This is a genomic window from Arthrobacter sp. E3 (genome assembly GCF_017353415.1).
GTDB lineage: Bacteria > Actinomycetota > Actinomycetes > Actinomycetales > Micrococcaceae > Specibacter.
Genome location: NZ_JAFMPX010000004.1, coordinates 1 through 57,671, shown reverse-complemented (window position 1 = coordinate 57,671; position 57,671 = coordinate 1). Strand labels below are relative to the sequence as shown.

44 protein-coding genes, 1 pseudogene and 1 other annotated feature (1 of these 46 running past the window's edge) are annotated in these 57,671 nt (G+C 60.4%); of the genes and pseudogenes, 29 read left to right on the top strand and 16 right to left on the bottom strand.

What is annotated here, in order from left to right:
* The 4 genes in view from JMA46_RS03090 to JMA46_RS03075 are tightly spaced (at most 12 nt apart) and all read right to left on the bottom strand, a layout consistent with a single transcriptional unit that may run on beyond the window.
* On the bottom strand, positions 1–895 hold the 5' portion of the coding sequence (locus JMA46_RS03090; RefSeq protein ID WP_207343833.1) for a MoxR family ATPase. The gene continues 113 nt to the left of window position 1, outside the view; 895 of the gene's 1,008 nt are visible here — the first part of the coding sequence; its start codon is at positions 893–895; the stop codon falls past the left edge of the window.
* Complete coding sequence (locus JMA46_RS03085; RefSeq protein ID WP_207343832.1) at positions 892–2,142, bottom strand: DUF4350 domain-containing protein; 1,251 nt, start codon at positions 2,140–2,142, stop codon at positions 892–894. The genes JMA46_RS03090 and JMA46_RS03085 overlap by 4 nt, the downstream gene beginning before the upstream one ends.
* Positions 2,139–2,813, bottom strand: coding sequence for a DUF4129 domain-containing protein (locus tag JMA46_RS03080; protein WP_207343831.1), 675 nt, complete (start codon positions 2,811–2,813; stop codon positions 2,139–2,141). Before JMA46_RS03080 ends, JMA46_RS03085 begins: the two co-directional genes overlap by 4 nt.
* 12 nt (positions 2,814–2,825) lie before the next feature.
* On the bottom strand, positions 2,826–4,205 hold the full coding sequence (locus JMA46_RS03075) for a hypothetical protein (protein ID WP_207343830.1): 1,380 nt from the start codon (positions 4,203–4,205) through the stop codon (positions 2,826–2,828).
* A gap of 407 nt (positions 4,206–4,612) precedes the next feature.
* On the opposite strand from JMA46_RS03075, the gene mtrA reads away from it, so the two are divergent.
* The 5 genes from mtrA (at position 4,613) to raiA (ending at position 10,839) form a co-directional block, all read left to right on the top strand.
* Positions 4,613–5,287, top strand: a complete 675-nt coding sequence (mtrA, locus tag JMA46_RS03070; protein WP_207343829.1) for an MtrAB system response regulator MtrA — start codon at positions 4,613–4,615, stop codon at positions 5,285–5,287.
* 58 nt (positions 5,288–5,345) lie between these two features.
* The gene (gene mtrB / locus JMA46_RS03065; RefSeq protein WP_207343828.1) at positions 5,346–7,187 is read left to right on the top strand and encodes an MtrAB system histidine kinase MtrB; all 1,842 of its coding nucleotides are present in this window, start codon (positions 5,346–5,348) and stop codon (positions 7,185–7,187) included.
* Between the two features lie 8 nt (positions 7,188–7,195).
* The gene (locus tag JMA46_RS03060; RefSeq protein ID WP_207343827.1) at positions 7,196–8,941 is read left to right on the top strand and encodes an LpqB family beta-propeller domain-containing protein; all 1,746 of its coding nucleotides are present in this window, start codon (positions 7,196–7,198) and stop codon (positions 8,939–8,941) included.
* 293 nt (positions 8,942–9,234) lie between these two features.
* Entirely contained in the window at positions 9,235–9,975 is a 741-nt protein-coding gene (locus JMA46_RS03055) for a phosphoribosyltransferase family protein (RefSeq protein ID WP_207343826.1), read from the top strand.
* A gap of 168 nt (positions 9,976–10,143) precedes the next feature.
* Complete coding sequence (gene raiA, locus JMA46_RS03050) at positions 10,144–10,839, top strand: ribosome-associated translation inhibitor RaiA (RefSeq protein ID WP_207343825.1); 696 nt, start codon at positions 10,144–10,146, stop codon at positions 10,837–10,839.
* 79 nt (positions 10,840–10,918) lie between these two features.
* Here the strand turns inward: raiA and JMA46_RS03045 are convergent, their stop codons facing one another.
* Complete coding sequence (locus tag JMA46_RS03045) at positions 10,919–12,148, bottom strand: MFS transporter (protein WP_348770036.1); 1,230 nt, start codon at positions 12,146–12,148, stop codon at positions 10,919–10,921.
* A gap of 76 nt (positions 12,149–12,224) precedes the next feature.
* On the bottom strand, positions 12,225–12,659 hold the full coding sequence (locus tag JMA46_RS03040; RefSeq protein WP_207343823.1) for a MarR family transcriptional regulator: 435 nt from the start codon (positions 12,657–12,659) through the stop codon (positions 12,225–12,227).
* A 282-nt stretch (positions 12,660–12,941) separates the two neighbouring features.
* On the opposite strand from JMA46_RS03040, the gene secA reads away from it, so the two are divergent.
* The gene (gene secA, locus JMA46_RS03035; RefSeq protein WP_207343822.1) at positions 12,942–15,731 is read left to right on the top strand and encodes a preprotein translocase subunit SecA; all 2,790 of its coding nucleotides are present in this window, start codon (positions 12,942–12,944) and stop codon (positions 15,729–15,731) included.
* 159 nt (positions 15,732–15,890) lie between these two features.
* Here secA and JMA46_RS17075 read toward each other — a convergent pair whose 3' ends face one another.
* Entirely contained in the window at positions 15,891–16,469 is a 579-nt protein-coding gene (locus JMA46_RS17075; RefSeq protein ID WP_207343821.1) for an Rv3235 family protein, read from the bottom strand.
* Positions 16,470–16,549: 80 nt separating this feature from the next.
* Positions 16,550–17,365 carry a LysM peptidoglycan-binding domain-containing protein gene (locus JMA46_RS03025; RefSeq protein WP_207343820.1) on the bottom strand — a complete coding sequence of 272 codons (816 nt, stop codon included), beginning with the start codon at positions 17,363–17,365 and terminating at the stop codon, positions 16,550–16,552.
* 198 nt (positions 17,366–17,563) lie between these two features.
* On the opposite strand from JMA46_RS03025, the gene JMA46_RS03020 reads away from it, so the two are divergent.
* On the top strand, positions 17,564–18,124 hold the full coding sequence (locus JMA46_RS03020; RefSeq protein WP_207343819.1) for a hypothetical protein: 561 nt from the start codon (positions 17,564–17,566) through the stop codon (positions 18,122–18,124).
* Between the two features lie 75 nt (positions 18,125–18,199).
* Here JMA46_RS03020 and JMA46_RS03015 read toward each other — a convergent pair whose 3' ends face one another.
* The gene (locus tag JMA46_RS03015; RefSeq protein WP_207343818.1) at positions 18,200–18,418 is read right to left on the bottom strand and encodes a helix-turn-helix domain-containing protein; all 219 of its coding nucleotides are present in this window, start codon (positions 18,416–18,418) and stop codon (positions 18,200–18,202) included.
* Between the two features lie 260 nt (positions 18,419–18,678).
* Here JMA46_RS03015 and JMA46_RS03010 point away from each other — a divergent pair, with 260 nt between their 5' ends.
* The 4 genes from JMA46_RS03010 to JMA46_RS02995 all read left to right on the top strand — a co-directional run bounded on the left by JMA46_RS03010 (position 18,679) and on the right by JMA46_RS02995 (position 27,546).
* Complete coding sequence (locus tag JMA46_RS03010) at positions 18,679–19,320, top strand: hypothetical protein (RefSeq protein ID WP_207343817.1); 642 nt, start codon at positions 18,679–18,681, stop codon at positions 19,318–19,320.
* Between the two features lie 5 nt (positions 19,321–19,325).
* A complete protein-coding gene (locus tag JMA46_RS03005) occupies positions 19,326–21,032 on the top strand; it encodes a P-loop NTPase (RefSeq protein ID WP_348770035.1) in 1,707 nt (568 codons plus the stop codon).
* Between the two features lie 58 nt (positions 21,033–21,090).
* Entirely contained in the window at positions 21,091–25,965 is a 4,875-nt protein-coding gene (locus JMA46_RS03000; protein ID WP_207343816.1) for an NAD-glutamate dehydrogenase, read from the top strand.
* A 102-nt stretch (positions 25,966–26,067) separates the two neighbouring features.
* Entirely contained in the window at positions 26,068–27,546 is a 1,479-nt protein-coding gene (locus JMA46_RS02995) for a PAS domain-containing sensor histidine kinase (protein WP_207343815.1), read from the top strand.
* A gap of 136 nt (positions 27,547–27,682) precedes the next feature.
* Here JMA46_RS02995 and JMA46_RS02990 read toward each other — a convergent pair whose 3' ends face one another.
* Positions 27,683–27,931, bottom strand: a complete 249-nt coding sequence (locus tag JMA46_RS02990; protein ID WP_207343814.1) for a WhiB family transcriptional regulator — start codon at positions 27,929–27,931, stop codon at positions 27,683–27,685.
* A 232-nt stretch (positions 27,932–28,163) separates the two neighbouring features.
* Between JMA46_RS02990 and JMA46_RS02985 the strand changes: the two genes are divergently transcribed.
* Positions 28,164–28,643, top strand: coding sequence for a hypothetical protein (locus tag JMA46_RS02985; protein ID WP_207343813.1), 480 nt, complete (start codon positions 28,164–28,166; stop codon positions 28,641–28,643).
* An 18-nt stretch (positions 28,644–28,661) separates the two neighbouring features.
* On the opposite strand, the gene JMA46_RS02980 is transcribed toward JMA46_RS02985, so the two are convergent.
* Positions 28,662–32,558, bottom strand: coding sequence for an FtsK/SpoIIIE domain-containing protein (locus tag JMA46_RS02980; protein ID WP_207343812.1), 3,897 nt, complete (start codon positions 32,556–32,558; stop codon positions 28,662–28,664).
* A gap of 862 nt (positions 32,559–33,420) precedes the next feature.
* Here JMA46_RS02980 and glf point away from each other — a divergent pair.
* The 10 genes from glf to JMA46_RS02930 all read left to right on the top strand — a co-directional run bounded on the left by glf (position 33,421) and on the right by JMA46_RS02930 (position 45,691).
* Positions 33,421–34,605, top strand: coding sequence for a UDP-galactopyranose mutase (gene glf, locus JMA46_RS02975; protein ID WP_207343811.1), 1,185 nt, complete (start codon positions 33,421–33,423; stop codon positions 34,603–34,605).
* Positions 34,602–36,644: a glycosyltransferase gene (locus JMA46_RS02970; protein WP_207343810.1), complete on the top strand. Its 2,043-nt coding sequence runs from the start codon at positions 34,602–34,604 to the stop codon at positions 36,642–36,644. The genes glf and JMA46_RS02970 overlap by 4 nt, the downstream gene beginning before the upstream one ends.
* Before the next feature lie 8 nt (positions 36,645–36,652).
* Positions 36,653–37,546 (top strand): ABC transporter permease, encoded by an 894-nt coding sequence (locus tag JMA46_RS02965; RefSeq protein ID WP_207343909.1) that lies wholly within the window; start codon positions 36,653–36,655, stop codon positions 37,544–37,546.
* Positions 37,546–38,274 (top strand): ABC transporter ATP-binding protein, encoded by a 729-nt coding sequence (locus tag JMA46_RS02960; RefSeq protein WP_207343809.1) that lies wholly within the window; start codon positions 37,546–37,548, stop codon positions 38,272–38,274. The genes JMA46_RS02965 and JMA46_RS02960 overlap by 1 nt, the downstream gene beginning before the upstream one ends.
* A 108-nt stretch (positions 38,275–38,382) precedes the next feature.
* Entirely contained in the window at positions 38,383–40,344 is a 1,962-nt protein-coding gene (locus tag JMA46_RS02955; protein WP_207343808.1) for a DUF6541 family protein, read from the top strand.
* 161 nt (positions 40,345–40,505) lie between these two features.
* Entirely contained in the window at positions 40,506–41,795 is a 1,290-nt protein-coding gene (locus JMA46_RS02950; protein WP_207343807.1) for a nucleotide sugar dehydrogenase, read from the top strand.
* A gap of 45 nt (positions 41,796–41,840) precedes the next feature.
* Entirely contained in the window at positions 41,841–42,437 is a 597-nt protein-coding gene (locus JMA46_RS02945) for an acyltransferase (RefSeq protein ID WP_207343806.1), read from the top strand.
* Positions 42,434–43,525 carry a DegT/DnrJ/EryC1/StrS aminotransferase family protein gene (locus JMA46_RS02940; RefSeq protein WP_207343805.1) on the top strand — a complete coding sequence of 364 codons (1,092 nt, stop codon included), beginning with the start codon at positions 42,434–42,436 and terminating at the stop codon, positions 43,523–43,525. Before JMA46_RS02945 ends, JMA46_RS02940 begins: the two co-directional genes overlap by 4 nt.
* A gap of 1 nt (position 43,526) precedes the next feature.
* On the top strand, positions 43,527–44,519 hold the full coding sequence (locus JMA46_RS02935) for a Gfo/Idh/MocA family oxidoreductase (RefSeq protein WP_207343804.1): 993 nt from the start codon (positions 43,527–43,529) through the stop codon (positions 44,517–44,519).
* The gene (locus tag JMA46_RS02930) at positions 44,519–45,691 is read left to right on the top strand and encodes a glycosyltransferase (RefSeq protein ID WP_207343803.1); all 1,173 of its coding nucleotides are present in this window, start codon (positions 44,519–44,521) and stop codon (positions 45,689–45,691) included. The genes JMA46_RS02935 and JMA46_RS02930 overlap by 1 nt, the downstream gene beginning before the upstream one ends.
* A 426-nt stretch (positions 45,692–46,117) precedes the next feature.
* On the opposite strand, the gene JMA46_RS02925 is transcribed toward JMA46_RS02930, so the two are convergent.
* Positions 46,118–46,405: a hypothetical protein gene (locus JMA46_RS02925; protein ID WP_207343802.1), complete on the bottom strand. Its 288-nt coding sequence runs from the start codon at positions 46,403–46,405 to the stop codon at positions 46,118–46,120.
* A gap of 128 nt (positions 46,406–46,533) precedes the next feature.
* The gene (locus JMA46_RS02920; RefSeq protein ID WP_207343801.1) at positions 46,534–47,562 is read right to left on the bottom strand and encodes a saccharopine dehydrogenase NADP-binding domain-containing protein; all 1,029 of its coding nucleotides are present in this window, start codon (positions 47,560–47,562) and stop codon (positions 46,534–46,536) included.
* Between JMA46_RS02920 and JMA46_RS02915 the strand changes: the two genes are divergently transcribed.
* The 4 genes from JMA46_RS02915 to JMA46_RS17420 all read left to right on the top strand — a co-directional run bounded on the left by JMA46_RS02915 (position 47,531) and on the right by JMA46_RS17420 (position 50,360).
* On the top strand, positions 47,531–48,157 hold the full coding sequence (locus tag JMA46_RS02915; RefSeq protein ID WP_207343800.1) for a TetR/AcrR family transcriptional regulator: 627 nt from the start codon (positions 47,531–47,533) through the stop codon (positions 48,155–48,157). The two genes, JMA46_RS02920 and JMA46_RS02915, sit on opposite strands and share 32 nt — an antisense overlap.
* Positions 48,141–48,953: an AfsA-related hotdog domain-containing protein gene (locus JMA46_RS02910; protein WP_207343799.1), complete on the top strand. Its 813-nt coding sequence runs from the start codon at positions 48,141–48,143 to the stop codon at positions 48,951–48,953. Before JMA46_RS02915 ends, JMA46_RS02910 begins: the two co-directional genes overlap by 17 nt.
* A gap of 34 nt (positions 48,954–48,987) precedes the next feature.
* A protein-coding gene (locus JMA46_RS02905) for an IS3 family transposase (protein WP_247646995.1) occupies positions 48,988–50,207 on the top strand; the annotation gives its coding sequence in 2 pieces (ribosomal slippage) (positions 48,988–49,267 and positions 49,267–50,207; 1,221 coding nt in all).
* Positions 49,266–49,379 (top strand) — a sequence feature (AL1L pseudoknot). (Overlaps the previous gene by 114 nt.)
* 24 nt (positions 50,208–50,231) lie before the next feature.
* Positions 50,232–50,360: a hypothetical protein gene (locus tag JMA46_RS17420; protein WP_282099513.1), complete on the top strand. Its 129-nt coding sequence runs from the start codon at positions 50,232–50,234 to the stop codon at positions 50,358–50,360.
* A gap of 209 nt (positions 50,361–50,569) precedes the next feature.
* On the opposite strand, the gene JMA46_RS02900 is transcribed toward JMA46_RS17420, so the two are convergent.
* The gene (locus tag JMA46_RS02900; protein WP_207343798.1) at positions 50,570–51,559 is read right to left on the bottom strand and encodes an IS66 family transposase; all 990 of its coding nucleotides are present in this window, start codon (positions 51,557–51,559) and stop codon (positions 50,570–50,572) included.
* A gap of 30 nt (positions 51,560–51,589) precedes the next feature.
* Here JMA46_RS02900 and JMA46_RS02890 point away from each other — a divergent pair, with 30 nt between their 5' ends.
* Positions 51,590–52,015 (top strand): hypothetical protein, encoded by a 426-nt coding sequence (locus tag JMA46_RS02890; RefSeq protein WP_247646994.1) that lies wholly within the window; start codon positions 51,590–51,592, stop codon positions 52,013–52,015.
* 212 nt (positions 52,016–52,227) lie between these two features.
* Here the strand turns inward: JMA46_RS02890 and JMA46_RS02885 are convergent, their stop codons facing one another.
* Positions 52,228–53,382 carry a cell wall-binding repeat-containing protein gene (locus JMA46_RS02885; protein ID WP_207343795.1) on the bottom strand — a complete coding sequence of 385 codons (1,155 nt, stop codon included), beginning with the start codon at positions 53,380–53,382 and terminating at the stop codon, positions 52,228–52,230.
* Positions 53,383–53,772: 390 nt separating this feature from the next.
* Positions 53,773–54,471 carry a group II intron maturase-specific domain-containing protein gene (locus JMA46_RS02880; protein WP_207343794.1) on the bottom strand — a complete coding sequence of 233 codons (699 nt, stop codon included), beginning with the start codon at positions 54,469–54,471 and terminating at the stop codon, positions 53,773–53,775.
* A 1,145-nt stretch (positions 54,472–55,616) separates the two neighbouring features.
* On the opposite strand from JMA46_RS02880, the pseudogene JMA46_RS02870 reads away from it, so the two are divergent.
* Both JMA46_RS02870 and JMA46_RS02865 read left to right on the top strand, forming a co-directional pair.
* Positions 55,617–56,857, top strand: a pseudogene (locus JMA46_RS02870) (IS110 family transposase).
* A gap of 252 nt (positions 56,858–57,109) precedes the next feature.
* Complete coding sequence (locus tag JMA46_RS02865) at positions 57,110–57,247, top strand: hypothetical protein (protein ID WP_207343792.1); 138 nt, start codon at positions 57,110–57,112, stop codon at positions 57,245–57,247.
* Positions 57,248–57,671: the final 424 nt, after the last annotated feature.

Genomic DNA, 57,671 nt, shown 5'->3' with positions numbered 1-57,671 from the left:
CCAAGGCCTTGATGTCATCCGGGGTGATGAATCCACGCCCCGAAAGCCATGCATAGGCGCGGGCGGACTTCAAGATGGCCGTGGCCCCGCGTGGGGACACACCCAACGCAAACGACGGTGCCGTGCGGGTGGCCCGAACAAGGTCCACCACGTAGGCGAGGATTTCGGCGGCGACACCCACCTCCGACACTTCCCTGCGTGCCTGCTCCAGCTCGGCGGCACCGGCCACCGCGCGCACCCCGGCACCATGGAGGTCTTGCGGGTCGAAGCCCAGGCTGTGCCGGCGAATCACCTCAATTTCCTCATCACGCCCTGGCAGATCCATGGTGAGTTTAAGCAGAAAGCGGTCCAATTGTGCTTCCGGCAGGGGGTAGGTGCCCTCATACTCCACCGGGTTTTGCGTAGCCGCAACCATGAACGGCGAGGGCAGCCGGCGTGAAACACCGTCAACGGAAACCTGATGTTCCTCCATGGCCTCCAACAGCGACGCCTGCGTCTTAGGCGGCGTCCTGTTGATTTCATCGGCCAGCAGGATGTTGGTGAAGACCGGACCCTCACGGAAAGTAAAGGAGGAGGTGCCGGCGTCGTAAATCAATGAACCGGTCACATCTCCTGGCATGAGATCAGGGGTGAACTGCACTCGCTTCGTATCAAGGCTCAAGGCTGTGGACAGGGCCCTGACAAGTAGGGTTTTGGCCACACCGGGTACGCCTTCAAGCAGCACGTGGCCGCCGGCCAGCAGGGCAATGAGCAATCCTGTGACAGTGGAATCCTGTCCGACGACGGCCTTCGCGACTTCGCTGCGCACAGCCAGCAGCGCTTGACCTGCGGGACTCGGGGTGAAACTCCACTGCTGTTCGGCAACAGGTTGGGGCTGGTGGTGGGGCAGGCTCATCGCTGTGCCACTTCTTCCTCTAGTGCCGTGAGTTCCACGGCCATGGACAACATGTCTTTTTCAGTGGTGGGGGCAGGGCCGAGCAGCAGATCATGCACGTGCGCCCGGGTGTGTCCGGTCAGGGTCGTCACCGCGTCAACCACGGCGTGCGGAGCGGCAGTCTGACCCAATCGGAGCGCGTGGGACAGGCGGGTCATGGTGGCGTGGCGCAGCGTAGCCGAGGCAGTGTCCAGTGCCCGCGCATTTTGGTACAGGCGGGCCCTGCCGGCCAGCGTTTCCGAGGCCTTCACCACCACCGGCAGCGGTTCAGTCACCAGCGGTCCGTGCCTCCGACCCCGCCACACCATGGCCAGTATTCCCACCAGCAACAGCCACAGCGAGGCCGGGAAAATCCATTCCGGGGTGAAGTCAGACAATGCTGGCGGCTGCTCCGACACCGGGATGTCCTTCAGGCTGGCCGTGTACCACAGCAGCTTGGGTGTGCTGCCCAGCAGCCGGAACGTGAGCGCGGCATTGCCCCTGCTCGCCAAATTTTGGTTGATGATGATGCCGGGATTGCCCAGTGCGGCAACGTCACCGGTGCTGTTATAGGCCAGGTAGCCGCCGGTGGCGGGATTCTTCGACGCCTCGGCGAAGCAGTTTTCGGTGCCCTTGAACAGCTTCAGGGGCATGGTGACGGAGGTGGCGGAGACATCCAGGTCGGGGGCTCCGCCGTCGATGGTTCCAGCCGCCACTGCATCAGGATTGGTGCATTGCGCGTCGGCTGCCGGGGTTCCGGCAGTGGTGCCAACGCTGGAGAGCTCGGCGCTGAGCGCTTTCACGGTCAGTGGGCTGGGGGAGAGGGCCACCAATTTGCCGCCCGAATCAGCGACAGCTGCTGCCAAATCGGCGGCCTGTGTGCGTGAGAGCAGGTTTCGGGGATCATAAAACAACACTGTGCTGTTGCCATGGCCGTTGCTGCGCAGGGCCGCGGCCGTCTCTGCCAGCGATGCCGTGGCCGTCACTTCAACACCTTGGTTGCGCAGTACGGAAGCGGCGCCCTGTGCACCTGCAGGTGCAGGGTTGGTGATGGACAATGTTCCAGTGGTGCTTTTGCCGCCACTGCCCATGATGATGCCCAACAGGGACAGCACCACGAAAGCCACGGCACAGAGCAGCCAGAACCTGTACTTCTTCCACCAGCGGGCAGTGCGCACGGTGGTGCTGGAGTCCTCTGCCCGGAACACGAGCGCCGTTGGAGCGCTCATGGCTGCACCGCCGCGAACACGTCGCCATACTGCGGTGAGGTTTCGGACACTGCCTGGTCCGTGTCAACCAGTTCCGCGAACATGGCCGAGGTGGGCGGTACCTGCCCGTAGCGCACAGCACTGAACAATTCCGCGCCATGCCGCAGTGCCAGCTTGTGGGCGGGGAAGGCCTGCTCCAGGTCAGCGGTTATCTCCACTGCTGTACGGCCGAGAGCTGGAACAATCACATCGCGTTCCTCGGCTGCACGGACGACGGCGCGGAACTGTTCACTGAGTGCCGTGCTGAAGTCGCCCGCATGGGCTGCCGCCTGCGCCAGCTTGCGGTGCTGCGCCGCTGTCATGACCAGGTCGTTTTCAAACACGGCAGCAGTGGCGGACTTTCGGCGGTTCAGTTGTGGTCTGACAAAGAAGATGATGACGGCAACGGCCAGCAACACCACACCAATCGCAATGACGAGCCCTGCAGTTCCATCCACCGCGCCCACCGAATTGATGAGCTCGTCCCAGACCTTCTGGAGCAGGGCAAGGATTTGTTCGGCAAAGCCCGGCTTGGCGTCTTGATATACCTGCTGGGCAAGCTCGTCCTTTGCCCATTGCCGGGCTTCGTCCGCACCGGGAACAAGCGGGACCTCGGCAAGGTGCGTTGGAGGCCAAAATGGTGTCAATGCCATCAGCGAGGATGCCTATTGTCCATAGTTTCCGGGCTGCTGCGTGTATGACTCCGGACCCGTTGGGTAGGCTCCCGGCACCAAGGTGCCGGATGCGGGGGAGCCGGGGATCCCGCCGTCGTCCTTCCCAGTCTCGGATTCCTTCAGCAAGGCAATGTCGAAGCCGTCGCGGCGCATGCGCAGGTCCACATAGATGAGGGCCATGACACCGGCTTGGAACGCCAAAGTCACGGCTCCGACGATAGCCCCAACAACGCCGGAGATGGCTTGAACGATCAAAAACTGGGTGATGGCCTGTTCGGGTGTGGGGTTGGCACCGAGCAACATGGGCATGATGAGGCCAGCTAGGAAACTCACGGGGGTGGTGATAATCCCGGCGATGACGCCTGCGATGATGGCGGCCAGGAGCGAGGTGCCGAACGTCCTCCAAAAGTTGTTCTTGGTCAGCTGCCATGAACGCTTGATGCCGGCGATGGCGCCAATGTTCTCCACGACGATCGCGGCAGGGGCGAGCAGCACCTTCGTGCCGATCCAGACACCGAGCGCAAGAAACGGCAGGCTCAGCCCGAGGGCCAGGGCGACGGCACCGAGAACTCCGCCAGCGGTGTTGTCCAGCAGGCCCATGGCTAGGAAAAGGGCCACGAGTATGCCGGTGAACACGAGTATGGCCAGCAGGGTTGCCACGGCGTAGAGGATCGCGAGCAGGAGCAGGCTGCCGACCCGCGGCCGGGTGAGGTGCCACATCTGTCCGAAGCTGGTTTTTCGGTTGAGCACGGCGCGCAGCACCGGCACGACAAGTGCGCCCTGCAGGACCATCTGGATGATGACGGCGAGAAATGATGCCAGTAAAATAGACGCCGCGAAGGAGATAAGTCCGCTGCTCAGTGCTTCCATGGCGGCCGGATCGGACTCGTTGAACGTGTTCGGATCCATGCCGAACACGTCGGTGAGAAATGTGCCAAGCGTCAAAAACATGACGAGCAGTGTCAACGCGGTGGTGGCCAGCTGGAAGATCAGGGCCGAACCGAACATTGCCTTGCCGTTGCGCCGCGCGGCCTGGAAAGCGCCGTCAAGGATCTCGCCCAGGCCGAGTGGGCGCAACGGGATCACTCCGGGCTTGGGTGGAGCCACATAGTTCGTGAAACCGGGCTGCATGCCGGGTTGGCCGTATTGCCCCCACTGCGGCTGCTGCGGTTGAGGTTGCTGCGGTTGGCCGTAGGGCGGTTGTTGCTGCTGGCCGAATTGGCCCCACTGGGGTGGCTGTGACTGGCCGTATGCGGGCTGCTGCAGGGGTTCCTGAGGCGGCAGCTGCTGACCATCGGGCACCTGCTGGCCAGCGTGGTTGTTCCGGCCCTCCGGCTCTGTTGGTGGTTGCTGCGGTTCCTGCGTCATCATGCTCCCCTGAAAGATTCCCCGAAAACGTACGCGGCACGCAAAGCTGCTGGCGGGAGGCGGCTGTTCGAGCGCAACGTCAAGTTGCCGCCGTCGGCCTCGGACCAGGCATCCTGCTGCGCCCATCATCAAACCCTATCGGGAAGATCCACATTTTCCCTGTGAACGCCCGGGCATTGCGGAAAGTAATGGCGGCAGGAGTCCGCGCGGGCCGCCATTCCTGCATCGAGTTTGCAGCAGCTGCCAATGTTGAGCGCTGGCCTTGCCATCTGTTGCCGTTTCGAATTTGATCGGCAGGTTCCGCGACCGGACACCGAAAACCCCTCTGTTGCTGCAAGATATCTGCACTGAGCCGCCCTTGGTGGAGCGTCGATGCGGACAATGGCGCGCTAATAGGCAAATATAGAAGTATGAAGGCACGTATTTTAGTAGTTGACGATGACGAGGCACTGGCCGAGATGATTGGCATTGTGCTGCGCAATGATGGGTTTGACCCCGTTTTTTGTGCTGACGGAGCCAAGGCGCTTGAGACTTTTCAGGCCCACAAGCCGGATCTGGTCCTGCTTGACTTGATGCTGCCGGGTATGGACGGGATCGAAATTTGCCGGCTCATTCGTGTTGAGTCGGATGTGCCCATTGTGATGCTGACAGCCAAGTCGGACACCTCGGATGTGGTCCGTGGCTTGGAAGCCGGCGCCGACGACTACGTGGCCAAGCCCTTTAAGCCTGCCGAACTGGTGGCGCGCGTTCGTGCACGGCTGCGTCCGGGCGACGTGAAGGCCCCGGAAACGCTGGTCATTGGTGAGATCAGCATCGATGTGGCCGGGCATGCGGTCCGCCGAGCTGGTGAGCGAATTTCCCTGACGCCCCTTGAATTCGATCTCCTGGTTGCGCTTGCTCGCAAGCCTTGGCAGGTCTTCTCCCGCGAGCTCCTCCTCGAGCAGGTGTGGGGATACCGCCATGCTGCGGACACCCGCCTTGTCAATGTGCACGTGCAGCGCTTGCGCTCGAAGATTGAACGCGACCCGGAGGCACCCGAAGTGGTGCTGACCGTGCGCGGTGTTGGCTACAAGGCCGGGCAATAGGCACCGGCTTTCCCGTGGATGGGGTTGCAGTTGATTCGGTTCCAGCGGTGACGGGGCGATGAACAAGGTCAAGTCCGCGGACGACTCACTCACCCGCCCTTCCACCGCAGCCTCGGCTGTCGTCGTGGGCCAGAAGGTATTTCTCACCGCTGGCCGGGCTGTTCGCCGCACCGCCCGCCGGTTCCGTGACGGTTGGTCCATGCGCTGGCGCACCTCCTTGCAGTTTCGCACGGTGGCGACGACGTTGCTGATTGCCTCGGTGGCCGTGGTGGGTGTTGGTGGGTACCTTGCGGGGCAGATTTCCAGTGGGTTGTTCAAGGAGCGGCTGGTCCAAGCGCAACATGAATCGGCGCGCGGTACCACCCAGGTGCAGGAGAACTTTGCCAACGCGAGCCTCAGCGACCAGCCACGCGTGTCTACTTATGTTGTTGACACGCTGAAGCTGCTCGAAGTGGGAGGTGCTGACGACAACCGCAAGTACCTGATGGTCAAGATCCCCGGCCAGAACAGCAAGCTGGCCGTGAGTTCCTCTGACTCCGGGGGCGTTACCGCAGCAATCATTCCCGATGAATTGCGCAAAGCGGTCCAGAACAGCACCGACGGCCAGTTCTGGCAGTCCATTGCGCTACCCACGGGCAGCGCAGGCGTTCACCCTGCCGTGGTGGTGGGCAGCCAAGTTGACCTGTTGAACACCCGCTACGAGTTGTACATGATCTATGACCTCAATAGCGCCCAAGTGACACTGAACTACATACAGTCCGTCCTGTGGCTTGCCGGTGGCATCCTGCTTGTACTTATCGGGGTCATTGTTTGGTATGTGACCCGCACTGTTGTCAGCCCCGTCAGTCAAGCCGCGGCAGTGTCTGAGAAGCTGGCCGCTGGCGAATTGGAAGAACGCATGGTGGTCACCGGGGAGGATGAGATGGCCAGACTTGCCACGTCCTTCAATAAAATGGCCACATCGCTCCAGGACCAGATCATGGCCCTGGCCACACTTTCGGACATGCAACAGCGTTTCGTCTCTGACGTGTCCCATGAATTACGCACACCGTTGACCACTGTGCGCATGGCGGCGGAGGTCCTCTACGACGCCCGCGAAGACTTTGGCCCCATCAACAAGCGCTCCTCTGAACTGCTATTCCACCAGGTGGAACGTTTTGAACTGCTCCTTGCGGATCTGCTGGAAATCTCCAGATTCGACGCGGGTGTGGCCGACCTTGACGTGGAGTCACTGGACATTTTCTCGGTGATCCATTCCGCAATCGACGGCGCAGCCCCGGTTGCTGAGGCCAACTCAACAGTTGTTTCGGTGGTGACCAGGCTGCGCAACAAAAAGTGCGTGGTGGAGATGGACTCACGCCGGATCGACAGAATCCTGCGCAACCTCGTGTTCAACGCCGTCGAGCACAGTGAAGGCAAGCCTGTGAAAATCTTTGTTTCCGCCGATGAAAACGCTGTTGCCGTGGCCGTGCGTGACTACGGAATAGGCATGTCAGCCGACTCAGTCGAGCATGTCTTTGACAGGTTCTGGCGTGCAGACTCCGCCCGGGCCCGCACCACGGGCGGCAGCGGTTTGGGACTGTCGATCGCCATGGAGGATGCCAAGCTGCACAACGGCTGGCTGGACGCTTGGGGCGTGCCCGGTGAAGGCTCCTGTTTCCGGCTGACACTGCCGCGGCACCGAGGCACCGTACTGGAGCACTCACCCGTGCCGCTGCCTCCCGACGGCGGGAAGGCTGGCGAAGCAAGCTCACCCGCTACCGGGTCCTTGCTGATGAACACCGGAGCGATGGGCGTGGTAGGGGCATTGGGTGCACTGAAACCCACTCTTGCCCACGATCCAGGGAGCACCAGCGGAAACAACCCGGAAAGCGGCAGTACCGACAGGGTGGAACAGTGATGGTTTTCGTGGACAAACCCCGACCTCGGCGTCCTCAAGCCAAAACACGGCGGCACGGGACGTTTGCCGCGTGGGTGATGGCCGTCGTCGTACTTCTGGTGGTGGCCGGATGCGCCGCGATTCCCACCTCCGGACCAGTGGGGAAAAGTGACCCCATGGGGCCGCGCGACAACTCGGTCAACATCAACTTTCAGCAGTTCTCCCCGGTGGACGGAGCCTCGGCTGAGAGCATCGTCAGCGGTTTCGTCGACTCCGGCACCGGCATCAACGACGACTTTCAGGTAGCGCGGCAGTACCTGACACCGGGGCTGGCACAGTCATGGGCGCCGGATCAGCGCACGCTGGTTTACAAGGACGCTTTTGCGGTGACGCCCGCCAAGGGCAAGGACACCTTCGAGGTGAAATTTGACGTGGTCTCGACGGTGGATGCCTCCGGGGTGCTGACCCCGGCCAAGAGTGGTGCGAGTGAAACGTTCACCATGAAAGTGGTGCAGGTGGATGGCCAGTGGCGGATTTCTGAGGCGCCCGACGGTGTGATGCTCAGCGAAGCGACGTTCCAGACACTGTTCAGCTCGTTTTCGCTGTACTTTTACGACCCCACGTTTACTTATGGCGTCCCTGACGTGAGGTGGCTGACCGGACGCTCCTCACGCACATCCACGGCCATTGTCAAGGCCATGCTGGGTGGGCCAGCTCCCTATTTGAAGGGTGCCGTGGTCAGTGCGTTCCCCAACGGGATTACCCTTGAACGCGACTCCGTGCCGGTGAACAACGGCTTGGCCAAGGTGGGGCTGACAGCGCAGCCGCTGCTGGAAACGAGCGTGAAGCAGCGTCAGCAAATGCATGCGCAATTGCTCGTGACATTGCAAAAGGCCCTCAACACTGTCACAGGTGTGCAGTTCTTGGCTGACGACCGTGAAGTGGACATGGGTGGCGCAGCGGATTCCGTCAAACCCATGATCATTGACAACGTTGTTCCACCCACCCAGGTTGGCTTGGCCAAGAATGAGCTTGTCACCTTCGACGGGACGAAGATTGCGGCGATTCCCAAGATGGCTTCCGTGGCGAATCTGCAACCTGCCGTGCCAGCCATTTCATACTCGGGGAAGAACTTTGCCTTCCGCGCCGGCGAGGGGAATCAGATCTATTCGGTGGTCCCTGGTGGGAGACCTGAACTTGCCATCTCCGGTGTGGCGCTGACTCCGCCGTCCTTCGCCCCGGACGGCTGGCTGTGGTCGGCCGCCGGGGATGGCTCAGGGATGGTGATCGCCATTAACCCGAACGACGGCGGGAAGCTGGGTGCCCCTGTTGTCTTGACGATTCCCTGGCTGGTGGGGCGGGAGGTGACCACACTGCGAATTTCACGTGACGGCACCAGGGCACTCGTGCTGTCGCATACCAACGGGTCCAACCTGGTCAGCCTGACGGGGGTTTTTAAGTCCGCAGGAATTCCCAAGGAACTAACGCCTCCATTGAGCCTGACGCATACAGGAACTCCCACGTTGGGCGTTTGGGAAGGGGAGACAGGCGTTGCAGTGATGGCACCCGCGGACACGGCGCCGGTCAGCATACAGATCCTGAACCTGGCGCAGGCACCAGTAAAAATGGACGAACTTCCCGGCTTGCAATGGTTGAGCGCCGGCTCCGGAGCACGAAACATCAACGCCCAAACCTCGTCGGACTTCTACACGAACGCGGGCAATAACTGGGAATTGGTCGCCAAGGAGCTCAAACAGGCTTCCTTCGCGGGATAGGGAACGAAGCCGGCGATTCCCAGACAAGCAGACACCACCCCACACATGTTCGTTCCGGCACAGTAAGTGCTGGGCTCGTGGGCTTCCACAATTCACTGGTGCACCGCTGCCGGAGTGAGCACAGCGTCCATGCTGGAGAGATGAACATCGGTGATGCCGCTTCAGGAGCCAGCGGGCCAGAGCTGCCGGTACGCCCATTGCAGCGGGTCCGGCACAGGGGGCGACCACGCTCGCCGTGGTTGCAGCTGTGGAACTGGTGCGAAACTGCATGGCTGGACTTTCTGAATCTTGTCATGCCGGCTGAATGCGTGGGATGTGGGGCTGAGGACCAGACTTTGTGCCAAGAGTGTGCCGCGGTGCTGCGCCGGCTGACATGCTCACCGTTCCGGGCCGAGGTCGCCGCGGAGGCGTTGGTGGACGTCTCTGGGGAGTCCCATTTACCTGTCGTGGCGGCAGGGGAATACCGGGATGCGCTGGCTTCTGGCATCCTGGCCTTCAAAAACCACGGGCGGACAGAGCTTTGCCTCCCGCTTGGAAGGGTGCTGGCCCGCGCGCTGACTGCGGCCCTTGCCGAACTGCCCGGCAGATCTCCACTGACAGGATCCTCATTGTGGCTTGTGCCAATTCCCAGCACGGGCAGCGGCTGGCGCCGGCGCGGCTACGACCCGGTCGCCATGATCCTGCGGGCGCTTGTCCGGGAAGGCAGGCTGCCTGAAGGAGTGGAAATTGTGCCGGTTTTGGCTGTTCGCGCAAGACTGCCTTGGAACCGAAAACATCAAAAGTCGCTGGGGCGGGCTGGACGGAGACGCAACGTGCACAACACCATGAGAAATAGGTGGCGCAGCTGGGTGAGCATTCGTCTCAAAGCGAATTCTCGTGGAGTCGAGGTGCTGCTGGTGGATGACGTCCTCACCACGGGCGCCACGTTGCGTGAAGGGGCCAAAACACTGACAGAATCAGGGTTTCGAGTGCGTGGGGCAGTGGTCCTAGCTACTGCCCGGGCGCCAGAGAAGTGCCATGAAAATGATGACTAAAAAGGACGCGCGGAAAATTCTTTTCGTCCAAAAGATGAATAAATTGGTTCGGTGAACTAACGTGAGTAAACGGGTACCTCTTCCAAGAGGAAACCGCCCGTCGGCGGTCGAAAAAGCAGCAGCTGTGCCAGTTGGCCGCCGTGTCACCGAAGTTATTTGGAGGGCACCATGGAGTTCATGATCACCGGCCGCAACCTGAGTGTTTCGGACCGATTCCGCGAGTATGCAGGCGAGAAGCTCACAAAGATCGAGCAGTTGGCCAACAAGGTCCAGCGCGTCGACGTGAAGGTTTCCAAGGACAGCAAGGCCCGCACCGCAGACGCTCCACTTACTGTTGAGTTGACGGTTCTCGGACGGGGTCCTGTGATCCGCGCTGAAGCAGCAGCATCGGACAAATTTGCCGCCTTTGATCTGGCCTACGGGAAGCTGCTCGAGCGGCTCCGCCGGGCCAAGGACAAGAAGAAGGTCCACCACGGCAGGCACGCTCCGGTGGCTGTCAACGAGGCCACCGGGTCACTGACCCCGGTCAGCAGTACCGAGCCGATCTACGCCCAGAAGGAAGAAGCGGCGGCACCGGAAACCACACCTTACGAGATCGAGAATGACATTCCCGCTGGCGATTCCCCTGTGCTGATCCGGCGCAAGGTCTTCGCGGCCACGCCGTTGACCCTGGATGACGCCGTGGACAACATGGAAATGGTGGGACACGACTTCTACCTTTTCATCGACTCCGCAACCGGCATCCCGTCCGTGGTGTACCGCCGCAAGGGCTGGACCTACGGTGTCATTTCCTTGGATGAAAACGCAGCTGAGGGCGAAGAGATCTCCGCATACCGTTCAGTGGATGAGCCTGCTCGCGTTTAGTTGTAACCACTAACGACGCCGGCACTTGGGTGAGGGGGAGATCCCCACCCGAGTGCCGGCGTCGTTCTCGTTAAGACCCCTACACGCCTGCGGGTTCATGGGAGACAAGGAACTTGCGTCCGCCAACAATCACTCCGGCGCTGACCACCACCATGGCTGCGGCCACGTAGAACGTGATTGAGGCGTTGCTGTGCTCGGCAATTTGCGCAGCCAGGAAGGGCGCCAGGGCCCCGCCCATCCAGCGCACAAAGTTGTATCCGGCGCTGGCAACGGGACGGGGGGAGTCAGAGACGGCCATGGCCATTTCCGTGAAGAGCGTGTTGTTGATGCCCAGCAATGCTCCAGAAACAACAGTCAGCACCACTACGGTGGTGACCGAGTGTCCGGCGGCCATGGCCATGCCTACCAAGAGCACGGCCAAACCCAGCAAGGATGCAGTCAGGGCGCCAACGGCACCAAAGCGACGCTGGACGATCGGGGCCACAAAGACGGAGAACACGGCGACCGCCACGCCCCAGCCAAAGAACACCGCCCCAATGCCGTAGGCATCAAATCCGAGGATGAACGGCACAAAAGCCAAGATGGTGAAGAAGCCGTAATTGTAGAACAGGGCACTACCGGCAGTGGTGCGAAGTCCCTTGTGGCCCAGCGCCACCAAGGGGTCGCGCAGCCTGGTCCGCACGGCGGGCGGCTGGGTTTTGGGCAAGAGAATCATAATGAGGATGAAGGCAATGGCCATGGCGGCTGCGGTGCCAAAGAATGGTGCCTGCCACTTCCAGCCACCCAACATGGCGCCCATCAGCGGGCCGAGGGACAATCCCAGTCCCAGCGCAGCTTCATACAAGATGATCGCTGTGGCCGCGCCGCCGGAGGCAACACCCACCATGACGGCCAACGCTGTAGCTACGAACAGGGCGTTACCCAGCCCCCAACCTGCCCTGAATCCGACCAATGCGTCAACTGTTCCGGAAAGCCCGGAGAGAGTTGCGAACACCACGATGATGGCTAGTCCAAGCAGCAGAGTGCGCTTGCCGCCGATGCGTGATGACACGTAACCGGTCACGAGCATGGCAATCGCGGTGATCAGGAAGTAGCTGGTAAACAGTAGTGAGACTTGGCTGGGAGTGGCCTGCAGGTTGACGGCAATGGCGGGCAATATCGGGTCGACAAGGCCAATGCCCATGAACGCGAAGACGGATGCACCAGCAACGGCCCACACGGCCTTGGGCTGTTTCAGGATCGAGTTCTTCTCCCTTGTCAGGGTTCGCACCTCATCACTGGCCTTGAATTTTATGCTGTTCGTTTGCACGTGCACTCCTGTGTTTCTCTTTCGTGTGTGAAGACTCGTTGTTCGGGCCCGTGGGACTTTCGAGGTGCGGGTCCCGCTAAGGGGACAAGGCCTCGTTGAGTTTTTCAATGGCCGGAATGGCCAGCTTGATGGATTCCAGTTCATGCGCAGACAAGGACTCGAACGCCTGGGCCATGGTTTTGTTGCGGCGAAGGTTTGCAGCGTCGAGGGCTTGCCTGCCCTTCGTGGTCAGCCGAACTTCAACCACGCGGAAGTCGGTATTGCTGGGGACCCGTTCAACCAGGCCCGCGGTCGCCAGCTTTGTGACTTGCTCCGTGGCACTGGGGACGCGAATGCCGGCGTTGCGGGCTATGAGACTGATTCGCTGCGGTGCGGCGGCCAGCATGTTCAAGGTACTGGTTTGGGCTGTGCTCAGTTCGCCGTCGGCGTCGATGGAACGCACCACGTACAGTGCCTGGCGCAGGATTTCGCGATAGCTGCCAGCCAGTTCCAAATTCTCAATGTTGCTCATACTTAGGTAGTCTAATAGTTAGGTTACCTAACGGTCAAGTTTGGTAGGTGTGTTGCTGTGCTGCGGTGTCCGGTGTTACAGGAAGGAAACCGCGGGTGTTACGTGTTCATCATTTCCGCTGGGCGAGAACATTGTTGCCGTGGCGGATGTAAAACGGGCGGCTTCCCCCTACTTCGGCGTCACTGCCAGCTCCCTTGCAGCCGAAACTGGCAGTCTTGTGTGCGTCTTCTCACGTAGACTGAACACGCCACTTTTAGGCAGCAATAGATTGGGAGCAATTTCGTGCCATCACTTCTTGAGCGGGTTCTTCGCACAGGCGATCGCAAAACGCTTAAACGACTCAATGTCCTTGCCGACGCCATTGATTCGCTGGAAGATTCCTTCCAGACCTTCACCGACGCTGAGCTGCGCGAGGAAACGGACAAGCTCAAGCGCCGCCATGAGGATGGCGAGTCTCTGGATGACCTGCTCCCCGAAGCGTTCGCCAACGTGCGTGAGGCGTCCTCACGCACCCTTGGTCTGCGTCATTTCAGGGTTCAACTTATGGGCGGTGCCGCCCTGCACCTAGGCAATATTGCTGAAATGAAGACCGGTGAAGGAAAGACGCTGGTGGCTACTGCCCCGGCATACTTGAATGCCCTCACCGGCAAGGGCGTCCACGTGGTCACAGTCAACGACTACCTGGCTCAGTATCAGTCTGAGCTGATGGGACGCGTGTTCCGTTTTCTGGGGCAGACCAGCGGATGCATCGTTTCAAACCAGGACCCCACGGTTCGCCGTGCCCAGTACGCTGCCGACATTACCTACGGCACAAACAATGAGTTTGGTTTCGACTACCTGCGTGACAACATGGCGTGGAGCAAAGATGAGCTGGTCCAGCGTGGACACAGCTTTGCCATTGTGGATGAGGTTGACTCCATCCTGATCGATGAGGCCCGTACGCCGTTGATCATTTCCGGCCCGGCTTCCGGGGACACCAACCGCTGGTACAGCGAGTTCGCCAAGGTTGTGCTGCGTCTGGACATCGAAGAGGACTACGAGGTTGACGAGAAGAAGCGCACCGTAGGTGTTCTCGAAGCTGGCATCGAAAAGGTTGAGGACTACCTCGGCATCACCAACCTGTATGAATCTGCCAATACACCCCTGATCGGTTTCCTGAACAACGCCATCAAAGCCAAGGAACTGTTCAAGCGCGACAAGGACTACGTCATCATGGATGGCGAAGTTCTCATTGTTGATGAGCACACCGGCCGCATCCTTGCCGGGCGCCGCTACAACGAAGGCATGCACCAGGCCATTGAAGCCAAGGAGGGTGTGGATATCAAGGCTGAGAACCAGACTCTGGCGACTGTGACCTTGCAGAACTACTTCCGCTTGTATGAGAAGCTCTCCGGCATGACAGGTACTGCTGAGACCGAAGCCTCGGAGTTCATGGGCACCTACTCGCTGGGTGTTGTTCCCATTCCCACGAACAAGCCGATGAGGCGTGTGGACCAGTCGGACCTTGTGTATAAGAACGAGGTGGTAAAGTTCGATGCCGTTGTTGCCGACATCGCCGAGCGGCACGAGGCTGGACAGCCGATCTTGGTAGGCACCACGAGTGTCGAGAAGAGCGAATACCTGTCGAAGAAATTGGCGGCAGCAGGTGTCAAGCATGAAGTCCTGAACGCAAAGAACCATGCCCGGGAAGCGGCGATTGTCGCCCAGGCCGGACGCCGTGGTGCTGTCACCGTGGCCACGAACATGGCCGGTCGCGGTACTGACATCATGCTCGGCGGTAACGCGGAGTTCAACGCCGTGTCCGAACTGGCTGCCCGCGGCTTGGACCCGGAAGAGACGCCGGAAGAGTACGAGGCGGCGTGGCATGACGCTTTCGAAGCTGCCAAGCTGGCCGTGAAAGATGAGCACGAGGCTGTTCTGGAAGCTGGCGGGCTGTATGTGCTTGGCACTGAACGCCACGAATCCCGGCGCATCGACAACCAGCTCCGGGGCCGTTCAGGCCGTCAGGGTGACCCCGGAGAGTCCCGCTTCTACCTGTCGCTGACAGATGACTTGATGCGGTTGTTCAACTCCGGCGCGGCAGAACGGCTGATGTCACGTTCCTCCATGCCGGATGACGTGGCGCTGGAATCCAAGCTGGTTTCCAAGGCCATCGCCTCCGCACAAGGCCAGGTTGAGGGCCGCAACGCTGAACAGCGCAAAAACGTCTTGAAGTATGACGACGTGCTGAACCGCCAGCGTGAAGCCATCTACAGTGACCGCCGCCGGATTCTGGAAGGTGGCGACCTGCACGAGAAGGTCCAACACTTCCTCGAAGACACCGTCAATGAGATCATCGAGGCCTCGTTGGGAACCGATCACGCCGGTGATTGGGATTTCAACACGCTATGGAACAACCTGCGCACCATCTACCCGGTAACAGTGACGGTGGATGAAATTGCAGAGGAAGCCGGAGGAGAAGGCCGTATCACGGCGGAACAGCTGAAGGTCGAGTTGCTCTCCGACGCCCGTGTTGCCTACCAGGAGCGTGAAGCAGCCTTGGGATCAGCCACCATGCGGGAGTTGGAACGGCGTGTGGTGCTCTCTGTAGTAGGACGCAAGTGGCAGGAACATCTCTACGAGATGGACTACCTGAAGGAAGGTATCGGTCTGCGTGCCATGGCCCAGCGCGATCCTTTGGTTGAGTACCAGCGTGAAGGCTTCGAGATGTTCCAAGCCATGATGGCTGGTATCCGGGAGGAGAGCGTCGGCTTCTTGTTCAACCTTGAAGTACAGGTGGAGAATGCGCCCGAAACCGCAGTTGGAGTGGTGGCTGAGGCCCCCGTCAACCTTATGAAGCGCGTGGACGGCGCACCGTCCAGCGATGCAGCGTCCGAGCAGGAACATGAGCATGCCCCGCACATTACGGCGCGTGGACTGGAAGCACCGGCTCAACCGGCACAGTTGCAGTTCACAGCACCGGATGCTCAGGGTGATGCAGAGACCCGTGTGGAACGCCGCAGCAGTGGCGGGCTGCCGCCGTCGGCCAAGAGGCCGGCCGGCAAGAGCACCAAAAAGAAGAAGAAGCGCTAACTTTTCGCTTGTGGGCTGCAGCCCACAACGCCGCCGTTTGCCGAGATTGCCAGGAGTCGTTGTTCCAAGGCAGTTGCGGAGACCGGCGGCGTTTTCTTTGCTGTCGGAGGTTGCCGTATCACCGTGCCGCGGATGATCTTTTCCTTGGACGCCCTGCGCCTACCCAATTTGCAAAGCCGTGACCTTCCACAGGCCCTGGTTGAGTTCAAAGCGCATGGCAATGGCCCGGAATCGTGTTTTGTCGGCAACGACCACGGAGGTTTCGAAGATCCCAGGAGCGACAGCACTGCAATGCACAGAGTGCACGATGGGCTGGTGTCGCAAAGTATGCACGTTCGCTGATCCCGGTGCCTGGCTCTGGCGCCGGGACTGAGCCCTATAGGCCTCGGCATGGAGCCTGGCCCGCGTGGTGAGTGCACTCAGGCATCTGGCGTCTAGCCAGCGTGCAAGCTGCTGTACTGACCGGACCCCGCTGAGCACCTCCACGGCTGCCTGCGCCACCTTGCGTGACATAGCTTCCACCACTGCCCGTTCGGCAGCTTCGGGGTCCAAGGGCTCCACGCTGTTTACACCGGGCGCAATTGCTCGCTGGTGCGGGGGATTCATGCGTTCGCGTTGGCTGGGCAGCGGTAGGACTGTGCCCCCGCCGGGTGCTGAATTGATGGGGTTAACCGGCCGAATGTGGGTGACCACAAGACGAGTCGGGGCTCCGGTTTGGGGGATAGCCGCTGTTCTCACGAGGTGCTCCTTTGCGTTGTATGAGATGTTTCAGTTGAAATTTTGGCTGCTTCTTAGGGGTTGGTTGGCAGGCAGGTTGTTTAGTAGACAGGCGGTGCGGAAAGCACCTGCCCGGGAAGGATGAGGTTCGGATCCGGACCAATCGTTGCCCGGTTGGCCTTGTACCAGTTCGGCCAGGCCATGGCCACATCGAGATCGCTCGCGTACGGGCCCAGCGTTGTCGCCACTATGCTCCAGAGGCTGTCGCCGCTTCTGACTACGACTTGGTTTTCATCGGGCTGTTCCGCCGCCGGGATGTTCGACACCGATCCTCCAGTTTGGCCTGCTTCCGCCGGGATGGGTGGGCGGACTTTGCGGGTCGGAGGGCGGAACATCGGGCCGGGCTCAGTTGCGACCGGGTGTGGAATCCATTGAGGTTCCACACCTGTGGAATTTTCAGGTGGATCGGTGTCAGCGGTGACACTTGTGGACACGGTGCTGGTCGGCGATGTTGCCACTGTGCCGGCCTGCCACAGCGGGTCCAGTCCTGGAGTTTCAGCTGCGCCCAGCATGGGCGCGGCGAGTAGGTTCATGCCCAGCACGGTTGCAACGAGTCGTCGCATGAAGGCTGGTGACCACGCTTCGGTGAGCGCTGCCAGCCGCACTGCTCCCATTGATTGAGCCGCGGCTCCAAGGCAAGCGCAGACTAGGGCCAGCAACCACCAGCACAGCAGGGCGAGGCCTGCACCAGCACCGGCAATACCCACCAGCTCCGGCAAATCCAATGATTGTGCCAGCTCGGATCCAACCCAGCTCCGGCGAAGACGCAGGAGTGAAACACCGCTGTAGACCAGCGAGGCACCAAGTAGGAGGATCGCGGCGGTCATGGCCAGATCTGCACGCATTTGCCGTTTCATCAACTTTCTCCTTTGAGCTAGTTTGAACCTGTTTGACCTATTTAGATTGTATTTAAGATAGTTTGACCCACTTAGAGTGCTGATGTCCATAGCTGAGCAAATTTTGTGCACAGTGCACTGCTCTGACGCTGGAATATATGGTGAAGGTAGCAGCGGGCCTGGTTGACGGCCCTAGCTGCCCACGTCTAGCGTTGCGCCATGCGATGGGAACTACTTTTTGGTGACTTGGAGACGCAGATGGAGGCGGTCTCACAGCAGGACCTTGAGCGCCACATCAATGAACTGGCACGGATTGAAACATCTCGGTTGACCATGGCTGAGGCGTTACGTGGCGCTATGGACAGCCAGCTGACCATCATCGTGAAAACGGGCACTGCCTTTCACGGGCAGCTGCGCCGGGTGGAAGCAGAATGGGTATTGCTGGACGAAGGGAGTCGCTCAGTACTCTTGCCCGTGGGCATGATCTCGCGTGTGCTGGGATTGGGCATTCAGCGGGCCTGCGCACCGTCGAAAGTCCCCTACACCTTTGCTGCTGCCCTGCGTGTTTTGGCCCGCAACAGATCGGTGCTGGTGCTGGAACTGGACAGTAGACGCCAAACCACCACGCGGGGGGTGCTTGACCAAGTGGGTGCAGACTATGTCCAGCTGCTGCAATTGTCCGACGGCGTCAGTCGGGTGCGTGACAACAGCCAAGGCAGCATTGTGGTTCCGATGGCTGCCATGGTTTCCCTGGCGGCTGAAGCTGACAACGAGTTCTAAACATGGCCGCAACCGTGCCAGGGCCAGCTGCCTCGGTAGCAAGGGTTGCGATGCGTCGCGAAGTCAGCGCGTGCTTCAGCTGCCAGGAGTTGAAGCCTCTGCAGCCAACATGGCTCGGGCAGCAGCATGACGGTCATCGATGAACTGTTCAAACTTTGCGGCATCCACGCGCCACTGCCCGCGGCCCCCAATTTGGAAAGCCGGCAGTTCTCCACTGTGGACCAGTGCATAGCAGGCAGCAGCGGAGATTTGCAGCTGTTCGGCAACGTCGGCCAATGTCAGGAATCGGGGCATGAAGTCATTATCTCTCCTTTGACAGTGTTTGACGAGGTTGGATAGAGATATCCACAGGCCAGGCAAGGCTGCTCGTTGTCCACAGAATTCACGAAGGTGCGGATAAGGTCTTTCAACCGGAGCGCAGAGGCGGTAGAAATGGTAGACGGCGGCAGCTTGCACCATGGTGGTGCACGCAACCGCCCACACTGGATGCGACGGCAGATCCTTCGATCGGTGCCGCCACCACGTGGTGGCGTGATTTCCCAAGGGGAGGAACCATGGCGATGGACGGACAGGGGCAAGTTCCTCGGCTGCGGAAGCCGTCGTGGAAGGATCCCAGGCTCTTAATCGGCATCTTGCTGATTCTGGCGTCAGTGGCAGGAGTTGTGGCCTTGGTGGGAAATGCGGGTAAAACCGTACCCATGTATGTGGCACGCGATGCGCTGGTTGTGGGCCAGAAGATCACGGTCGAGTCCTTCACCCTCATCGAAGTGCAACTGGGGGAAGCCAGTGACAAATACCTTGACCCCGGCGAAGCATTGGCTAAAAATGCGGTTGCCGTGCGCATGGTGCCCAAGGGTGAAATCGTGCCCCGTTCAAGTATTGGGCGCACCGACGCCCTCGACCGCAAGCCAGTTTCGGTCACAGTTGAGGAGCCACTGCCGAAGGAAGTCCTTGTCGGCTCCCACGTTGACGTCTGGGTGTCACTGCCGGATGAGCGCAATGGATTCAAATCCCCGGTCCTCATGTTGCCTGGGGCGGAGGTTGCGGCCGTAAATGCCGCTGCTTCCTCGCTTGGATCGAGTAGAAATGTGCAGTTGATGGTGCTTGTCACAGATGAACAAATGCCCAAATTCTTGGGAGCTGTAGCGAACAAGGCCAAGGTCTCGGTCGTCTGGAATCCTGGAGCCGCTCCGTGATAGCGGTGACTGTTATTGCTGTGGGGGACACTGAAACGGACGTCATTGACCAGCTGGCGCAAACGCAGGGTCGGCTGCGCATTGTGCGGCGCTGCCCGGAACTGGCCGAACTGCTGGCTGCCTGTCAAAGCGGGGTGGCCCAAGTGGCCGTTGTGGCCCGATTCACCGAAGAGCTGACGGCAACGCTTGTGGACCGACTCACGGCAGTGGGTGTCAGCGTCGTAGCGGTCGCTGATTCGCCCGAGGAGGCGCGGCGGCTTCGCGGTATCGGTGCCACTGTAGTCACCGCGCATGTCACAACACTTTTACTGGCGGATGTTGTCTGCGCAACGGTCGAGGGCCGTCGCCATCCCAGCGTGTCCGGATACGCCGTCCCAACCGCCGGAACCGACTTCCAACATGGCACGCCTACGATTGCCGACGACGCAGGAGCGTCCTGGCCCTCGGGAAAAGGCAGCGCAAGTGAAGGTGCTGACAATGATATTGCTGACAAGGAGGGTGCAAACAAAAAGATCAGCAGTAGTGCTAGCAAGAGGGTAAGTAGACCAGCAGCAAAAAAGCCGAAGGCCAGCCCTCATACTGCGGGCGTGCCACGTCCCAGCACTCGAACAACTGCTGACCTTGCTGCCCCAATGAATCTTGAAACCCCAGGGAAACACGACGGCGATGTGCGGCATAGAGGTTGGGGCGCGAAGATCGCCGACAGTCTCCGCTTCAGCAAGGCCACGTCCACGTCCAAGGGCAAGGGCAGGAGCAATCGAGCCCAAGACGTGAGCTTGAGTAGGGACACAACCCGGATTCAAAGCCGTGGCGATGCTTGGGCCAGCGACGTCAGCGGCGGTGGCCCTACGATGGTCGGCAGCATCGTCGCCGTGTGGGGCCCGATCGGTGCGCCGGGAAAGTCCACCGTGGCTATCAATCTTGCAGCCGAACAAGCTGCCGCCGGGCGCACGGTCATGCTGATCGACGCGGACAGCTATGGTGCCAGCATCGCCGCTTCTTTGGGCCTGTTGGATGAATCCGCGTCGTTTGCCCAGGCCTGTCGTGCAGCTGATCAAGGAGCATTGACTTTGGCTGCGCTGGCAAAGATCTCCACCAAACTGGTTTTTTCACAAGGATCGTTTTCCCTTCTGACCGGACTGACGCGGGCGGACAGATGGCCGGAATTGCGGGCCGCCGCCGTTGACCGGGTTCTGAGGTTGGCACAGGAGATGGCGGAATTGGTTGTGGTGGACTGTGGTTTTGCGCTGGAGAGCGATGAAGAGCTGAGCTACGACACCATGGCGCCACGGCGCAACGCAGCCACTTTGGCGGTGCTGGCACAGGCTGATGTGATTTATGCCGTGGGCAACAGTGATCCCGTGGGGATTCCGCGCCTCATCAAGGGGTTGGGTGAGCTGGCACAGGTGTGCCCCGGCGCCGAAGTGCGTGTGGTGGCGAACAAAGTGCGTCGCAAAGCGGTGGGTGGTTCCCCTGAGAAGGCGCTCGCGCAAGCCTGGGATCGTTTTGGGCCGGTGCAGGAAATCAGTCACTTTCTGCCGTGGGATCCGGAACTGACAGACAAAGCCCTGCTGGAGGGCAGGCTGCTGATGGAGGTTGCTCCCGACGCGCCGCTGCGACGGGCGATTCGAGAGATCACTTGTGCAGCTGACCAACAAAAGATGAAAGGTGCTGTAGCAAAAGCCACTGCAAACCATGAAGTTCAAGGCTAGGCTCAAGTGGAGGATCACAATGAAGCGGTCTTAACTTTTTCACGGAGGCGTTAATTTCATGTCATCGCACTCAAACAGCCACACACCTGTGCAAGACCAAACCAGGTACGGTGGCCAGTCGTTCTTGGATGACTATTTTGTGCAACTATCCGAAGAAGACGCCGGTCTCTACGATCCCGAGTTGCTCAATGACAGAGCCTGGATTCACCAAGAGCTGGCGGCCAACCGGACCCCAGGGCAGCCCAAACTGGAAATCCGTGATGAGCGTGAGGCGAGTGTCGTCTACATCGTCACCGATGACATGCCATTCCTCGTTGACTCCGTCAGTGCCGAGCTGGTGCGCCAAGACATGGCCATCCACCTTGTGACCCACCCCGTCTTTGTGGTGTCGCGGGACAAGACCAGCAACGACCTGACAAAGGTGACAAAGGTCCCGTCACACGCCGGAGTGGCCAGCGGAGACACCTCCGCCATGCCCACGATCGCCCACCTTCTAGGCGATGGAGACAATAACTCCTTCCTGGAATCCTGGATCGCCGTTGAAATTCGCAAAACCAGTGCTCAGGCGAAAGAGGAGATCCTTGCCGGCCTGGCCAAGTCCCTCTCCGACGTTAGGGCGGCCGTGGAAGACTGGCCGGCCATGCGCGAAAAGGCCCTGAGCAGGGCCGAAATCCTGGCCTCGGTGCTTTCCGGAGAGTCCTTGGTGGACCTGCGCGAAGCCGAAGACCTCCTCCATTGGATGGAGGCTGACAACTTCACGTTCCTTGGTTACCGTGAATACGATCTTGAAAAGCGCAACGGCGAAGACGTTCTGGTCAACCGTGAAGGCAGCGGGCTCGGCGTGCTCCGCGATGGCTCAGGCCACCCCACTGTGCAGCACCTCACCAAAACTGGCCGGCGCAAGGCCCGCGAAAAGCGCGTTCTGGTGATCACCAAGGCCAACTCGCGCTCCACCGTCCACCGCGCCGCATACTTTGATTACATTGGGGTGAAGTCGTTTGACGCCCAAGGCAACGTCAACGGCGAGCAGCGCTTCATCGGGCTGTTTTCTTCCAAGGTTTACACCGGCTCGGTGCGCAATATTCCGGTGGTGCGGGAAAAGGTGGACGCGGTGCTGCGCCACTTTGGCTTCCCTCCCAACTCACACTCGGGCAAAGACCTCTTTGCGGTCTTGGACACGTACCCTCGCGACGAGCTGTTCCAGATCGAGGTTGCGGACCTGATCGAGATCGCCAACGGGATCCTCCGCCTGGCCGAACGCCGTCGCACCCGATTGTTCCTGCGCCCAGACATTTACGGCCGTTTCATGTCAGCACTGGTATATATTCCCCGCGACCGCTATACAACCGCAGTGCGCCACCGCATTGAGCGGGAACTGATGCGCACCTTCAACGCCAGCTCCATTGACTTTGAAGCCCGCATGAGTGAGTCTGCACTGGCCCGGCTGTTCTTCCGCATCCGCCTGCCCAAGGACTATTTTGTGCCTGCCGAGCTTCACGAGGCGGAGCTGGAACAGCGTCTTGTGCTGGCTGCGCGTTCCTGGCCTGAAGGCATTGCCCAGGTACTCCGAAACTCCCAGCCCTTGGATGTGGCCGACCGGCTGGTCAACAAATGGTCCGAAGCGTTCCCGGCCAGTTATCGGGTCGGCTTCGAGGTGGAGGATGCACTAGCCGACATTGCCCGGTTTGAGAGCTTTGACGCAGACTACAAGGCTGTGGTTGCAGCTGGAATGTCTCCGGATAAGTGCGCGCCCGGCATGCACGTTTACCTGCCGAAGGGTACGGATGGACTCATGCAGGCCGATGCGCGCGTGAAGTTGTACATGGCACACCCGCAAAGTCTGAGTAAAATTTTGCCGTTCTTCCACAACCTGGGGATCGAAGTTCTGGACGAGCGGCCCTTTGAGATTGAAACACGCGACAAACGTGACTTCTTCCTCTATGACCTGGGCTTGAAATATCCGAGCGATGTTGATCCGTTAGCGACGGCGGAGCTGCTCACCGAGGCGTTTGGTGCCGCGTTCACCGGGCGCAGCGAATCGGACCACTTTGACAAGCTGGTGCTGACCGAAGGAATGCCGTGGCGCCAGATCATGATCCTGCGTGCGTATGCCAAATACATGCGCCAGATGGGGAACACGAACTCGTTCGGCCTGATTGCCGACACACTTTTGCACAATGTGGCGGTGACCCGCGGACTCATCGAGCTGTTTGAGGCCCGCTTTGACCCGGCTGTTGATGAAGCGGTCCGGCCCGGTATGCAAGCCAACATCCACGAGCGGCTCAATGCTGCATTGGAAAACGTGCCTACGTTGGATGCGGACAGGATTCTGCGCACCTTCTCCAACCTTGTCGACTCCACCCTGCGCACCAACTTTCACCGTGATCGGGACTACCTGAGCCTGAAACTGGATCCCTCCACCATTAAGGGCCTGCCTGCGCCGCTGCCTATGTTTGAGATCTGGGTGTATTCCCCCCGAGTCGAAGGTAGCCACTTGCGCTTTGGCAAGGTGGCGCGTGGTGGCCTGCGCTGGTCAGACCGGCGTGAAGACTTCCGCACCGAAGTTTTGGGCCTGGTGAAGGCACAAACCGTCAAGAATGCTGTCATTGTTCCCACCGGTGCCAAGGGAGGCTTTTTCGCCAAGGCACTGCCCAACCCGGCCATCGATCGCGGCGCCTGGCTGGAAGAGGGCCGGGAGAGCTACAAAATGTTCATCCGCGGCTTGCTCGATGTCACCGACAACCTGGTGGCCACCCCTGAAGGGGAAGTGGTGGTACCGCCGGAAAACGTGGTGCGCCACGACGCTGACGACAGCTACCTGGTGGTTGCTGCCGACAAGGGCACGGCATCCTTCTCCGACACGGCCAATGCCATCTCTGCGGAATACGGTTTCTGGCTCGGAGACGCGTTCGCTTCGGGCGGCTCCGTTGGCTACGACCACAAGGCCATGGGCATCACCGCCCGCGGCGCGTGGGAGTCAGTCAAGCGGCACTTTAGCGAGTTTGACCTCGACACCCAGAGCCAGGAGTTCACGGCAGTGGGTGTCGGGGACATGTCCGGAGACGTGTTTGGCAACGGCATGCTGCGTACCCGCCATGTGCGTCTCGTTGCAGCCTTTGACCACCGCGATATTTTCCTTGACCCCAACCCCGACGCCGAGACCTCCTTCGACGAGCGGCAGCGATTGTACGACCTGCCACGGTCCTCATGGCAGGACTACAACGAGGAACTCATCAGCGAAGGCGGCGGAGTGTACTCCCGCACGTTGAAGTCCATCCCTATCTCCACCCAAGTCTGCGCCGCTTTGGGACTGCCGGAGGGAACGGAAAAGCTTAGCCCGCCGGAACTGCTGCGTGCAATCCTTTTGGCACCGACGGACCTGTTGTACAACGGCGGCATCGGCACCTACATCAAGGCCAGCAGCGAATCACACTCAGACGTGGGGGATAAGACCAACGACGCCATCCGCGTCGACGGTGCCGACCTGCGGGTGAAGATCATAGGAGAAGGCGGCAACCTCGGTATGACCCAGCGCGGCCGTGTCGAAGCAGCCTTGCACGGGGTGATCCTGAATACGGACGCCATAGATAATTCAGCTGGCGTCGATTGCTCCGACCACGAAGTCAACATCAAGATATTCGTTGACAGGATGGTGGTTGCAGGGAAGTTGGATCCGGCGGAGCGTACGGAATTCCTGATGTCCATGACAGATGAAATCGGGACGTTGGTCCTTGAAGACAACATCGAGCAAAACATCCTGCTGCTCAATGACCGCCAGCACGTGGTCGAAGGCAGCCCCAGCTTCGAGCGATTCATGAATTGGCTTGAGGAACGCGCCGACCTTGATCGGGAGATTGAGGCGCTGCCCAGCAATGCGGAGTTGCGTGAACGGGTAGCGTCCGGACAGGGGCTCACCTCGCCTGAACTGGCCGTCCTGTTGGCGTACGCCAAAATGGAACTGGCCACCTCCTTGTCCAACAGTGACTTGGCGGAGGATCCGTGGTTCAAGTCAACGCTTCGGCACTACTTCCCTGCCGAGGTGGCTGAGCGTTTTGACGCAGAGCTGGACAGTCACCCACTGCGCAAGGAAATCATTGCCACCGTGGTGGCCAATGACATGGTCAATCTCGGCGGCATTACCTTTGCCTTCCGTGCATTGGAAGAAACCTCCGCCAGTGAAGTCGCCATTGCCAAGGCGTTTGTGGCGCTGCATGAAATCTTTGACCTTGACTCCATGCGCTCAGCCTTGCGGGAACTGCCGCCGAGCTTCTCCACCGAGCACTGGTGTGGTGTCCATTTGGATATGCGCCGCCACTTGGACAGGTCGTTGCGTTGGCTGCTCAATGAAGGCATCGTCAACCAAAAGATCGAAGATGTGGTCAAGCGGTTCAAGCCGGTAGTCGGTACTCTCGGTACTCGCATGGGCGATTTCCTCCAAGGTGTCGATGTGGAACGTGTGGACAGCTGGTACAAACGTGCCACTGCCTTTGAGATGCCTGCGGACCTCGGACGGCGGTGGGCGGAACTCTTCGAGACGTTCCCACTTCTCGACGTGGCCAGGGTCAGCGAAGGCCAAAACGAACCTGAATCCACGGTTGCCGGCGTGTACTACGCGCTGTACAACCGCTATGGCGTGGATGCCCTGCTCGAGCGCATTACGTCACTGCCGCGCAATGACAGGTGGCAGGCACTGGCCCGCGCTGCCTTGCGGGATGATCTATATGCGACCATTGCGGACATGGTCCGTAATGTCCTGGACAGCACCGACGCCGCCACCGCCCCCATGGCACGGATCACGGAGTGGGAAGCGCAGAACGAGGAACAACTTACCCGCTCCAAGCGCATGTTTGCTGAAGTCAACGACCTTGAAAAGGACGACATGGCTTCGCTGTCTGTAGCATTGAGGCTCTTGCGTTCAATCGTGCGGCGCTAAAGCCGCTGCCGCGGACGGCGGTGGTGCTGGCACGGTTGCAACAGTTTGTGTGGTGCCTGCCTGCTCTGGCGGGCACCACCAACCATTTTTTGAGGAGCCAGCATGGCAATTTTTGCGGACATGATCAGGGAAAGTACGGGGTTGGGTCCGGGCGACGCCGAATGGCTGCACTTGCTGGTAGGGGACTGGCAGATGATCGCCGACTTGTCGTTTGCCGACCTGGTGCTGTGGTTCCCATCCGCCAGCGGTGAGGACTATGTTGCCTTGGCGCACGTTCGTCCGTCCACTTCTCACACCATGTTCCATGCAGATTTCGTGGGGGAGGCGGTGCAACCTGAACTTGCACCCCTAATCCGGACGGCGTGGACCAGCCAAAACATTGAGCGCTCGCATGAGACGAAGATCTGGAACTCGGACATGGCAATGCGTGTTGAGGCAATCCCGATGGTCCGCAACGGGCACACGCTTGCGGTCATCACCACGCACATGGACCTGTCCAGTTCACGCATGCCCTCACGGCTGGAGCTGACGTACCGCCAATGCGCCTATGACCTGCTTAAAATGGGCACGCTGGGGTTGTGGCCGGACTTTGCCTCCCCTACGGGTTCGCGCCGCGGGGCCCCCCGGGTGGGCGATGGCCTGCTGCGCCTCGATGTCGACGGAATCGTGCAGTACGCGAGCCCCAACGGTGTCTCAGCCTTCCGACGGCTGGGTGATGGCGAATCGTTAGAAGGGCGGTCATTGGCAGAAGTCACCACTGACTTGCTCAAGGACCGCCGGATGGTGGATGAATCGCTGCCCTTGGTGGTTACAGGGAGGATGCCTTGGCGCACAGAGATTGAGTCCAGGGGCGTCAGCCTGTCACTACGCGCCATTCCACTGCGGGATGCCACGGAGCGTTTCGGCGCGCTGGTGCTGTGCCGTGATGTCTCGGAATTGCGGCGACGCGAACAGGAATTGGTGACCAAAGATGCCACGATTCGTGAAATCCACCACCGGGTGAAAAACAACCTCCAAACGGTAGCAGCGTTGCTGCGCATGCAGTCTCGGCGCATGCACAGCGAGGAGGGACGGCAAGGGCTGGAGCAGGCCATGCGACGTGTGGCCACCATCGCACTGGTTCATGAAACCCTTTCCCAGGGGCTGGCGCAGAACGTGGACTTTGATGAGCTCATCGACCGGCAGTTCCGGTTGTCGGCGGAGGTTGCTTCACCATCACAGCGCGTGCGCACAGAACGTGAGGGCGCTTTTGAAGAACTGCCCAGCGACTTTGCCACGCCACTGGCGCTGGTGATCAACGAGTTGGTGACAAACGCCGTCGAACATGGCCTGCAGGACAGGGAAGGGACGGTGTGGCTCACAGCCCACCGCTACAAGAACTCTGCAGGAGACGATGCCCTCACGGTGACCATCGCTGATGATGGGGTTGGACTGCCGGAGGGACACATCGCCGAGGGTCTTGGGCTGCAAATTGTGCGTACCCTTGTCACCAGTGAACTGGGCGGCACCATTGACTGGTCGCCGCGGGAAGGCGGCGGCACCGTCGTCGAGCTGCAAATGGCGTTGATCAGCCGGCACTGAACCGTTTGGTACAAGGCCGTCTCGCACCTAACCGTTGGCACAGGCCCCCATGGTTTAAAAACAGCTGACCCGCAGCAAGCAACCCAAGGCCATTGCACGCAATGATCTGGTTGTTGCTGCGGGTCAGCTGAAAATATTAACTGGCGCGGCGGGCCCGGGCGGCGCGGCGTTTCATGGCGCGTCGCTCGTCCTCACTCAAGCCTCCCCAAACTCCTGCATCCTGTCCGGATTCGATGGCCCACTTCAAGCAGATGTCGATGACGGGGCAGCGTCGGCATACGCTCTTCGCTTCTTCGATTTGGAGCAGCGCCGGGCCCGTGTTTCCGACCGGGAAAAACAGCTCCGGGTCTTTGTCGAGGCAGGCTGCGCGACTACGCCAGTCCATGCTGATCACTCACTCCTTTTAGAACACGAGGCTCTTGTGAAATAATTCACATTGGGCCACATAAGAAAGGGGCCGGTATCGGCCCCAGTTGGTCATTGGTTTAAGAGTGTCACGTAAACACGGCGTAAACAAGGGGTTTGGGGCGAAAATCCAAGCTCCGGTCGTGAGCGATAAATCACAGTGACTCAGGGCTTCTTGGCTGCTAGGCAGCAATCTCCGATAAGGTGCAGGTGTGCAAAACAATCCCCAGATTCCCGCTAAATCTCCTCATTCCAAGACCAACGCATCGCTAGAAACGAACGATGTGACTGACGCTTCGGAGCGGCCGCTAGGTGTTTACGTCGTGAGTGTCGTGGTGGGTTTGGAAGCGCTGGCGCTGGGTGTGGCCGGGGTATGGTCAGTCATTTCCCTGTTTACTCAGCCTGTTTTTTCGTTGGCCAGTGCAATTTTTCTTTCCGTCCTGCTCCTTGGCTTGGCGGTGGCGTTAAGCGCGGTGGCTGTCAATGCGTATAAGGGCTTTCGTTGGACGCGGTCGGCTGCGTTTGTATGGCAACTTCTGATGGTTGCCATTGCCACACCCACTTTGCTGGAAGGAAATGTTGCCTTGGGCCTGGTGCTGCTGTTGCCGCCGTTGGCTGTGGCGTTTTTTCTGTTCACGCCGAAAGTAGTGGCCTTTTCTTTGCGCACAGGAACCAGTAACAAGGTTTTGTAGGCTCGTGCGCCGCTTTCGTCATGGGCACGTTCCCGGCATCGGAAACTGAAACCAAGACCGTTCACCGTGGTCCAGCAGCACCCCGCGCCCGTAGGGCTCAGCTCCGACGGTGTCCAACCTAACGCCAAAAAGCTCACCATCAGCTGCGCGCCGGGGTCTGAGGACGATGCCCTGCTGTGCTGTCCGCAGGCCCCAAGACAAAGGCAGGCTGGAAACGGCCGGACCAGGCCAGTTGAAGGCAGCCACCAGCACCATCCCAGCCGCCAAGCTTTCAGTCACCTGCTGCAACTCCGTGGGAGTCAACGCTGCGGCGTCATCCAACCAGAGCAGCCGCGGCGCTGCCTGTGGCGGGCGTGTGCCACGGGGAGAACTGCTGTTCAAATATTCCAAGGTCTGAAGGAAACTTGTTTTCCCGCTACTTGGACTGCCGAGAACCGGAAGCACGGTGCCGGGTCCGAGTTTGACCCGCACAGGGTGACCGCCGTCGCCGCCAATTCCCACCACGACGGATATTCCACGAGATCCGCGACTGCCCCGCGCCGTAACCTCTCCGGAAAGAGCCTCCTGTAGTTGTTCCATGGATACCGAATCCGGCAGAGCTGAGACACGGAGCGTGCCTGCCGCCGCGCTTCCATTGATTGGTATACGTGCGTTGCGACTGGTGTTGCTTTCGCGACGACTGAATCCGTTCTGGCTGCCAACTGTTTGCGACGATACTGACGACATATTTCCCAGCTGCACAATGTGTAAAGCGTCACCACCGTCTCCTGAAACCAACTCGTTGACGGGCCCAGCGATAGCGCCACGCCCACGGAGGGGCTTGAAGCGGGGCATCCGGGGCCACAACATGGTGGATTCCGAGCTAGTACCGAATGGCAGGAAGATCCGGTTCGGGATTTCTGGCAGGAACGGGGTGGAAAGGAGCTCGCGTCCGCCTCCCACAAGGACCACCAGATTGGGCTGGCTGAAGCGAATCAGGGCAGCAATGCCGTCTTCGGTCTCGTGCCAGGGGCTGGCCCGAAATGAGGCAGCCCAGCGTCCCCAGTCGGTAATGCACAGAACAAGGGTTTGGGTGGTGGCGCCGGCGGTCTGCGCTAATCGGCCAACCAGATGCGCTGCGGTTCTAAGCTGGTCCGGCCCTACATGTGCCCCCACCCAAGGGCTGCCGGCAAAACGGCGCAGTGAGCCGTCTCCGTCCAACACGTACAGCAGCCGTGGAAGGGCGTGACTGCCGGAGACTGTTGAGCCTCTAGTTTCTAGGCCGTTGGATGGTGAGCTGGTGGATACTGCGCCGTTGAATGCTGGTCTTCCAGAAGCAGATATATTGGCGGCCAGCACCTGCCCGGCGGCTAGCGCCACGGCATGGGAACTTTCGGGAGTGGCACCCAGACAAGCCAAGTGCGAGTTCAGTTCCGGGTTCCACAACAAAGGCTCCACACTCTGGCGTAGCGGCACGTCCACGAATCCCAGCAGCAGTGATGAATTACTGCCGAGGGCTCTTTCACTGACGGGGGATCCTTCACAGTAGGGGGCACCTTCGCTGCGTGTGCGGCCCACGTCCACCTCCGGTGGCAGTTCAGCAGCGATAACGGCAGCGGCCGGCTGAAGCGTGGTGTCCTCGGAACGGTACTGCTGCCACGCCTCAACCATGAGACCGGCAACAGCAGCCACGTCGCTTGTGATGCCTCCTGGATCTGAGGAGTAGGCAGGTAGGAAGGACATCCGTTCACCGGGATCCTCCAACACCGGTCCCAGGCCGGTGCCAACAGAAGGCAGGCGGAGGGCTGCACTTTGGAACTCCTGTGGCGCAGCACCGGCCTTGCTGATGAAAGCCCGGCCTGGGGTGGTCACGCTGATGGCTGCGGCCACACCGGTGCCAATGACATCGGTGGAGTCGAAGGTGGACTGTACCCGCAAGCAGATTGAACTTGTCACGTTGGCACGGATATCCGCATTCAAGGCACCTTGTGGACGTTGGGTAGCCATCACCAGATGGATGCCTAACGACCGCCGCACGGCGGCAATGCGCATCAGTTCAGCCATGGCGTCCGGGAACTGGTCAACCAGCACCCTGAACTCATCGATAATGACCACCAGGTGGGCCATGCCATGCGCTCCTGTGCGTTCAACAGCACCATGATGCAGCGCTGCGGCGCGGTAGGAGTCGCTGTCGGCAGCTTCGCAGGCGGCAAGCGCAGCTTCACGGAGATGGAGTTCGGCACGCAGTGATGCCAAGGTGCGATCCATGGCGTCGCCGCCCAAATCGGTAATAAGTGAGCTGGTGTGCGGAAACTTGCGCAATGTTCCCAACCCTGCGCCACCCTTGAAGTCGAAGAACACAAACTGCAGGTCTGCGGGGGAGTGCGCCACTGCCAAGCTCCCCGCGAGAGTTCGTAAAAGTTCTGATTTCCCCGATCCTGTGGTGCCTCCAAGCAGCAGGTGCGGACCGTCGTGGAGAAAATCAAACTTGGTGGGGCCCTCAGCTGATTGGCCCAACGAAATTGGACGCAGTGGGCCTCCATGGGAGAGCTTCCATTGCGCAATGACGGCATCACGCGAGCACAGCTCACGAAGCGGCAGCGTATTGGGCTCCAATGGCCCCTGTGCGGAAGGTCCCTTTTCCAGACCCGCCACGGATAAAGCACGACGGCGACAATAGGCGTCAAATACTGTGGGTGGCACACCATCGGGGGTGAACTCCTGATTGGCAAAAGTGCCAGTTAGGTGGTTTCCTGCAGCACGCATTTCAACTGTGGCGAACATTGCAGCGGTTTCACTGTCGGCAGCGTCAATTCCGGATGAGGCGGCAGTGAGGGATCCGGCGGTTGGTCCGGCTGGACCATGCGGGGGCTCTGTGCCAGCACAGGTGCTTGCCAATGTGCCTTGGTGACGGGAAGGGTGCACTGCGAAGTGCACAACGCGCAGCCCTGGGCTGGGACTGATCCAGGCACAGGCCGGCTCATCCACAAGTAGTAACACCGCTGCATGGGCGCCAGAGCCAACGCCCGCACCAAGACGTAATTGTGCCAGGGCATGGGTAGCCGCAGAGCCCGATGTTGCAAGCACTATGTGGGGCAGGAACCTGGCCGCCAAGGGGATGGTACCTGCCGAACCCAGCAGAACCACCGGAATGTCGGCAGCATCCAATTGCATCACCACATAGTGCAACAGTGAGAGCACTGCACCAGCAGGACCCCTAACGGTGACGGGCATCGCAGACAGCGGAATGCAGAAAGGGAGTGCAGGCAGCCGTGGAGCCGAGAATCCTGGATCGGCAGGTGTCACCTCAAGCGCAGCTGGCTGGGCAGCAGTGCCAAAACGCAGCGTTGTCTGTACCCCGGAACGTTGGGGCTGGGGAGGTGTAGGCCCTGCTCGGCTGGCAACCATCAACGTTCCTGCATCGGGGAAGGCACGTGAACGCCGGCTGGCATCCTGCCGAACTGCAGCGTCGACAGCGCCCCGGAACGCATTGCGCCGCTTGCGCCCACCGAACAAAGGAACCAACGCCGCCATGGCACCCATGGCTGCAAAGGCCAGGAACATCCACGAACCAGTCACCAGTGCAAGCCCCACGCCCAACACCAAGGGCAGGCATCCTGCAATAGTCAAGGCGACACGGCTGCGCTGGGAGCCAGCAGGATGCGACACAGACAAAGGCCTCATCGCTGCAGAATCCAGTAGGTGCGGTTCGAAATCCGAAAGAGTCAGCACGGGATCGTGGAAACGAAGCTCAAGGATGCTGCTCCCGCAGGAAACTGAATCTCCCACTTCAAGGACCACCGTGCCATTGAAGCGCTCAGCGCTCGCAGTCGGGGAATCATTGGCGGAGCGAATGCTGAATCCACTGGACCCCTCAGTGGCACGCAGGGTAATCCCATGGGCATTCACCACCAACGTGCCGTGGTGCCTGGACAACGAAGGGTCCTCCACCCGGATGCGGCACTGCCCACGGCCCAGCGAGTATGTTCCCCTGCGTAAAGCAAAAATAGCGCCTGCCCCTGGTCCTGAACAGACCGCCAGCACTGCTGTGATTGACCCGTCAATATCTTGGAAGTCGGCTATAGAACGCTGGACGTCTGGGGTGCGGTTACTAGATGCGTCGTCCGCGACACCAGATTTATGGTGACCTGGGCTTTCCTGCCAAGCCACTACAACAGCGCCGTTGACAAGAGGGACTGTGCCCGCCTCCAAAGCCTGGAGCGGCTGGCCTGCAACAGTGAAAAAGTAACCGGGCCAGCGCTGAACCAAAGCACGTTGCAACGACAGACCTGAACCGCTTGACCCTGATTGGCCGGATGGCCACGTGATGCTGAGCTCCATGGGTGAAAAGGGAGCAGCCGGACATACAGTTCCGGTGCCGGGACCGGGGCCAGCCACGACCGTGACTTCAAGCAGCATCGCATTACCTCCCAATCGCCCCACACCGATGAACAAACCGGGAAGGCCAGCCCGCAAACAAGGTTGAGTAGGCAACCAGCAACAGCAGGACCAACTGAGCCACCTCAGCGGCAGTCGTTGCTTTCCTAGTTGGTGCTTGTTTGTCTGTCTGTTTCCGAGCCTAGGTGTGCCAGCGGCGCCGCTGGGTTACGGCGTCGCACTTTGTCAGTAAGCGCACCTACAGGCCACCCTGTGGAGGACGGAAATCGGTTATAGGCCGCCAAGACTGTGTGAGGATTCCCACCATGCAACGCAGGGTGGATAACGTTCAGGTAACCTAGGGAGGAGAACACGGCACTGCTGTGCCCATAAATCGCCACCAAGCACCGCAGGAGAGTTTGTGAACGCTGACCTAGTTGTCGTCGGTTCGGGTTTCTTTGGCCTAACCATTGCAGAACGTGCCGCCACCGAATTGGGCCTGAAGGTGGCCGTGCTGGACCGCCGCCACCACATCGGCGGAAACGCCTACAGCGAGAACGAAGCTCAGACGGGCATTGAGGTGCACCGCTACGGCGCTCACCTGTTCCACACCTCCAACGAGCGCGTGTGGGAGTACGTGAACCGTTTCACTGCGTTCACGAATTACCAGCACAAGGTCTACACCTCCCACAAGGGCGAGGTTTACCAGATGCCCATCAACCTGGGCACCATCAACCAGTTCTTCCGTTCATCCATGGGCCCGGGCGAGGCTCGTGCGCTGATCCAGGAGCAGGCGGGCGAACTGGCTGGCACCGACCCGGAGAACTTGAACGACAAGGGTATCCAGCTCATTGGCCGGCCCCTGTATGAGGCGTTCATCAAGCACTACACGGGCAAGCAGTGGCAGACGGATCCGAAGGACCTGCCGGCGTCGATCATTTCCCGCCTCCCTGTGCGCTACAACTACGACAACCGCTACTTCAGCGACACCCACGAGGGATTGCCGGTTGACGGCTATACCGCGTGGATTGAGCGCATGGCGGACCACCCGAACATCGAAGTGGTGCTCAACACGGACTTCTTCGACGACGGCGAATACTCCCGCAAGGCTGTTACCGGCCAAGTTCCGGTGATTTACACCGGCCCCGTCGACCGGTACTTTGACTACGCCGAAGGCGATCTGTCTTGGCGCACCATCGACTTGGAGCAGGAAGTCCTGCCGATTGAGGACTTCCAAGGCTGCTCCGTCATGAACTACCCGGATGAGGACGTGCCATACACGCGCATTCACGAGTTCCGGCACTTCCATCCCGAACGCTCCTACACCAAGGACGCCACGGTGATCATGCGCGAGTTCTCGCGCTTCGCCGAAAAGGGAGACGAGCCGTATTACCCGGTCAACACCAGCGATGACCGCAGCAAGCTGCTGGCCTACCGCGATCTTGCCCGCGGCGAGCAGGACGTGCTGTTCGGCGGACGACTGGGCACCTACAAGTACCTCGACATGCACATGGCCATCGGTTCGGCCCTGAACATGTATGACAACAAAATCAAGCCGCACTTTACCGGCGGTGCGAAGCTGCAAAGCGGAGGAGTTGACGCGTGAGCGTAGCAACGAAGACCAAGAAATCTGGTACCGACGTCGAGGCAACAGTGTGGAAGACAGTCCACCGCGTGGTCTTCCCGACCGACGGCGACACCGACACCCTTCCGCTGTATGTTGACTTCAACGCAGCCCAGCGTGTGGTTTCCGTCCAGGAAGAAGAAACGAAAGCTGGTACCAGCAACACAGTCGTTGCTTCCCCGGCGAGTTCTTCGGGATCGCGCCAGCGCACCGATTATGTGCAGGGACGCCGCGAGCTGCGCCTGCCGGCCTTCCGTCGCGTGTCCCTCGGCACCTACTTCAACGCATTCCCCGCGAGCTATTGGCGCGCCCACACCGCGGTTGAAAAGGTCCGGCTGACGGTGGAGGCCGACGGCGATGCGACAGTCATCGTGTATCGCTCCACTCCGCGCGGCACCGCCAACCGGGTTGAAAGCCTGCAGCTCACCAAGGGCGCGGCTGTCACCGTTGACCTGTCCATCATGAACTTTGCCGACGGCGGCTGGTATTGGTTCGACCTGGCCACGGGCGACACGGCAACCACCATGACGCGTGCCGAATGGTCTGTGCCGCAGCCCGAAGGCTTCGTGGCTGGAACGCTTTCGGTAGGCGTGACAACGTTCAACCGGCCGGACTTCTGCGTGAAGCACCTGCGAACCTTCGCGGAATCTCCGGACCTGACGGCCGTCCTGGACACCTTAATCGTCACCGACCAGGGAAACCAGCGGGTTCGCGACGAGAAGGGCTTCGAGGAAGCCGCAGCGAACCTGGGCGAACGCTTCAAGCTCGTGGAGCAGGCGAATCTTGGCGGGTCCGGTGGCTTTGCTCGTGGCATGCACGAGACGGTCAAAGCCGGCAAGAGCAAGTATGTGATGCTGCTCGATGACGATGTCCTCATGGAAACTGAAGGCATCCTGCGGGCTGTGCAATTCGCCGACTTCACGCGCAAGCCCACCATTGTGGGTGGACACATGTTCAACTTGTATGAACGCGCAGTGGTTCACAACTTTGGTGAAGTGATCAATGAGTACCGTTTCCGTTACGAATCCTCGGGCGATAGCCAGGACGTCCACGATTTTGGTGCCAGCAACCTGCGCACCACACCGTGGATGCACCGCCGCATCGACGTTGACTACAACGGCTGGTGGATGTGCCTGATCCCGACCTCCATCATCAAGGAGATCGGGCTGGCTCTTCCGGTGTTTATCAAATGGGACGACGTGGAATACGGTATTCGTGCTAAAGCTGCCGGCTATACGACGGTCACGTTGCCGGGTGCAGCCGTGTGGCACATGCCTTGGACTGAAAAAGATGACACGATCGACTGGCAGGCCTACTTTCACCAGCGCAACCGCTGGCTGGCCACCATGCTGTACTCCCCGTACAACCGTGGCGGGCGCATGCCGCTGGACAGCCTCATGGTCGATGTCCGCCACCTGCTGTCCATGCAGTACTCCTCCGTTGAACTGCGGCTGCAGGCCCTCGAGGACCTCCTTGAAGGCCCCTCACACCTGCACCGCAACCTCGGCACCAAACTACCCGAGATCCGCCGCATCCGCAGCACCTTCTCCGACGCCCAGGTCAGCAAGGACCTGGCCAAGTTCCCACCGGTCAAGCGTGTCAAGCCGCCAAAGTTCGGTATTGTTCCCAGTGCACCGGCAAGCATGCCTGCTGCCCTGTCACAGGCCCTGTCAGGTATGCTCAGCGCAGCCCGGGATCCGCGCGACGGGTCCGTGGACTTCCCCGAGGCAGTTGTTCCAGCCATGGATGCCCGCTGGTGGCGCCTTGCCCGCTTGAACTCCGCACTTGTTTCATCTTCCGACGGGAGCGGCGCATCCTGGTACAAGAAGGATGCCAAGACATTCCGCAAGTACTTGCTTCGCAGCATGAACCTGCACAGGAAGCTCATGCTGCGATGGGATGAGCTGGCGAAGACTTATCAGGAGGAACTGCCCAACTTCACTTCACCTGAAACGTGGGAGAAGACTTTCGCCGCCAACCCGGCGCCGGTTGTTGAGCGCACCACGGCTTCGGGGAAGTGACAGTAAAGGTGGGGAGAACCGGTTCGTCAGGCACTCTTCCCCCGCTCACCAGCCCCGGGCACGGCAGCGGGCTGAGGGATGTTTTCCGGTCACGGTATCTTTTGACCCTTCTGGTGCAAAAAGAACTGAAAGTCCGGTACCGCGGTTCAATCCTGGGCATTATGTGGTCCTACGTGAAGCCCGGCATGCAATTCGTCGTATTTTACATTGCGTTGGGAGTATTTCTGGGTTTGGAGCAGAGCCCAACCAACAGGTCCGGGATGCCCAACTATGCCATCTACCTGTTTTCCGGCATTGCCCTGATCAACTTCTTCACCGAAGCTTTGGGCAACGCCGCACGCTCCGTGGTGGGAAACTCCGGCCTCATCCAAAAGATCTACCTGCCACGCCAGCTGTTCCCCGTGGCCTCGGTGTGGGTCTCGGCCGTGCACTTCCTGCCCCAGGTGTTGATTCTGGGCTTCGTTTGTCTGCTCAATGGCTGGCGCCCGGGGTTCATCGAGATTGGAGTGGCACTGGCTGCCTTCGTCATGGTGGGTCTGCTGGCTACAGGCCTTGGCCTTTTCTTCGGCGCGGTCAATGTGTACTTTCGCGACGCAGAAAACTTCGTGGACATGCTCTTGCTGGTCGCCACGTGGGCATCTCCGGTGCTCTACTCGTGGGAAATGGTTCACAATAAAGTTGGTCCCACTTGGTTTGCCGTTTACCAACTCAACCCTCTGACGGTGGCCGTGGAGAGCTTCCATCGGGCATTCTGGTATCCCACAACAATTGAAACGGTGGCGTTGGTGCCCAACTTGGCCTCCTTGTGGATTCCGGTTGGCCTGGCCATTTCCCTGACAGTGCTCATCCTCGGACAGCTGGTCTTTCGGCGGCTTGAAGGCCGCTTTGCGCAGGAGCTCTAATGACCACCAACTCCATTGAAATCAAAAATGTCAGCAAGAAATTCGTGCTGCGCCACACCCGGTCCCTCAAGGAAGCTTTTGTGTGGATTATGAAGGGCCGAAAGGGGGATCTGTCCAAGAAGTTTTACGCTTTGAGTGGCATCACCTTGAACATTGCCACCGGGGAATCCGTGGCGTTGCTTGGCCTGAACGGCTCTGGAAAATCAACCCTCCTCAAACACATCTCCGGCGTGATGCTGCCGGACACGGGAAGCATCGCCACACGCGGACGGGTGGCCGGGTTGATCGAGGTGGGGGCGGGATTTCATCCGGACCTCAGCGGCAGGGACAACGTCTACCTCAACGGTGCGATCCTGGGCATGAGTAGGGATGAGATCGATGCGGCTTTCGACTCCATCGTGTCCTTCTCCGAGATTGAGGAGTTCATCGACACGGAAGTGAAGTTCTACTCCTCCGGGATGTACCTGCGCCTGGCATTCTCTGTCGCAGTCCATACGAATCCCGACGTCTTTCTCATCGACGAGATTCTTGCGGTGGGCGACGAGCCCTTCCAAAAGAAGTGCCTGGCTAAAATCAAAGAACTTCATACAGCCGGAAAAACCTTGATTGTTGTCAGCCATGATTTGGATGTCGTGGCCAAGGTTTGCGACCGGGGCATTCTGATGCAGCAGGGACACGCCATCATGGATGGTCCCGTTGACGATGTCATTGCTAAGCTTCGCAGCTAGCAGCACCCAAAAGCCTTAGTATTGCCTGGCAGCTTGTTCAGCAGGGAAATCAGCATCTTGCGATAATCCCCGCACACGGTAAGGCCGCCCTCAACCTTGGAGGAAAACGTGTCCTGGTGGACCGCCGTGCCAGTAGTGCTGGTATGTATTGCCCTTGTGCTGGTACCAGGGGGCGCCTTGGCTTACGCCTTGGGCTTCCGGCGCACAACCTTGCTCGGGCTGGCCCCTCTGCTGTCGCTTTCGGTGGTTGGCGTTGCAGCAGTCGTGGCCCCGTTTGTGCGGGTGAATTGGAGCGTCTGGCCCGTTGTGGTCCTTGGCGCTACCGCGTGCGTTGCAGCGTGGCTGGTGACCGACTTTCGGCAGAAGAACACCAACCGTGCCGGCTTTCACCGGGATTCCTGGCTGGGGCTTGTTGCAATGTTGCTGGGTGCTGCTGTTACTGCAGTGCTTATTGCCCGGCGGTTCATGCAGTTGGTGGGGGCCCCGGACAACATCTCCCAACGCTACGATAACGTCTTTCAGCTCAACGCTGTCAGGCACATTCTGGACACGGGAAATGGGTCAACTCTCACACTGGGCCAGATGGCCGGCGGACAGGGGCTGGGCGCCGTTTATCCTGCCGTCTGGCATGACCTTGCTGCCTTGCTTGTTCAGCTGACGGGCACCCCCATTGCAGTGGCGGAAAACGCCGTTAACATGGTGGTTGCCGCCATCATTTGGCCCATTTCCATTATTTTTCTTACAAGGGTGGTGGCCGGTCCCAAACCCGTTGCGCTGGTGGCGGCTGGCATTGCCTCCGCAGGCATGGTGGCCTTCCCGTTCCTGCTGCTTGTCTGGGGCCCGCTGTTCCCCAATATGCTTTCCGTCAGTGCCCTGCCGGCGGCTCTAGCCGTTGTGATCCTGCTGTGCAGGCTGTCCGATCACCAGGAACGGCCCCTGCGGCTGTGGGCCGCGGCAGTGATTATGGTTCCCGGCTTGGCGTTCTCCCACATGAGCGCAATAGGCGCATTGATGGCCTTCGGCGCTCCCATCGTCCTTTGGGCTGTCGGCGTCCACGTCGCGGGCTTGCTGAAGGCGAAGGCGCGGCTCTGGAGATACGCCATGGTGGCAGCTTCCTTGGCCGCCGGTTTGGCTATTGCCTATGTGTTGTGGATGAAACTGCGTCCGGGAGACTACAGCGGATGGACACCCCACACGAATGTTCCGGGCGCCATCGGCGAAGTGGTTGCCAACGGTGTCATGGGAACCGAAGCGACCTGGGTCATCTCCATTCTGGCGGTCATGGGCGGTGCCATCATTTTGGGCAAAAGAACCCAAATTTGGTGGTTGCTCAGCTATGCAGTGGCCGGCTCGCTGTACGTTACGGACGCTTCGTTGGACCGGGGATTTATCAGAACGTTCCTTACGGGTATCTGGTATGCGGACACGAACCGGGTCGCCGCATACCTGACCATCTTCGCAGTGGTTCTGGCAGCAATTGGATTCAGCCGCGTCGTGGAAGTTGTTCTCTCAGCCGTGTCCAAGCTTTCAGGGAACGCACCCGGGTGGACCAAAACGCTGGGCGCTGCGCTGGTGCTCGTGCTGTTCGCCTTGCTGGTCCTTGGCACGCAGGTGGGCACTATCCGGAACTACATCGGAGGGCAAAAGGTGTTCTATGAACGGAACACATCATCATCCATACTCTCCGACGACGAGTACAAACTGCTGGCTCGGATTGACAGTGAAGTGCCTGCAGATGCCGTCATTGCAGGCAATCCATGGAACGGCTCCGGCCTGGTCTATGCGTTTGCAAACCGAAAGGTGTTGCGCTACCACCTTTCGCAAAAGGGCACGCCCGCTGAGGAACTTGTGGAGGAAAAACTGAACACGGCAAATTCCAATCCGGCCGTGTGCAATGCCGTCCGGAAGCTCAACGTCAGGTACGTACTTGACTTCGGTAACCAATACCTGCTGAATCATCCCGACAGCAAAGACTTTGGCGGGCTGCAGAATTTGGCTGATTCCGGCACGGCGGTGTTGGTTGATGAGCAGGGCGCTGCAAAACTCTACCGAGTGACGGCCTGCTGGTGATGAACAGCGGCCCTGCGGGAGTCCCTTTGTTGCACCCCTCGGGGTGGTTTTGCTCTCACCTGAAGCGAAGTCGGCACAAAGGCCGATATTCTAGTGGGTAATTGCCGGTGGAAGCATGCTCCGGACCATCACCAGGCTACATAAGAAAAGGCTACTAAAACGTGAAGATTGCAGTAATCGCACTCGGTAAGATCGGCTTGCCACTGGCAGTTCAATTTGCTTCCAAGGGCCACGATGTTGTTGGCGTGGATGTAAACCAAGCCGTTGTGGACCTTGTCAACGCAGGAACGGAACCGTTCCCCGGCGAAGCACACCTGCAGGAGAAGCTTTCCGAGCTCGTGCCGGCTGGCAAGTTGCGGGCGACGACGGACTACGCCCAGGCAGTTCCCGGCGCCGACGCCGTGGTGCTGGTGGTGCCGTTGTTCGTCGACTCGGAGGCCAAACCCGACTTTGGTTGGATGGATGCCGCCACAGCCGAATTGGGTAAGCACCTGAGCGCAGGCACGCTGGTCTCCTACGAGACAACCCTTCCAGTCGGCACCACCCGCAGCCGCTGGAAGCCGGCGCTGGAAGCCGCCTCCGGCCTGGTCGAGGGCGAGGACTTCCACCTCGTGTTCTCCCCTGAACGCGTGCTGACCGGCCGCGTCTTTGAGGACTTGCGCAAATACCCCAAGCTCATTGGCGGCCTGTCAGAAGCCGGTGCAGCCAAGGCGATTGAATTTTACGAGTCGGTGCTGGACTTTGACGACCGCCCTGACCTGAACCGCGCCAACGGTGTCTGGGATCTCGGCTCCGCTGAGGCTTCCGAACTCGCCAAGTTGGCCGAAACCACCTACCGCGACGTCAACATCGGTCTTGCGAACCAGTTTGCCCGCTTTGCCGCAAAGGCGGGGATCGACATCTACCAAGTTATCGCCGCCTCCAACTCGCAGCCGTTCAGCCACATCCACCAGCCCGGCATTGCCGTTGGTGGACACTGCATCCCCGTCTACCCGCGCCTGTACCTGTGGAATGATCCCGACGCCACGGTGGTCCGCGCCGCGCGGGCAGCCAACGCAGACATGCCCGACTACACCATCGGTCTGCTCGAGGGTGCCTATGGCGATCTGGCCGGGGCACGCGTCGTCGTACTCGGTGCGGCCTACCGGGGTGGCGTGAAGGAAACGGCGTTCTCTGGGGTCTTTGACGCGGTGGAGGCGATCAACCGCCGCGGTGGCACGGCCCTGGTACATGATCCGATGTACACGGATGCCGAGCTGGAAAAGCTTGGCTTTGCCCCGTACCACCTGGGAGAGGCCGTTGACGCCGCCGTGGTGCAGGCAGACCACGCAGAGTACCGCGATTTGACCCCGGCGGACCTGCCGGGTGTTAGGGCCTTCATTGACGGGCGCCGTGTCAGCTCCGCCGAGAAGTGGGACGGCGTCACCTACCGCGTCATCGGCAAGGCCTAGAAAGCTCAATTCGTCCACCCCGTGGGCCGAGTCAGGAGAAACAGCATGAGTTATGTAGCACCCAGCGCCGACGTGTCGGAGGACGCTGCAATCGGTGAAGGCACCAAGGTTTGGCATTTGGCCCAAGTGCGCGAAGACGCGGTTCTTGGCCAGAATTGCATTGTTGGCCGCGGTGCCTATGTGGGCACAGGCGTGCGCATCGGCGACAACACCAAGATCCAGAACTATGCCTTGGTGTATGAGCCGGCAGTCCTGGGCCACGGCGTGTTCATCGGCCCGGCCGTGGTGCTCACCAATGACACCTACCCCCGCGCCGTCAGCCCCGATGGGTCGCTGAAAAGCGCCCACGACTGGGTGCCCGTGGGGGTCACCATCGAGGACGGTGCAGCCATTGGGGCCCGCGCCGTCTGCATAGCCCCCGTAACAATTGGCCGGTGGGCCACCATCGCAGCAGGTTCCGTGGTGACGAAGGATGTTCCCGCGTTTGCGCTGATGGCAGGCGTTCCGGCCCGCCGCCTGGGCTGGGTCGGCAAGGCTGGCTTTCCGCTGAAGCAGGAGGGCGGTTTTTGGGTTTGCCCTGAAACAGGGGCAAAATACATTGAGGATTCAAACTCCCTTAAAGAGGCAGAGGACAACGCATGAGCCAGGACTTCATTCCCGCAGCAAAACCGATCATTGGCGACGAGGAAAGGGCAGCGGTCGACGCCGTCATGGCCTCGGGCATGTTGGCGCAGGGCAAGCAGGTGGCCGATTTTGAAACGGAATTCTCCCAGGTCCTCCTGGACGGCCGTGCCAGCGTTGCCGTGAATTCCGGCACCTCCGGGCTGCACCTGGGCCTGCTGGCCAGCGGGGTCGGCGCCGGTGACGAGGTCATCGTGCCTTCGTTCACCTTTGCCGCCACCGGCAACTCGGTGGCGCTGACCGGTGCAACCCCGGTCTTTGCCGACATTGAGCTGGACTACTACTCCCTCGACGTGGCCCATGTGGAGTCGCTCATCACGGACAAGACCAAGGGCATCATGCCCGTCCACCTCTACGGTCACCCCTTCGCCGCCGAGGCCTTCGCCGCGCTGTGCGATAAGCACGACATTGACCTGTACGAGGACGCAGCTCAGGCACACGGTGCCGCACTGAACGGTAAAAAGGTCGGCACCTTCGGCAAGTTCGGCATGTTCAGCCTGTACCCCACGAAGAACATGACCTCCGGTGAAGGGGGCATGGTCTCCACGTCCGACGCCACCGTGGAGCGCAATATTCGCCTGCTGCGCAACCAGGGCATGGACAAGCAGTACGAGAACGAGTTGGTCGGCTTCAACAACCGCATGACGGACCTGCACGCCGCCATCGGCCGGGTGCAGCTGACAAAGATCGAGGCCTGGACCAAGAAGCGCCAAGACAACGCAGCGTTCCTGACGGCCAACCTTGAGGGCGTGGGGACGCCGAAGGTGGCCGAAGGAGCCGAGCACGTCTTCCATCAGTACACGATCCGCGTGCCCGAGGGCCGCGACGCACTGCACGAGCGACTGCGCAGCGAGTTCAACATCGGCTCCGGAGTCTACTATCCGGTGCCGAACCACCGCCTGCCCTCATTCAACCGCACAGAAGACCTGCCCAACACGGAGATCGCAGCGAAGGAAGTCCTCTCGCTGCCGGTGCACCCCTCACTGTCCCAGGACGATCTGGAGCGCATCGTCGCCGCAGTGAACACCATCGTCAAGGCAGGGGCATAACATGGCGAACTTGCGCGTAGGACTCATCGGCCTGGGCATGATGGGCCGCCACCATGCCCGCGTCATCCGCGAGGTCGACGGCGTCGAGCTGGTGGCCGTGGCCGACGCCTTTGGCGATCCCCACGGTGTGGCCAGGGAACTCCCCGTCCTCTCCAGCGTCGAGGAACTTATCGCCGCCGGCATCGACATGGCAGTCGCTGCCGTGCCCACTGGTATGCACGAGGAAGTCGGCCTGGCATTGGCCGAGGCGGGCATCCACACCCTCGTGGAGAAGCCGATCGCCGCCAGCGTGCCCGCCGGACAGCGCCTCGTTGAGGCGTTCGCTGCGAAGGGGCTCGTCGGCGCCGTCGGACACATTGAGCGGTTCAACCCTGCCCTGCAGTCGCTGCGCAAGCGCATCGCCGACGGCGAACTAGGTGAGGTGTACCAGATCGCCACCCGCCGTCAGGGTCCGTTCCCTGCCCGCATTGCCGACGTCGGAGTAGTCAAGGACCTAGGTACGCACGACATCGACCTGACCGCCTGGCTGGCGCAGAGCCGCTACGCCTCAATCTTCGCCCAAACCACCACACGCAGTGGACGCCCGCATGAGGACATGGTGGCCGCCACTGGCAAGCTGGCCAATGGCATCATCACCAACCATCTGGTGAACTGGCTTTCCCCCATGAAGGAACGCCTGACCATCGTCACCGGTGAAAAGGGCGCATTTGTGGCTGACACCGTCACCGCCGACCTCACGTTCTATGAAAACGGTACGGTGGCCACCGAATGGGACTCCATCGGTGCCTTCCGCGGCGTTTCCGAAGGGAACGTGACCCGCCTGGCGATCGCCAAGCCCGAGCCGCTGCGTACCGAACACGAAGCTTTCCGTGACGCCGTGCTGGGTTTGGGCAATGACGTGGTGACCATGGCTGAGGGCCAGGACACGCTCGTCGTGGCCGAAGCCGTGCTGGAATCCTCCCGCACCGGGCTCCCTGTTGGGATTCCGTCTTAGTGGCAGCACAGAAACCGTTGAAGGTCGTCGTCACCACCAGGCTTTTCACGCCTGAAGTGGGGGCGGCGGCCTTCCGCTTGAAGGCACTTGTCGACGGGCTCGTAGCACAAGGGGCCGACGTCCAGGTCATCACCACAACGCCGCCGAAGGGCAGCGGGATTTTCAAACCCAGCTACGGGCTCAGCCGCTGGCCCGTGCTGCGCGACGCCGGCGGAAACGTTCGCGGCTACATCCAGTACCTGAGCTTTGACGTCCCCGCCTTCTTCAGGCTGCTTACGGTGCAAGCGGACGTCGTCGTCTCGGAACCGCCACCTACCACGGGTGTCGCGGTGGCGCTGTCCTCGCTGCTGCGCCGCCGCCCGTTCGTGTACTACGCGGCCGATGTCTGGACCGAGGCGCTGTCAGCCATGTCCGTGCCGGGCATCGTGAAGAAGACCATGGGAGCCATGGAAGGTGCTGTCCTTCGCAGGGCGGCCAAGGTCATTGCCGTTTCCGACCCTGTGGCACTCCAAGTGGCGCACTTCAACGTGCCTGCCGACAGGATCGACGTAGTCGGCAACGGCGTCGACACGGGCGTGTTCCGCCCAGACGGCACTGTTGCCTCCACCGAACACCCCTACTTTGTCTACACCGGGACCATGAGTGAATGGCAGGGGGCCGGCATCTTCATCCGTGCCCTGCCGCTGGTCCATGAACGGTTCCCCAATGCTGAGCTGAGGTTCTTCGGCCAGGGCGCCGACGAGGACCACTTGAAGGGCCTTGCCGCCGAGACCGTGCCCGGGGGTGTGCACTTCGGCGGGGTTGTGCCGCCGGCCGACGCCGCTGCGTGGATTCGCGGCGCCGCGGGCGCGCTTGTCAGCATCAAGCCCGACCAAGGCTACGACTTCGCCAAGCCCACGAAGATCTACGCCGCAGCAGGTTGCGGCACTCCTGTGGTGTTCGCCGGACAGGGGGACGGTGCAGCCATCGTGGAGTCAGGCCGGTTGGGTGTTGCTGCAGCCTACGACGCCCGCAGCGTGGCCAACGCCATGATCGCCGTGCTGGAGGACCCGGACTGCGGCGGGGCACAGTCCCGCGCGGCACGCGTCCAGTGGGTGGCGGACAACGCCTCCCTCCAGGCTTCGGGACACGCCGCTGCGCAGGCCATAGTGAAAGCTTGGGCCTGGCTGTGAGCACACTGGTCGATCCGGAAGCCTCGCTGGACTAGCTGGAGGAGCCTCGGCGGCTTGGGCGGGAGCGCACATCCCGCCGCAGGCGCCTTGCCCGTACTCTGGTGGCAATCACTGTGGTAGTCGCCGTCTGCGCGGGCCTGTTCGTCTTCAGGGAAGAAATCTGGGGCCCGAAATTCAACCACTCGGGTTATTCGCTCAGCCGCGACGGACAGTCCCCATACATCGGAAAGGCCGTAGTCCCGCTGGCGGATACGACTTGGGGTGAGACGGGCAAGGATCACGTGCTGGTTACAAAACTGCACGGGACGGCCGTCTACCATCCCGTTAACTCCGCTTGGTACCGCCAACGAAACAAAACAAGACCCACCAGGCAAAAGCCTGCATCGTCACCCCCACTGACGCGCCCATCACCAAACCACGCGACGCTCAACACAGGCTCCACGTGGAGTGACCTTCGGGGGGTTTGGTGCAGGCGAGTGCGATCAGGCGGGCCTCGACCTCGCCGGTGGTTTTCGCGGGTACCGGGGGAAGCGTTCTTTTGGCGCGGGTGATCGAGGCGCGTACGTCCCCGCCGCGCTCCACGTAGACCTTGGACACGTTCACGACGCTACCGGTGCAGACGCCTGCTCGTGTCGCGACGGCCTCGTGCGAGGGGACGGAGGTATTTTCGGCGGCGTTCTCATCGAGTTCCAGCAGCATCCGTGCCCGGCGCACCTCCTGGGCAGGGTGGGCGCCGGTCCGGGTAATTCCAAGCAGGAACGCCCGGTCTTCTTCACTCCATTTCGGACGGGTGACATCAAGAATTTCCCGTCACGGAACGTCTACCACAAATACCTGAAAGATTAGACGCGACGCAGTACTAGAGGTCGGTGAGGGTGGTGTTGGGGTGGGTGAGGAGGTGCTGAGCGTTGATGAGTTGGCCGACGGTGGTGGTCCCTGTGGTGCTCTGGTGTGGGGTTTGTTGTGCTGCTTGGACGGCGATGTGCGCGGCGAGTTCTGTTGCGCCGGTGGCTGTGAGGTAGCTGGTGGCGGTGTGTCCGTCGGGGTTGGTGGCGTGCCAGGGCAAGGAGGAGTCGGGCCCTGGCGGGGTTCATGGTGGTGCTGGCGTAGGCGTGCACGTTGGTGATGGTGGTGGCTTGGGTGATGGCGTAGGGGTCCCCGGTGTCGATGGGAATGACGGTCGTGCGGCCTTGGGGGAGGTTCAGGCTGCGGATCTGGTGATCGCGGTGGTGGGGGTTGGTCCGTTCGTTGCGTGGTGGCCGGGTCAGGACCGCTAGCGTGCTGGCTCGTGTTCCTGCTGTCTTGGATTGGTGGGTGGAGATGCGCACGAGGGTGAGGGTGTCAGGGTTGTTGATCCTGGTCAGGATGTGGGCGGTGAGGGCTTCGGCGGCTGCGGTGCCGAATCCGGCGCCGGGGATGATGCTTATCCCGGTTTGTTGTGCTGCCTCGTTCAGGGCCCAGGCGTGGCGGAAGGAGGCGGCTTCATTGGATAAGTCCAGGTAGTGGCATCGGTGGGCGATGCTCGCTTGCATGAGCGCGGGTGCGGTGCGGGTAAAGGGGCCCGCGGTGTTGATGACAGTCTCGACACCCTCGAGCATCCGGGTCAGGGCCGGCGTATCCGTCAGCGCCGCAGATCGCCAGGGCAGGCCCAGGGATGTGGCTGCGGCCTGAACCTGGGTGGGGTTCCGGCCGGCCAGCACTGTATCGACCCCGTACTCACGGGCCAGGACCGCGATACGCGTTCCGGTTCTGCCTGGTCCATAGATGAGAAGAATGAGATGCTCCTGCTCTCGTGTCGGCCGTTCCGGCCTTATTATTAGCGTTACACTGTGTATTATTATGGTCTCATTGGTAGGGCGTCCGCGAAACACCGCTCTGGATGGTGCCCTGGTGCGTGCTGCTGGGGAATTGATTGTTGAACGTGGATTCGCTGGGGTGTCCGTGGGGGCGATTGCGGCCCGGGCGAATACCACTCGTCCGGCGTTCTACCGGCGCTTTGAGGGTGTACCTGAGGTGGTGCTGTCTTTGTTGTTGGAGCACTTTGGCACCGCGTTGGATCAAAGCATCAATACCGGGGACCTCCCCGGTGATCTTGAGGCGATCCAGCGCGATCAAATCCGGTTGTTCATGGACCCGCTGGTTTTTTTTAGCCTGGCCGGGTTCCTGGAAGCCGTCCGTGGTGATGAGCAGCTTCGCACTGTTTTCGTCCGGAAGTTTTTGGTCCCGCGCCGGGCCGGGGTCGCGGTGGTGATCGCCCGGGCAGTCGGGCGGGGAGAGATCCCTCCGTGCCCGGACGTGGAATGGATTTGTGACCTGTTGACCGGGCCGGTGCTGATGCGGGTGCTGATGCCCGGATTGAACGGCTTGGATGAGTCCTTGATAGTGCAAAGCGTCGCTAGCGTCTTATCGGCCTTGGGGTATTCCACCCCGACGGGGGGCATCGAGGACCATGGTCTATCCCATTGATGCCGTCCTAGTCCACAAGAGGGCGCCGGAGCAGGTCCTGCTGACCTCGGCGGCTAGGGACGCTCAGGGGTGCTGGGTGTTCCAGGGGTCCCTGCCCCCGGGCCTGCCGGGCAGCCCCGGGCTTCCTGTGCCCGGGCCCGGTGCGACCTGTCCTGCAACATTGCTCGCAGTGGAGCTGGTGCGCCAGGCCAAAATTGCTTACACCCACCTGGTGTGGGATGTGCCCCTGGACTGGGCGTTTATCATCAATGAGCTTTCCTTTACCTGGACTCGCGAGCCCGCCACGATACCGGCCCTTCACACCGGCCCTGTGCAGGTGCGGGTACGCTCGGATGCCGCGCAAACCCGCAACGGCCGGATCCGTGACCTCCAACTAAGCGCTGATCTGCTCACCGGTGGAACACTCATCGGCACCGGGCGCGGTGATTTCACCTGCCTGCCGGCACGAACCTACCAGGGGATTCGACGCAGCGCCGCCCCGGACCCCGGCCACAGCACCGCCGAAGAAGGAACAGTGCTGACCAATGTGGCCCTCGACACCGACACCCTGGCCGGGCAGCTGGCCTGGAATCGAGACGACCGGTTCATCTTTGATCATGCAAGCGACCACGTTCCCGGCATCCTGATCGCCCAAGCCACCCTGAAAGCCCACCAACTCTTGACCAGCTCCACGGCCGGGCACATCAGCCTGCTCTGCCACAACTTCGCCGAATACAACGCCCCCATAGCCGTGAACGCAACCTTGACCGAACCGGGGCGCACCCGCATCAGCATCACTGAACCGCCCCGGGTTTAATGGAGGGTGTTGAATCCTTGAAAGGATAAGCACCATGGCACCACCGAAGAAATATCCAGATGAGCTTCGTCAGCGGGCGGTCCGTCTCGTGATGGACGCCCAGAAGAATCCAGCCGACCGGCGGGGAGCTTGCACTCGTATCGGTGCACAGCTGGGCATCCCGGCCGACACGATCCGTGGCTGGGTCAAGACGGAAGAGATCGATCAGGGCGTGAGGCCCGGCACGACCACTGATGATGCGACCCGGCTGGCCGAGTTGGAGCGCGAAGTCACCGAGCTGCGGAGGGCGAATGCGATCTTGAAGTCAGCGTCGGCTTTCTTCGCGGCGGAGCTCGACCGCCCCTCACGACGATGATCACTTTCATCGACCAGTACAAGGATGAATTCGGGGTCGAGCCGATCTGCAGGCAGCTGCCGATCGCCCCCTCTACCTACTACGCTGCCAAGGCACGCCCCGAGTCGAAACGCACTGTTACCGATGCAGTGACGACAGAAAAGATCAAACAGGTGCACAAGGAAAACTACGGGGTTTACGGGGCCAGGAAGGTCTATGCTGCGCTGAACCGTGCCGGCCACAAGGTCGCTCGGTGCACGGTGGAGAGGCTCATGCGCCGGGCCGGGCTGCATGGTGTGCGGCGGGCCAAGGGGCCCCGTACGACAGTGCCAGGGCCTTTGGCTGAGCGGCCGGCGGATCTGGTTCGGCGGCAGTTCACGGCCCCGGCACCAAATTGTCTCTGGGTCGCGGATATAACCTACATTAAGACGTTTTCCGGCTGGGTCTATGCGGCGTTCGTGCTCGATGTTTTCTCCCGCCGCGTGGTCGGCTGGCAGCTCTCCACCACCATGCACACAGCCCTTGCGCTGGATGCTTTGGAGATGGGATTATGGACTCGTCGGCGTGATCGAAAAGATGTATTACAACTTATTCACCACTCGGACAGAGGTGTGCAGTATCGTGCCATCCGCTACACCGAGCGTCTCGCCGAGTCCGAAGCTGTCGCTTCCGTAGGGGCCAAGGGTGATAGTTACGACAACGCCATGGCCGAGGCCCTCAACTCCCTCTTCAAGGCCGAGCTGGTCCGCAACAAGGGCCCCTGGACCGGTATCAATGACCTTGAAATAGCTGTCGCTGAATACATCGACTGGTACAACCACCGGCGCCTCCACGGGGAAATCGGATACATTCCGCCAGTGGAAGCAGAAACCAACTACTACTCAAACCTGCCCGCCATCAAAACGATGGAACGGGTCTAATAAACCCTCCACCAAACCCGGGGCTTGACAACGCGTTTCACCGGGGCCTCAACCGTCACGGTTACACGATACCGTTACCGTTACCGCGGCAAGAACATCCCGAACCCGTGGCATCAACAGCCCTTGAACCTGAGCATCACCACCGGGCAATGATGCATGGAGAGCCGGATGCGGTGAGAGTCGCACGTCCGGTTCGGCGGGCAGCCACGGCGAAACCCAGCCCAGCAATGGGACAACGGGCGCGCCGTGGCTGACTCAGCTAACGGAGTCCGAGCGGAATGAATTGCAGCATTTGCGTAAGGAAAACGTGAAGCTTGAAATGCAAGTAACTACTCAGCTGGTTTGTGAGCGAGGGGCCCGTGTTAATTGATGGCGGGCTGCCAGGGGTTGGCGTTGTGGAGCATGACCATTGCTTCGAACGCTGCCTGGCCTTGCTTGGCGGCGGTGGCGAAGTAGGAGCGCAACCGGCAGAATGCTTCGGCGCCGGGCATGCTGCGAAGATCGCCGGAGACCTTCATCTTGATCTTCAACTGCCGGACATCTTGTTCTGAGCCGTTGTTCGTGAAGGGGACGCGCAGGTCGGTGGCGAAGCGCAGTACTTCCTGCCGGTGCCCGTCGAGACGGTCGAGCAGGTTCACATGCTTAGGCCGTTTCGTGGCGTGCGTGCCCGGCGAGAAGCCGGGGTTTGCCGCCCACCCGGCCCGGATGAACTCGGCGTATCTTCGCTGGTACTTCGCCATTAGTTCCGGGGCGAAGGCTGTCCCACCAAAGTCCCGGGCCCGGTGGGCGACACGGTTGATCTCAGCGAGCAGCCGTTCCATCGGCTGCGCCCAGCTTTCCTGCCCGTCGGCTTCGGCTTCGGCCGCGGCCCCCAACTCCCGGGACAGGTGGGCTCCGCAGACGGCGTGGATGACTTCCAGACGCCAATACGGTCCAAAGAAGTCGCTCACCAACACTGTTGCCGGTGCCAGGGCCGTCAGCACCCCGGCGTCCTTCATCCCCTCGTATCCGCGCTTGGGCGAGACCGTGTACCGGATCAGGATATCGGTGCGGGCCGCGTGGACCCAGACCAGTTTCCCGTTCATCCTGATCCCGGTCCCATCGGCGCCAAGCGCCTGCGCTTGGGACCAGCCCTGTACCAGGGCCTGGTCAAAGCCGTCCAGCCCAGCAGCCGCCGCCTCCTGCCAACTGACCAAGGAGCTCTGACTGACCGGCGTCCCGACCACCTCGCTCAGCAACTCCTCGGACCGCTTGAGCGGCAGGTGCTGGACGTTCAACAGGTACACGCCCAGAGCACGAACCCTCGGCCCATCCTGCACCGGAGCACAGCCCCCGGCCGGGGCATCGGCCATCGTCACGCACACTCACGCACACCGCAGGTGATGGACCCGGTGCTCGGTAACCCACACCTTGATCGGCGCCAGGTCAAAGACCTGCCGGGACTCGGTGGAAACCACCGGCGCACCCGCCAACGATTCCCCGCACCCGCCACAGACAGCCGGTTCATGGATCAGGACCTCATTCGGGGTCGTGACCCGCTTCAGGGTGTGGCTCTTGTGGCCAGGCTGGCCGCCCGAGGGCCGGTCAGTTTTCGTGCGCCGGGATTTAGTGCCGGCTTCTCATATCCCTCACTGGACGGCGGCTTGGAGGAATTCCGCGGCGACTGGCCCAACCGGACACGCAACACGGCATTCTCGGCCTGCAACATCTCGATCAAGCGTGACTGCTCCACGACCACCGACCGCAACGGCACGACCTGGCCAAGAAGCTCATCAAAAGACGGAACATCGGACACACCAACAGCATGAACCCATATGTCCTCAAATCAACAAGACACGCCGCAAACCACCAAAACCACCTGAGCAGTTACCAACTATAGGAGCATCAGGAGTTGGTGTTCTCCGGGTACCTCGGAGAGAAGGTTCTAAAGTAAAATGGTGGGTATCTCCGGTTGGAGATACCCACCACTTCTAGTTTACGTCAGGGCTGCCAAGACAGTCCCTAAAAGAACTATTCGGAATTACCAGGCGAGGGCAGACTTTACCTGCGCAGTGACATCCAAGGAGAGTGTTGCCTGTCCACCGAACACGAATGCGCGGTTGATAGCGATCTCGTTCTTCTCCAAGTAGGACTTGGTGAAGCCATTCAGAACGTTCGGGTTGCTCAAAAGCAGCGGGCCATCCGCGTTAGCGATGTAGCCGGCAGCTACAACAGCATCAGCGTAGGTGTGGCCTGAAGCGATCGCCACGTTCTGTGTGTTCGGCGAGCTGAGGTTGCCACTGAAGTCGAAGTAGTGGTCAGCCAGCAGTGCAGCCGTCTCGTAGCGGTCAGAACCGGTGTAGTGAGCGTCAGCATCTTCAGCTGCAGCTTCGGCTTGGCCACCAACGGTAACGATGGATGCGAGGTCATAGCCAGCAGGCAAAGTGTTTACCAAACGGTCCAAGAACCTCTGGGTCTGGGCAGGAACCACAGTGTCGGCGGTCAAGATCACAACGCCGTTGTTAGACGCAGCAGCTGAACCAGCGGTCATGGCGTCAGCAAAGTCCCGGCCGGTAGCCAAGAATACATTGACGACCTTCTTTGCACCAGGCGTGGTCGAGTAGACGTCGATGGTCTGCTTGGAAACGTTTACTGAGGTCTCATAGCGGTCTGAACCCTGGATACGGAATGACGTGCTACCTGTAGCAGCGTCGATGTCGGTAGCAACTCCCGTACTGATAGCACCCTGACCGCCAACGATGATGACGTTGACGTTGCGCGCCTTGCCGTTCTTGTTCAGCCCCAAAGCAACAAGTTCGTTCTTGACGCGTGTGTCCAGCACGTTGGAGTTGGTCACCAAGATAGGTGCGTCCAAAGCATCGGCCAAGGGGCCAGCGGAAAGTGCATCTGCGAAGTCATCGTAACGAGCGATGACAACGTTGACATCCTTGTTGGTGCCCCATGCGCGGCTCTGTGCTGCAACGATCGCGGTAGAGATGCGGTCATTTCCAGCCAGACGGGTTACGGTGGTTGTTTTTACGGTTGTGGCGAAGTCAGCGTTGCCATCCTGCTGAACGTTACCCAACGGGAAGTTGTTCGCGGCAGAAGCCACGCCAGCCATGCCGATGCCCGAGGCCAAGACACACGCAGCAACTGCGGTGGAAAGTACACCACGGCGAAGATTAGATTTAATCATGATTCCAGTCCCTTTGAAAGCGATTATTTTTTCATATTTTACCGTGGGTGAGACCTATAAAAGTCCGAACATATGCTCAGCAATTCCCCCCCCCATCGGAGTTCCCCGCCAACTATGTTTCACCACGTTGACGGATGAAATTAATCTAACCCATGGTCTCCACAAGTTCAAGTGGAGGACACGAAAATTGTTTCTGTTACCCCAAAAGGTTGGCTGCATGCTCTAAATTTGAATAACTCATTGACAACTCAGAGATTTGGTAGTCGTAAGCATCCACTCGCTAGTTGGGTCAGCCACGGCGCGCCCGTTGTCCCATTGCTGGGCTGGGTTTCGCCGTGGCTGCCCGCCGAACCGGACGTGCGACTCTCACCGCATCCGGCTCTCCATGCATCATTGCCCGGTGGTGATGCTCAGGTTCAAGGGCTGTTGATGCCACGGGTTCGGGATGTTCTTGCCGCGGTAACGGTAACGGTATCGTGTAACCGTGACGATTGACGCCCCGGTGAAACGCGCTGTTGCCGTGGCAAATTGCCATCCATTGATGCAGAATTTACGTTTCATGTCCCGTATCTTCATGCGTCCGTGTTTCTTCTTCAACCATGACCAGACCCGTTGCCAAGCGTAGGAATCGATGTCGTTAAAGACATGCTTCGAGACGCCGTGCCGGAAATAGTTGGCCCACCCGGCCAGGATTTGATTGAGCCGCTTGAGCAGCTCAGAAAAGTCCTGATGCAGGGTTGATCTGTAACAGGTTTGTGCGATCTTTGACCGCACGGAGACGATCGATTTCTGCGACGGAACCGTGTAAACGTAGGACTTGTTCGTCCCGCGCTTGTGGCGTCGTTGAATCGTGAATCCGAGAAAATCGAATCCCTCATCGATCGTGATTATCCCGGTCTTCTCTTCCGAGAACTCCAACCCCAACGGGGCCAGAACCTCACCGATCTCTGTTTTCAGCGCTTCCGCATGCTCACTCGTTCCTCTGATCACGCAAACGAAATCGTCAGCAAATGTAGAGTTCCGGATTATGCCGACCTCGGCGGGTGTATCCGCTTGATGGCAGGGCTCCAAGGCCGGGCTGGTCGGCATAATCCGTGAAGCGGGGTTTGTGTTTTCCTGATAGATAGACCGTCATGGCGGGGGTCTGTTTTTCGGGAGGATCGTGATGGAGATTAGGGGTGGCTTTGCCCGGCCTGTGAGGCTGGAGGATTTGTTGGATCAGTATCGTCAGTGGCTGCGTGAGGAGCGCGGGCTGGCGCCTGAATCGGTGCGTTGCTATGTGCAGCAGTCAAGGAAGCTTCTGGCGTCGTTAAGCGAGCCGGTTGGTCGTTCCTTAGGGGCATTGGAACCCGCTGACATCATCTCTTATGTTGTTGCGGCTTGTCAGGGATCAGGAAGTCGTTGGAGTGCGAAGGCGCATGTGACTGCGTTGCGGTCCTTTCTTCGGTTTCTTCATGTCAGCGGGCTGACATCATCGGATTTAGCCCCGGCTGTCCTTGGTATTGTCGGGTGGAGGTTGAGCCAGGTTCCGCGTGGCTTGCCCCGGGATCAGGTCGATGCGTTGCTGGACTGTCACGACACAACGACTGTCACGGGGATCCGTGACAAGGCGGTTCTGGGCCTGCGGGGTGCGGAGAGTGTGTAAGTGGTTTTGTGATCATCTGATTTGGAGACAATGGTGACTGCGATTGCCCTGCCAGGCCCTGCCTAGCCCACCGGCAACAACACCTGCGTCACCTTGCACCCGACACACCGGGCACGGCGGGGACGATGCACAACAGCCCTGAAATCCGTGCCAACACCGTGGCGGATCCGCCGCGGCCGAGCCCAGGACCACGGCCGCAACCGGCCCCCACACCCAGGACATTCCAGAACCCCGCCAAGCAAGTCCGACTCGACAGAATCCCCATCATGATCTACCGTCAGCATCAGCGCGCCTTTACGCGTTAGCGTTCCAGCGCCGCTGCGCGCCGTGGGGGTCGAAAGTTGTTGCAGGGTCACCTGTGCTCTGGCGTCGGGGACGATGTGGCGGGACAATTATGTGGTCTGCCGTGTTCGACGCCGATTCGTTCTTGGTGCTGTTGGTTGGCCCGTGCGTTAGCGTGGTGCGGAGGGTTCCACGGGAACCGTGGATTGTTGCTGTGAGCACGTGTACTAGAATCCTGATTTAATTCCACCCTCCACACGGCAGGCGCCATCACCCATAGTGAACGAGCAACTGTAGGAGGTGTCCCGTGGACCTGGTTCATGAACGTGCTGCGGGCATTGATATTTCCAAGGGCGACGCGAAGGCGCCATCCGGGTTCCGGGCAAGCGCGCCGGAACGTTCAGCACCACGGTAAAGACCTGGGGCTCGACCACCAACCAGATCCTCGCCCTGCGGGACATGCTGGTCGAGGCAAGGGTCACCACGGGGATCATGGAATCAACCAGCGACTACTGGAAGCCGTTCTACTACCTGCTTGAGGACGTGCTTCCGGTAGTGCTCGTCAATGCGAAGGCGGCCCGGAACATTCCGGGCCGTAAAACCGACGTTTCCGATGCCGCCTGGCTGGCCCAGCTCGGAGCCCACGGGCTGTTGCGAGCATCGTTTGTCCCGCCCGAGCCGATCCGCAAGCTGCGCGATTTGACCCGGGCCCGCACCATCGCCGTGCAGGACCGAACCCGGGAAGGCCAGCGACTGGAGAAGTTCCTGGAATCCACCGGGATCAAGCTCTCGGGCAGTGTCTCGGACCTCATGGGCGCCTCCTCCCGGGACATGCTCGCCGCGCTCATTAACGGTGAGCGGGACCCGCAGAAACTGGCCGATTTGGCCAGGGGCGTCATGCGCAAGCGGATCCCGGAGCTGGTTAAGGCCCTGACCGGCCGGTTCGGCGAACACCATGGGTTCATTTGTGCCATGCATCTGGACCGCATCGACTCCCTCACCGGCTGGGTTGACAAGCTCACCGCACGCATCGACGAGGCGATGGAACCCTTTCGCATCGCCCGGGAATTCCTGGCCACCATCCCCGGCGTCTCCACCCTGGTCGCCGATGTCATCATCGCCGAAACCGGCGCGGACATGAGCCACTTTGAAACCCCAGGACGCCTGGCCTCCTGGGCCGGGGTCAGCCCCGGCTCCAACGAATCTGCCGGACGCATCAAGTCCACCAAGACCCGCCCCGGCAACCGCTACCTCAAGGGGGCGCTGGGCACGGCAGCACTCTCCATCGCCCGACACCCCAAGGACAGCTACCTCGGGGCACGCTACAAGCGCATCCTCGTCCGCCGCGGAAAGGTCAAGGCCATCGTCGCCAACGAACACGCCATCCTCACCGCCGTCTGGCACATGCTCGCCGAAGGCGAGTGTTACCACGACCCCGGCGGCGACTTCTTCACCAAGAAGGACCCAACCCGCACCAAAAACAACGCCATCCGCCGGCTCCAAGCACTGGGCTACAACGTCACCCTGACCACGCGGGAGGCAGCCTGACCCACCTTACTTTCGTACTAGAACGACCTGATGCGGATCTTCGAAAATTGTGCATCGGGTCGTTTGTCTTTTAAGCAGCGATCAGCCACCCATCGCCAGCCTGACGCCGCCAACGAAACAAAACAAGACCCACCAGGCAAAAGCCCACATCGTCACCCCCAATGACGCACCCATCACCAAACCACGCGACGCTCAACACCGGCCCGCGCCATCGTCGCCACTGAACGCACCCTCATCACTGCCGTCTGGAACATGCTCGCCAACGGCGTCGCCTACGACGCACCACCCATCCGCCGCTACAACCAGGCCAACAAGGACAGAACCCGCCAACACGCCCTCAAGGAACTACACCAGTTCGAATACGAAGTCACACTCACCCAAACCGCCTAAGTCACCCCACTTTCGTATTAGCCATCCAGCGCCGCTGGCGCGCCGTTACGGGGGAAAGTTGGGGGCAGGTTTCCCTTGGCGGTGGCAGGGGTTTGGGGTGATGATGGTGGCGTCTGTTGTGGTTGATGTCGAAACCAACTTGGTGCCTTGTGCCCGAGTGTTAGCCTGACACGGAGGGTGTGCGGGGACCGTTTATTGTTGCCATGGAGCACGAGTGTCAGATTCCTGATTTTTCCCAGCCCTCTCCGCAGCAGACACCATATGTCCATCAATGCTGTGTTGTTTGGGAGAGCCATCATGGAACTCATTCATGAACGGGCCGCAGGGATTGACATCTCCAAGCGGGATGCCAAGGTCGCCATCCGTGCACCCGGGAAACGGAAGAACTCGTTCGTCACGACCGTCACCACCTGGGGTGCGACGA

What these genes read in the sequence shown, in the direction of transcription:
- mtrA (WP_207343829.1), top strand. Translation starts at nt 4,613, where the DNA reads ATGAAGGCACGTATTTTAGTAGTTGACGATGACGAGGCACTGGCCGAG.
- JMA46_RS02960 (WP_207343809.1), top strand. Translation starts at nt 37,546, where the DNA reads ATGACCACCAACTCCATTGAAATCAAAAATGTCAGCAAGAAATTCGTG.
- JMA46_RS02865 (WP_207343792.1), top strand. Translation starts at nt 57,110, where the DNA reads ATGCTCGCCAACGGCGTCGCCTACGACGCACCACCCATCCGCCGCTAC.
- JMA46_RS03010 (WP_207343817.1), top strand. Translation starts at nt 18,679, where the DNA reads ATGGCGATGGACGGACAGGGGCAAGTTCCTCGGCTGCGGAAGCCGTCG.
- JMA46_RS03040 (WP_207343823.1), bottom strand. Translation starts at nt 12,659, where the DNA reads ATGAGCAACATTGAGAATTTGGAACTGGCTGGCAGCTATCGCGAAATC.
- mtrB (WP_207343828.1), top strand. Translation starts at nt 5,346, where the DNA reads ATGAACAAGGTCAAGTCCGCGGACGACTCACTCACCCGCCCTTCCACC.
- JMA46_RS03075 (WP_207343830.1), bottom strand. Translation starts at nt 4,205, where the DNA reads ATGATGACGCAGGAACCGCAGCAACCACCAACAGAGCCGGAGGGCCGG.
- JMA46_RS02885 (WP_207343795.1), bottom strand. Translation starts at nt 53,382, where the DNA reads ATGATTAAATCTAATCTTCGCCGTGGTGTACTTTCCACCGCAGTTGCT.
- JMA46_RS03000 (WP_207343816.1), top strand. Translation starts at nt 21,091, where the DNA reads ATGTCATCGCACTCAAACAGCCACACACCTGTGCAAGACCAAACCAGG.
- raiA (WP_207343825.1), top strand. Translation starts at nt 10,144, where the DNA reads ATGGAGTTCATGATCACCGGCCGCAACCTGAGTGTTTCGGACCGATTC.
- JMA46_RS02890 (WP_247646994.1), top strand. Translation starts at nt 51,590, where the DNA reads ATGGACCCGGTGCTCGGTAACCCACACCTTGATCGGCGCCAGGTCAAA.
- JMA46_RS02880 (WP_207343794.1), bottom strand. Translation starts at nt 54,471, where the DNA reads ATGCCGACCAGCCCGGCCTTGGAGCCCTGCCATCAAGCGGATACACCC.
- JMA46_RS02990 (WP_207343814.1), bottom strand. Translation starts at nt 27,931, where the DNA reads ATGGACTGGCGTAGTCGCGCAGCCTGCCTCGACAAAGACCCGGAGCTG.
- JMA46_RS02945 (WP_207343806.1), top strand. Translation starts at nt 41,841, where the DNA reads ATGAGTTATGTAGCACCCAGCGCCGACGTGTCGGAGGACGCTGCAATC.
- JMA46_RS03085 (WP_207343832.1), bottom strand. Translation starts at nt 2,142, where the DNA reads ATGAGCGCTCCAACGGCGCTCGTGTTCCGGGCAGAGGACTCCAGCACC.
- JMA46_RS02910 (WP_207343799.1), top strand. Translation starts at nt 48,141, where the DNA reads ATGGTCTATCCCATTGATGCCGTCCTAGTCCACAAGAGGGCGCCGGAG.
- JMA46_RS02995 (WP_207343815.1), top strand. Translation starts at nt 26,068, where the DNA reads ATGGCAATTTTTGCGGACATGATCAGGGAAAGTACGGGGTTGGGTCCG.
- JMA46_RS02940 (WP_207343805.1), top strand. Translation starts at nt 42,434, where the DNA reads ATGAGCCAGGACTTCATTCCCGCAGCAAAACCGATCATTGGCGACGAG.
- JMA46_RS02900 (WP_207343798.1), bottom strand. Translation starts at nt 51,559, where the DNA reads ATGGCCGATGCCCCGGCCGGGGGCTGTGCTCCGGTGCAGGATGGGCCG.
- JMA46_RS03025 (WP_207343820.1), bottom strand. Translation starts at nt 17,365, where the DNA reads ATGAAACGGCAAATGCGTGCAGATCTGGCCATGACCGCCGCGATCCTC.
- JMA46_RS03020 (WP_207343819.1), top strand. Translation starts at nt 17,564, where the DNA reads ATGCGATGGGAACTACTTTTTGGTGACTTGGAGACGCAGATGGAGGCG.
- JMA46_RS02915 (WP_207343800.1), top strand. Translation starts at nt 47,531, where the DNA reads ATGGTCTCATTGGTAGGGCGTCCGCGAAACACCGCTCTGGATGGTGCC.
- JMA46_RS02935 (WP_207343804.1), top strand. Translation starts at nt 43,527, where the DNA reads ATGGCGAACTTGCGCGTAGGACTCATCGGCCTGGGCATGATGGGCCGC.
- JMA46_RS03015 (WP_207343818.1), bottom strand. Translation starts at nt 18,418, where the DNA reads ATGCCCCGATTCCTGACATTGGCCGACGTTGCCGAACAGCTGCAAATC.
- JMA46_RS03055 (WP_207343826.1), top strand. Translation starts at nt 9,235, where the DNA reads ATGCCGGCTGAATGCGTGGGATGTGGGGCTGAGGACCAGACTTTGTGC.
- JMA46_RS03080 (WP_207343831.1), bottom strand. Translation starts at nt 2,813, where the DNA reads ATGGCATTGACACCATTTTGGCCTCCAACGCACCTTGCCGAGGTCCCG.